The organism is Angustibacter peucedani, from assembly GCF_054779595.1.
In genome coordinates, this window is sequence record NZ_BAAGXY010000078.1 from 1 (window position 1) to 49,850 (window position 49,850).

A 49,850-nucleotide genomic window follows, 5' to 3' on the forward strand; every position below is an offset into this window, starting at 1 on the left:
CTTCGCCCGCGCGCGGCTGGCCGAGGACCCGGACGGTGACACCACCCGCCGACGGCACGCGGAGTACTACTGCCGCTTCGCCGAGCGGTGGGGACCGCAGCTGCGCGGCGAGGCCTTCGTCATGGCCCGCGAGGCGATCGAGTTCCACCTCGACAACCTGCGCGCCGCCCTGCGCTGGACGCTGCGCGTCGAGGAGCCCGGCACCGCCCCCGACCCGGACGACGTCGCCGTCGCCCTGCGGATCTGCCACCAGCTGAGCTGGTTCTGGTACGCCTGCGGGTACCAGGACGAGGGCCGTCGCTGGCTCAGCCGCGCGGTCGAGGCGGCGCACGGCCGCGAGTCGACCGAGCTCATGGTGTCGCTGCACGGGCTGGCCGTGCTGATGCTGCAGCACGGCGAGGCCGACCAGGCCCGAGAGACCCTCGAGCGCTGCCTGGCCTACTGGCAGCGGGTCGGCGACCCCGGCCGCGAGTCGATGGAGCTCAACAGCCTGGGTGTCGCGCACCGCAGCCTCGGCGACCCGAGCACCGCCATCGACCTGCTGACCCGAGCGGTCGAGGTCGCGCGTGCGGCCGGCGTGCGCGAGCGGCTGGCCAACCCGCTGTCGAACCTCGCGACCGTCGAGTCGGACGTCGGCAACCACGACCGCGCGATCGTGCTGCTGCAGGAGGTCAGCGAGATCGACGCCGAGCTCGGCGACACGTGGGGGCTCGCCGTCGACCAGATCAACATCGCCGGGCTGATGGTGCGCAGCGGCCGCACCGCCGAGGCCCGCGACCAGCTCGCCGCGCACGCACCGGACGCCGTCGCGCTCGGCGACGTCGACCTGACCCTGGACATCGTCGACCTGGCCTGCGTCGTCGCGAGCGACAGCGGCGAGTGGCGCGAGGCGGCCCGGCTGTCGGGGGCCTCCGACGCGCTGCGGGCCGCCCACGAGCTGCCCCTCCCCCTGCCCGACCGCGAGCAGGTCGACGCCAAGCTCGCCGTCGCGCGCGGTCACGCCGGGGCCGAGGAGTGGGACCGCTGGGTCGCCGAGGGAGGCGCGCTGCGCCTGGACGCCGCGGTGGCCGAGGCGCTCGCCGGGGTCGGCGCCCCGGCTGCGAGCATGGACGCGTGACCGCACCGCTCACCCTCGTGCTGGCCGTCGCCTCGCTGGCGTTCGCCCTCGGCACGGCGCTGCTGGCCTGGCGCGACCGACCGGCCGGGCCCCGCACGCTCCTCGCGGCCGCCGTCGTGGAGGCCGGGTTCGTCGTCCAGCTCGTCGTGGGGGTGGTGATGCTCGCGACCACCGACCGCGACGTGCCGGGCGTGCTGTTCGTCGCCTACCTGGTGGGGGTGCTGCTCGTGCTCCCGGTCGCGGTGGTCTGGTCGCGGGCCGAGCAGAGTCGTTGGGGCACAGGGGTTCTGGTCGTCGCCGGTCTGGTCGACGCCGTGCTGCTCGCCCGCCTGCAGCAGATCTGGGGCGGCCAGGGATGAGCGACGACCGTCCGGCGACCCGGCGCGGACCGGGTCGCGTGCTGGTCGCGGTGTACGCGCTGTTCGCCGTCGCCGCGACGTCCCGCGCGGCCTACCAGCTGGCCACCCAGCTCGACCGCGCGCCGCTCGCGTACGTGCTGTCGGCGTTCGCCGCCGTCGTCTACGTCGTGGCGACGGTCGCGCTGGCACGCGGCGGCCGGACGTCGGTGCGCGTCGCCACCGCGTCGTGCAGCGTCGAGCTCGTCGGCGTCCTCGTCGTCGGCACGCTGAGCCTGGTGCAGCCCGACGACTTCCCCGACGCCACCGTCTGGTCGGGGTACGGCTCGGGCTACGGGTTCGTGCCGCTCGTGCTGCCGGTGCTCGGGCTGTGGTTCCTGCGCTCGACCCGTCGGTCGACCCGTCGCTCGCAGGGGGACTAGCCGACCTCGCCCCGAACCGCGCCCCGTGCGAGGCTGCGCTCATGGCTGCTCCCACGACGACGTACCGGCCCCTCGGCGACAGCGGGCTGGTGGTGAGCACCGTCGGCGTCGGCTGCAACGCCTTCGGCACCCGGATCGACGCCGACGCGACCCGGGCGGTGGTCGACGCGGCGCTCGAGTGCGGCGTCACGCTGTTCGACACGGCCGACATCTACGGCCTCGGCCAGAGCGAGGAGCTGCTCGGCCGGGCGCTGGGCTCGCGCCGCGACGACGTCGTCGTGGCCACCAAGTTCGGCATGGACATGCGCGGCGCGAACGGTCCGGACTGGGGCGTGCGCGGCTCGCGCCGGTACGTCCGCAAGGCGGTCGAGGCCAGCCTGCGCCGCCTCGGCACCGACTGGATCGACCTCTACCAGCTGCACGCGCCGGACGACGTCACGCCGGTCGAGGAGACGCTGGCCGCGCTGCACGAGCTGGTGCTCGAGGGCAAGGTGCGCGCGATCGGCAGCTCGAACTTCACCGGCTGGCAGGTCGTGGACGCCGACTGGACCGCGCGCTCGGCCGGCTACGAGCGCTTCATCAGCGCGCAGAACAAGTACTCGCTGCTCGACCGCGAGGCCGAGGACGACCTGGTGCCCGCGTGCGAGCACGTGGGTGTCGGGATCCTGCCGTTCTTCCCGCTCGAGTACGGCCTGCTCACCGGCAAGTACAAGCGCGGCGAGGCGGCGCCCGAGGGCACCCGGCTGGCCGAGCAGCGCGAGCGGCTCGACGGCGCCGACTGGGACGCGATCGAGGCGCTGCAGCGGTTCGCCGACGAGCGCGGGCTCTCGATGCTCGACGTCGCGGTGGGCGGCCTGGCGGCGCAGCCGGCGGTGTCGAGCGTCATCGCCGGGGCCACGCGGCCCGAGCAGGTGCAGGCCAACGTCGCCGCCGGGGCGTGGGACCCGGACGCCGAGGACCTCGCCGTCCTCGACGAGATCACCCGCGCCTAGTTCTTGACGGCCGCTGGGCCACGGCCTGCGTCCGAAGCATCGGTCGGCACAGCGGCCAGATCTTCGGACGCAACGGCTGGGAGGCCCGGTGCGGCGTCCGGTGCGACCATGGTCGGGCGGTGGGGTGCGGCGCCCTGCCCGGCACCGGGAGGGCTCGTGGTCGACGCGGCGGCGCACGCGCGGACGCCCGCGCCGTCGAGCCCGCCGTCGAGCCCTAGCACCCCGACGACCCGGCCGGACGACGTCCGGCCGCCGCCCGCACCGCCCGCCCGTCGACGTCCGGCCGGCGACCTGCTGACCCGGGCCTGGCAGCGGGCGCGCGCCTGGCCGGCGTGGGTGCAGGTGCTCGTCGCGTACGGGGTGTCGCGCGTGCTGGCGGGCGTCATCATCGAGCTCGCCGCGCGCTGGGGGCAGAACCCCGCGGGTGTGGGCGACCTGCACCCCGACTACCTCGACCTGGTGCAGGTCTGGGACGGCGAGTGGTACCGCCAGATCGCCGAGCAGGGCTACCCCGAGCGGCTGCCGCACGGACCGGTCGGCGCGGTCGACTACAACAGCTGGGCCTTCTTCCCGCTGTTCCCGGTGCTGGTGCGGGTCGTCATGCTCACCGGTCTGCCGTTCTCGCTGGCGGCCAGCGCGGTCAACCTGGTCGCCGGGACCGCCGCGGCGCTGGTGATCTGGCGGCTGTTCTCGCAGCTGAGAGGTCACGCGCACGACCGGCTGGCGGTGCTCGCCGTGGCCCTGTGGTGCCTGCTGCCGCCGGCGCCCGTGCTGCAGGTGGCCTACACCGAGGCGCTCGCGGCGCTGCTGCTGGCGGGGACGCTGCTGCTGCTCGTGCGGCGCGAGTACGTCTGGTGCGTGCCCGTCGTCCTGCTGCTCGGGCTGACCCGGGCGATCGCCGCACCGCTCGTCGTCGTGGTGCTCTGGCACGGCTGGCTGCGCTGGCGCGACCGGCGCGGCGACCCCTGGACGACGGGAGCGCTCTGGGCGTGGGGCGGGCTGCTGGTCGCCACCGGAGCGTCGGCGCTCGTGTGGCCGGCAGTGGTGGGGATCGCCACCGGGGTGCCGCGCGCGTTCTTCGAGACGCAGGCCGCGTGGGGGCAGAAGCCCACCGACGGACCGTTCCTGCCGTGGATCACCTGGGCGTGGGACGGCCTCGGCATCACCGGCGTCGCGCTGCTGCTCGCCGTCGTGGCGGTGGGGCTGCACGTCCTCGTCGGGCGGCACACGGCGTGGCTCGTCATCGAGCTGCGCGTCTTCGGCGTCGTCTACCCGCTCTACCTGCTGGCCGTCGTCCGGCCGATCACCAGCATGTGGCGGTTCCTGCTGCTCGACCTGCCGATCGCCGCGGCGCTGGCCAGCCTGGCCGCCCGCGACGCTCGCTCGCGCGTCAGCCCGCACTGGCGCTGGCGGATCGTGGCCGCGGCCGTCGTGGGGCTGGGTGCGATGTGCTGGTGGGTCACCGTGCTGCTGACGCGCGTGCCCTGGAACGACTCACCCCCCTGACCCGTCGCGCCGCCTGCGGCCGAGCCGCGACGGCGGAGGTCAGACGTGCAGGCGCTTGCGGGTGGGCGGGTCGAGGCGGCCGGTGACCTTCATCCGGTGCTGCCACTGGTACGACCGGACGCTGTGCCAGGTGGTGCGGTTGAAGTAGCCCGTGGCCTTGACCCGGAGCTTGACCTGCGCGTTGCGCACCGCCGGGCCCTTCTGGCCGTACGAGATCGTCGGCGGCGTCCAGGTCCTCGACACCAGCGGGCGCTCGAACACCTCGACCACCCAGGTGCGCCCGTGGCCGTACGCGACCCCCACGCCGACGCGCGTGTACCGCGTGCCGAGGATGTTGGCCTTGTGCCCGGACGAGTGCATGAACGCCGAGTGCAGGCTCGCGACGTCGCTGCCCACGCCCACGTTCTCCGCCAGGTAGCGCCAGCCCTTGACCTGGCTCCACACCTTCGGGTTGTGCTCGAGCCGGCCGGTGCTCGCCAGGTGCGCGGCCCAGGCGCGGGCGACGGTGTTGAGCCCCGTGCTGCGCACCAGCGCGGCGTGGTCGGCGGCCGAGCGCGAGGCGTTGATCCGGCCGGCGAAGTCGCTCTCGGCGCTCGCGCGCGACGGCGTGGACGTCGCCGCCTGGGCGGGCGCCGGCACCAGCACGCCGCCGACCAGCGTCGCGACGACGGCCGCACCGGCGAGGGAGGCGCCGAACGGCAGCCGTCGGGTGACTCGGAACATCGGCAGGCCTCCTGGGATGAGCTCTCCCCTGATGCCTCGGCCGGTGCGGGCCCGACGATGATCGACCGAACAGGTGAGAGCGTCGCCGCCGTGCGGCAGACTCGTGCCGTGCCCGAGCTGCCGGAGGTCGAAGGGCTCGCGACGTTCCTGCGCGAGAACGCGGTCGGCCGCGTCGTCGCGCGCATCGACGTCGCGGCGTTCAACGTGCTCAAGACCTTCGACCCGCCGCCCACCGCCCTGGCCGGGCTCGAGGTCACCGGGGTCGCGCGGCACGGCAAGTGGCTCGACCTGGACGTCGACGGCCTGCACCTGGTCTTCCACCTCTCGCGCGCGGGCTGGCTGCGCTGGTCGCCGCAGCTGAACCCGACCCCGCTGCGACCTGGCAAGAGCCCGATCGCGCTGCGCGTCGTTCTGGACGACGGCTCCGGCTTCGACCTGACCGAGGCCGGCACCCGCAAGCGGTTGGCGGTCCACGTGGTGCGCGACCCGCAGCAGGTGCCGCAGATCGCCTCGCTCGGGCCCGACCCGCTCGCGCCGGACTTCGACCGGGCCGCCTTCGGGGCGCTGCTGGCGGGGCACCGCACCCAGGTCAAGGGGCTGCTGCGCGACCAGTCGGTGCTGGCCGGCGTCGGCAACGCGTACTCCGACGAGGTGCTGCACGCCGCCAAGCTCTCGCCGTACGCGCTGGCGGCCAGCCTCACCGACGAGCAGGTCGACGTCCTGTACGCGGCGCTGCGGTCGGTGCTGACGGAGGCGATGGCCGCGGCGTCCGGCCGGCCGGCTGCCGAGCTGAAGGACGCCAAGCGCTCGGGCATGCGGGTGCACGGTCGCGCCGGCCTGCCCTGCCCGGTCTGCGGCGACACCGTGCGCGAGGTGAGCTTCGCCGACTCGGCGCTGCAGTACTGCCCGACCTGCCAGACCGGTGGCAAGCCGTTGGCCGACCGGCGCATGTCACGGCTGCTCAAGTAGCGGGTGGCGCGGACGTCGTGGACGGCGGGGACGTCGTCCGGACAGTGCGTGCGAGGATCGACGCATGAGCGACGCACCCGAGATCTCCGTCACCGACCTGCCCGCCGACGCCGTCCTGCTCGACGTGCGCGAGGCCGACGAGTGGGCCGCGGGGCACGTCGACGGCGCGGTGCACGTGCCGCTGTCGGAGGTGCCCGGACGGCTCGGTGAGCTGCCCGAGGCCGACCCGCTCTACATCATCTGCCGCAGCGGCAACCGGTCCGGCCGCGCGGCGCAGTGGCTCAACGCGCAGGGCGTCGACTCGGTGAACGTCGCCGGCGGGATGAAGGCCTGGGCGTTCGCCGGCAAGCCCATGACCTCGGACGACGGCGCCCCGCGCGTCATCTGACCCCGCACCTCGGGCACGAAGTGCGTGAGGCGTCACGAACCGGTACGAGCGCCTCGCCCGGCGCGGATCCCACACCTTCTCAAGAAGGTGGCCTCACCGCGGCCGGATGGGGCCACCTTCTGAAGTAGGTGCGGGACGGCGCGGGGTTGGCCGAGGGCGGGGGCTGACACGCCGATGGGGGTTTCTGCGGATGTATCGGGTCAGGGCTAGACAGCCCGATACGGTCCGATCATGGACCCGATCCGCAACCCGTACGCCCCCGGCGCCGGGCAGCGCCCACCCGAGCTGGCCGGCCGCGACGGCGAGCTGACCGCCTTCGACGTCGTCCTCGAGCGGGTGTCGCGCGGGCGTCCCGAGCGCAGCCTGGTGCTCACCGGGCTGCGCGGCGTCGGCAAGACAGTGCTGCTCGGCGCGCTGCGCAGCGCGGCGGTCCGGCGCGGCTGGGGCACGGGCAAGCTCGAGGCCCGGCCCGACACCTCGCTGCGCCGCCAGCTCTCGGCCGCGCTGCACCTCGCCGTCCGCGAGCTCGGCTCGGCGCAGGGGCGCCCCGGCCCGGACGACGGCACCGACCACGTCCTGGGGGTGCTCAAGGGGTTCGCCCTGCGCGACGCCGGACCCAGCGCGAAGCTCCGCGACCGCTGGCAGCCCGGCATCGACGTCCCGATCGTCACCGGCCGCGCCGACTCCGGCGACATCGAGATCGACCTGGTCGAGCTGCTCGGGGACGTCGCGGGGCTGGCCGCCGAGCGGGGCAGCGGCGTCGCGGTCTTCGTCGACGAGATGCAGGACGTCGGCCCGGACGACGTCAGCGCCCTGTGCGCCGCCTGCCACGAGCTGAGCCAGCAGGGCCTGCCGCTCATCGTGGTCGGCGCCGGGCTGCCGCACCTGCCGGCGGTGCTGAGCGCCAGCAAATCGTACAGCGAGAGGCTGTTCCGGTACGCGCGGATCGACCGGCTCGACCGCTCCGCCGCCGAGGTCGCGCTGCGCTCCCCCGCCCGCGACGAGGACGCCGACTGGACCGACGACGCGCTCGACGCCATGTACGAGGCGACCGCCGGTTACCCCTACTTCGTCCAGGCGTACGGCAAGGTCGCGTGGGACGTCGCCCCGCGCTCCCCCATCACCCCGGACGACGTGCGGGTGGCGGCGCCCGAGGCCGAGGGCGAGCTGGCGGTCGGCTTCTTCGGCTCGCGCTACGAGCGCGCGACGCCGGGCGAGCGCGAGTACCTGCGCGCCATGGCGGACGTCGAGGCCTCCGACCCCGAGCCCGTGGCCGCAGGTGCACCCGGGGGCGTGCCGACGTCGGCGGTGGCCGAGCTGCTCGGACGCAAGCCGCAGTCGCTCTCCCCCGCGCGCGACGCCCTGCTGAAGAAGGGCCTGGTCTACAGCGCCGAGCGCGGCCGGATCGCGTTCACCGTGCCGCACTTCGGCCGGTACCTGCGCCAGCAGGGCTGACCTCCGGCTCGACGTGCTCGAGCAGCTGGGCCAGCAGGTCGGCCAGCCGCTGCTGGTCGCGCGCGCCCAGGCCGGCCAGCAGCTCGGCCTCGCGGGCCAGGTGCGAGCGCATCAGCCGGTCCGCGGTCGTCCTTCCCTTGCGGGTCAACGCGATCCGGCGCTCGCGACCGTCATCGTCCGCGACCGAGCGCGTGGCGAGGCCGCTCGCGATGAGGCGGTCGGCGCGCTTGGTCGTGGCGCCCGCCGTCACCAGCATCGCAGCGGCCAGGTCGCGGCTCGCGACGCCGGTGCCGTCGTCCAGCCGGCGCAGGGCCGCGAGCAGGTCGAAGTCACCCGGGGCCAGACCGGCGGCGGCCAGCGGCGGCCGCAGCGCGGCGTCGACGAGCCCGTGCACGCGCTGCAGCCGGCCGAGCACCAGCAACGGCGAGACGTCGAGGTCCGGCACGCGCGTCGTCCACTGGTCGGCGATCGTCGTCACGGCGTCGTCCGACGTGCGGGTGTGGGGCATACCGGCCTCCGGTGTTGCTTTCCAGGGAAAGCAGGTACGGTGCTTTCCGTGGAAAGCATAGCCGCAGACGCCGTCCTGTACGTCGACCCGCAGTGCCCGTTCGCGTGGATCACGAGCGAGTGGCTGGGCGAGGTCGAGCGCGAGGGTGCCGCGGTCGTGCGCCGCGAGCTGATGAGCCTGTCGTGCGTCAACGAGGGCCGCGAGCTCGACGCCTGGTACCGCTCGTACAACGACGAGGCGTGGGGTGCCGCGCGGGTGGCGTCGGCGCTGCTGGCAGGCGAGCACGCCGAGCGGTGGCCCGAGTTCTACGCCACCTACGGGCGCCGCCGGCACGTCGACCGGTTGCGCGACAACGGCTCCAACCTGCGCCGAACGGTCGACGAGCTGGGCCTGCCCGCCGAGCTGCTCGACGCCGCCGATCGCACCGACCAGGACGACGACCTTCGCCGCCGCACCCGTGCCGCCGTCGAGCCGTCCGGCCGGGACGGCGGCACCCCGATGCTGCACGCCGCCGGTCGCGCCTACTTCGGACCGGTGCTCACCGCCGTGCCGCGCGGCAAGGAGGCCGTACGGCTCTGGGCCGGGCTGCGAGCCGTGGCCGCGTCGCCGCAGTTCGCCGAGATCGCCGGTCCGCGCGACGACGACGCGCTGCAGACCAGCTGACGCCAAACCGATGGCGCCCCTGCGGTCGGGCCTGCCAGGGTGGCGCGCATGGAGGGATTCGACCCCGCGACCAGCTTCGGCGCCGACGTCGCGAGCCGGTACGACGACGAGCCGCGCGGTGACGAGACCGAGACGGTCGAGCTCCTGGCCGAGCTGGCCGACGGTGGGCGCGCCCTGGAGCTGGCCATCGGCACCGGTCGCGTCGCCCTGCCGCTGGCCGCCCGCGGGGTCGGCGTCGACGGCATCGAGCTGTCGCCCGACATGCTGCACCGCTTGCGGGAGAAGGACGGTGGCGCCGACCTCGCCGTGACCCAGGGCGACATGGCGAGCGCCGACGCACCGTCGTCCGGCTACGCGCTGGCGTACCTGGTGTTCAACACGATCGGCAACCTGCTGACGCAGGACGCGCAGGTGCGCTGCTTCCAGAACGTCGCGCGCCACCTCGCGGACGACGGCGTGTTCCTCGTCGAGACCTCGACGCCGTGGTCGTTCGTGCGCCGCCACCAGTTCGTCGACGTCGAAAAGGTCGCCACCGGCGAGGTCGTCCTCGACGTCAACCGCTACGACCCGGTGACTCAGCTGCTCGACGAGAACCACGTGCAGCTCACCGCGGGCGGGGTGCGGATGGGCCCGATCTCGTGTCGGCTCGTGACGCCGGCCGAGCTCGACCTGATGGCCCGGCTGGCCGGTCTGCGGCTGCGCGAGCGCTGGGGCGGCTGGCGGCGCGAGCCGTTCACCGCCGACAGCGCCCGGCACGTCAGCGTCTACGGGCGATGAGCCTGGCCCCGGACGTCGTCGTCACCCGGGTGTGGCCGGACGACTGGGAGCGGCTGCGGGCGACCCGTCTGGAGTCCCTGCGCGAGTCCCCCGAGATGTTCGGCTCGACGTCCGCGCGCGAGGAGGCGTTCGACGAGGCCGAGTGGCGCCGCCGCGCCGCCCGCCCGGCGACGTTCCTCGCGAACCGCGATGGCGCGGACGTCGGCACGGCCGGCGTGTACGAGACCGACCACGGGTGGTGGGTCATGGGCATGTGGATCGCCCCGACGGCACGCGGGACGGGCGTCCTCGAGGCGCTGATGGCGGCTTGCGAGGACGTGGCCCGCGCCGCTGGTGCCGGTGCCGTCGAGCTGGGCGTGATGGAGGACAACCCCCGGGGCCGGCGGGCCTACGAGCGGCTCGGCTTCGTCCTGACCGGTGGCCGGATCCCGGTGCGCGACGGGCGCGACGAGCTGCTGATGGTCAAGCCTCTGATGTGAGCCGCTGCTCGACCAGGCCGACCAGGTTGCCGTCCGGGTCCTCGACGAAAGCCTGCCACTCGTCGGTGCCGCGCGGGCCGAGCGTGTCGTCCTCGTGGCTGAAGATGACGTGCGGCTCGTCGACCACGCGAACTCCGTTGCCGCGCAAGCGGTCCACGGTGGCGTGCACGTCGTCGACGCGGAGGTAGAGCACGGCCGACGGTGCAGCGGCCTCGAGCAGCAGTCGGGTGCCACCGAGGTCGAAGAACAGCAGCCCGGGTGGCTCGAAGCGGCCCGTCGGCCCCGTGCCGAGGACGTCGGAGTAGAAGGCCGCCGACCGGTCGAGGTTGGTGGCGCGCTGCGCGACCTGCACCAGCTCCACGGTCAGACCCTAGGCTGGGAAGCGTGTTCACGGCAGGCCAGCGAGCAGGTGTCGTCGCGGCGTTCGAGCTCGTCGGGTACACGGGGCAGCTGCGCACGGCGCCGCTCGACAGCGGCGAGGAGCGGCTCTTCGTGGTGCCGGCCGGGCACGTCGCGACGCACGCCCAGCTGCGCGCCCTCGAGCAGGTGCTCACCGCGGTGCTGCGCGTGAAGGTCTGGGTGCTCAGCGACGCCGACTGGCACGGGGTCACCGTTCCGTTCGAGTGATGCCGGTCGGCGCTGCGCGCAGCCGTCGTCCGAGCCGCAGGCCCAGCCACGGCGTCGCGACCGCGAGCGCCATGATCGCGAGCGCCAGCGCGACCAGCGCGGTCATGCGCAGCGCCGAGATCTGCCGGTCCAGCGCGAAGCCGATCTCACCCAGCCCGATCGCCACGCCGCCGTAGAGCACGAAGAACGACGTGAGCAGCACCGTCACCGCGAGCCGCCAGCGCCGCCAGCCCAGGGCACCTGCCAGGCCGGCCCCGGCACCCGCCAGCGCGAACACCAGGGCGATGCCCGCGCTGCCGGTCCAGGTGAAGTCGAGGTCGCCACCGTCGTCCATCGCGGCCAGCCGCATGAGCGCGCGCGCCACCACACCCAGCGCGAGCCCGACGGCCGCGCCGCGCAGGACGCCCAGCGCCGCGTTGCGCACGACACGAGCATGCCCACCGCGGGCGTCGCGCAACAGCGATTTCGTGTCTCGTCGTGCCAGGATCGTCGTCGTGAACGGCGGTCCTGAGGTGGTCGCGCACCGGGGTTCGAGCGCCGAGAAGCCCGAGCACACGCTGTCCGCGTACCTGCGCGCGATCGAGCAGGGCGCCGACGCGCTGGAGTGCGACGTCCGGCTCACCGCCGACGGCCACCTGGTCTGCGTGCACGACCGCCGCGTCGACCGGACGTCGAACGGCCGCGGCTCGGTGTCGACCCTCGAGCTCGCCCACCTCGAGCAGCTGGACTGGGGCTCGTGGATGGAGTCCTGGGACGACGTGGACTCCGACGAGAAGCCCGACCGCGACGCCGGCCGCCTGCTCACGCTGCACCGGCTGCTGGACGCCGTCCGCGACTGCGGGCGCCCGGTGCGCGTGGCGATCGAGACCAAGCACCCCACGCGGTACGGCGGCGAGGTCGAAAAGAAGCTGGCCCGCGTGCTGGCCGAGTACGGCTGGGACGCGCAGCACCCGCAGTTCCCGTCGCCGGTGCGGGTCATGTCGTTCTCGCTGCTCGCGCTGCAACGGTTGAGGGCGCTGGTGCCGGCGGTGCCGCTGGTGCTGCTGGTGGAGGACCGCATCCCGCTGCGGATGCGCGACGGCGTGCTGCCGCGCGGCGTCGGGACGGTCGGGATCGACGTCCGGCTGCTGCGCAAGCACCCCTGGTACGCCCGCGCGGTGCACGACCAGGGCCGGGCGGTGCACGTCTGGACCGTCGACCACACCGCGGACGTCGACCTGTGCCTCGAGCTGGGCGTCGACGCCATCATCACCAACCGGCCGCAGCACGTGCTGGCCCTGCTCGGACGAACCCCCACGAACGCCACGTAGCGGACAGGGGATGCACTCAGCGCCACCTCCGGTTACTCTGGCGGAGGTAGCAACGTGTGACGGCTCGTGACGCACGGCAATCCCGCAGGGGGTCGTGCCGCGGGTGCCGGGGGTCGAGCAGGGAGGTCTCGTGACACAGGTCGCATCGCGCGTCCCCACGCGCACCCGCACCCTCCGCGTCGCCCACACCTTCTCGTCGGTGCCCCGCACCCGCCGCGCGCTGGTCGAGGACCTGCGCTCGCGCGAGGTCCCCGCAGCGGTCGTCGACGAGGCCGAGATCGTGGTCGCCGAGCTCCTCGGCAACGCGATCCGGCACGCGGCCGCCCTCTCGGACGGCACCGTGCGCGTGCACTGGCAGGTCAAGGGCGGCGTCGTCGAGCTCGACGTCACCGACGGCGGCGGGCGCACCACGCCGAAGCCGGTGCACCCCGGCACCTACGCCACCGGCGGGCGGGGCCTGCGGATCGTGCGCTCGCTCGCCCACGAGTGGGGCGTGCTCGACGAGGACCGCGGCCGCACCGTGTGGGTCTGCCTGGGCGGGCCGTCGCGGCGCCGCCGTCCCTGACTCGTAGAGTCTGCGGCCATGGGCAAGTCCTCGCGCCGCCAGAAGTCCACCAGCGCCCCCGGCGCTGCTACCGCCGTCCTGGACGCCGACGTCCCCGTCGTGGGGCAGCGCGAGCCGTGCCCCTGCGGCTCCGGCAAGAAGTACAAGGCGTGCCACGGCCGGGCCCGGGTGGTCGCCGAGGCCACGACCGGTCGCCCGTTCGAGGGCCTGCCGGGCGAGGCCGACTGGGTCGCGCTGCGCGAGGTCGTGCCGGCTGCCACCGCGACGGTGCGGCTCGCGCCGTCCGCGCAGCGCCCGGCGTCCGGAGCGGGTGACGACGCCGACCCCGGCGTCACCGAGATCACCGTCGCCACCGTGCTGCCGCTCGCCTGGCCGGCGCTGCGCCGCGCCGACGGCCACGTGTTCGTCGGCCTGCAGACCGGGGGCGGCTCGGGCGACCCCAGCCGGGACGTCGGCACCGCGCTGCACGCGGCCGTGCAGGCCGACCCCGGCTCGCCGGTGACGCTGACCGACCTCGAGGACGGCGGCCCCCGGCTGCAGGACCTCGTCGCGCCGGACGCGACCTTCGAGGTGACGGTGCACGACGGCTTCGACTTCTGGGTGGAGGGCGGCGACGAGCTCGACCCGAGCGTGCGCGAGTCGCTGGAGCACGCGAACGCCGCTGTCATCCCGACCGTCCGGCTGAGCGGTGTCGAGGCCGCCTACTGGTGCAAGATCGGCGACCGCACCCACCTGCGCTGGGTGCTGCCGCAGGCCGAGGACGACCTGCTCGACGGACTGGCCCGCCTGCACGCCGCCGGCGAGAGCTCGCTCGGCGAGGGCACGCGCTACGTCGGCGCCTTCCGGGCGCACGGCCTGCTCGTGCCGGTGTGGGACCTGCCCGAGGACGCCACGCCCGAGGACGTCGAAGAGCCGGCGGCGCAGTTCGCGGCCCGGCTCGAGGCGGCCCTCGCGGTCACCGAGCCGCTGTCGTACGACGAGCGGCGCGCCCGGGCCGGCGTCGTCAGCCGCCAGCTCACCCTGCGCTGAGATCACCAGGCCCGAGCACACGCACCCGCAGCGGTGGGTGCGGCCGTGGGTGCGGCGGTGATGTCGTGATCGCAGCACCGGCGCCGCACCCATGACCGCACTCATCCAGGACACCGGCCATGAGGCGCGGTCGGGCCGGCTCGTCTGGCGCTCGGCGTCCGGACGGCGAAGGATGGGCGCATGGAGCACCGCCGCCTGGGCCGGCTCGGCCACGACAGCTCGGTCGTCCTCTACGGCGCCGCCGCGCTGGCGGACGTCGACCAGGACACCGCCGACCGCAGCGTGCAAGAGGCGCTGGACGCCGGGATCAACCACCTCGACGTCGCGGCGAGCTACGGCGACGCCGAGCTGCGGCTCGGGCCGTGGATGCCGCGGATCCGCGACCAGGTCTTCCTGGCTACCAAGACCGGCGAGCGCGAGCGCGACGCCGCGTGGGCCCAGATCAACGCCTCGCTCGAGCGGCTGCAGACCGGCCACGTCGACCTGCTGCAGCTGCACGCCGTGGGCGACCTCGACGAGCTCGACCGGGTCACCGGTGAGGGCGGCGCCCTCGAGGCCGCCCTGCGGGCGCGCGACGAGGGGCTGGTCGGCGCCGTCGGCATCACCGGACACGGGCCGCAGGCGGCCCAGACGCACCTGGAGGCGTTGCGGCGCTTCGACTTCGCCACCGTGCTGACCCCTTTGAACCGGAGCCTGCTCGACCAGCCCGAGTTCGCCGACGCGTACGCGGCGTTGGTCGAGGAGGTACGGCGACAGGACGTCGGGCTGATGACCATCAAGGCCGTCGCGCGGCGCAACTGGCCGGGCGTCGGGGCGGGTGAGGACGTCGGCGACCAGCGGTACACCACCTGGTACGAGCCGCTCGACGAGGCGGAGGCGATCCGCGCCGCCGTGTCGTGGGTGCTCGCGCACGACGAGCTGACCGGCTTCGCCACGGCCGGCGACGTGCGGCTGCTGGGCATGATCGTGGCCGCCGAGCGCGACCGCATGTCGCTCGACGAGGCCGAGCGGGTGCTGGCCCAGGTCGACGACTACACCTCGCCGTTCCTCCGCCAGCCCGCCTGAACGGCTACTGCGGCAACGGGTTCGCCCTCAAGAAGGCCAGCAGCACGCGCAGCGTCTCGTCCCGGAACTCGTCGTAGAAGCCGTGGCGGCCGCCCTCGACCAGGTGCAGCGCGGCGCCCGGGATCCGTTGGGCGAGAAGGGGTGCGTTGGCGGTCGGGTTCAGCTCGTCGTCCGTGCCGTGCACGACGAGGGTGGGGGCGGCGATCGTCGGCAGCTCGTCCCACGCGTCGTGGGCCTGGCTGGCCGCCAGCTGCTGCGCCTGCACGTCCGGCGGCACCTTCGCCGGCTGGTAAAGGTCGCCGTGCGCCATGGCGCTGGCCAGGAACCGCGGGTGGTACATCAGCGCGGCCCGCGCTCGGCGCACCGCCAGGGTGGGCGCCGCGGCCATGAGCGCGTCCAGCTCGGGTGCCCGCGGCACGCCGTGGCGGTCACCGGCCGACGTCCCGGCGAGCACCAGCGTCCCGACCCGGTCGGGGTGGTCGACCGCGAGCCACTGCGCGACCCGCCCGCCCATCGAGAAGCCCATGACGTGGGCGCGGGCGACGTCGGCGTCGTCCAGCACGGCGACGGCGTCGTTCGCGAGGTCGCGGGTCGTGTACTGCGGTCCCTCGGGCATGGGGCTGCGTCCTATGCCGCGCGGGTCGAGGGCGACCACGGTGTGCCGGGCCGAGAGCTCGGGCACGAGGCGGTCCCACATGCGGTGGTCGGCGCCCTGGCCGTTGAGCAGCAGCAACGGTTCACCGGCGCCGACCGACCACCAGGCCAGCTGGACGCCGTCCGGTGCGATCGCGGAGCGCGGCTCCGTCACGCCGTGGGGGCGGTCGAGTCGCGGTCGACCGGGCACGACATGCAGCGCGGCCCGCCGCGGCCGCTGCCGAGCTCGCTGCCCGCGATCGCGACGACCTCGATGCCGGCCGCCTCGAGCCGTGCGTTGGTCTCGGTGTTGCGCTCGTAGGCCACCGCCACCCGCGGAGCCAGCGCGAGGGTGTTGTTGCCGTCGTCCCACTGCTCGCGCTCGGCGGTGACCGGGTCGAGGCCGGTGTCGATGACCCGCAGCTCGTCGATGCCCATCGCGTCGGCGGCAGCCTCGAGGAACGGCCGCGGGGCGTCGACGCGCAGGACGTCGTCGCCGTTCAGTGTGATCGCGAGCGCGGTCAACGAGTCGGCGACGTTGGGGTACATGACGACCGCGTCGACGTCCACCATCGTGCAGACGGTGTCGAGGTGCATCGTGGCCCGCTCCTGGGCGATCGGGACGGCGAGCACCGTCTGCGCCAGCCCCGTGCGCAGCAGTCGGCCGGCCAGGCGCTCGACCCCGGCGGGCGTCGTCCGCTCGCCGGTGCCGACCGCCACGACGCCGGGCGCGAGCAGCAGGACGTCGCCGCCCTCGACGTGCTCGAGCCCGGGCTCGTAGGCGAGCGCGGTGCCGGCGAAGCGCGGGTGGTAGCGGTAGATGACCTGGGTCAGGCTCGTCTCGCGCCGGCGGGCCGGCATCGCGAGGCTGGTCACCGCGACCTGGTCGCCCACCCAGGCGCTCGAGTCGCGGGTGAAGAGCAGGTTGGGCAGCGGGTCGATGACGAAGTCCTCGGGCAGCGCGAGCGACGAGACGACGCCGGGGCGCTTCATCGGACGACGGGCCGACAGCTCGTCGTGGCGCAGCCCGGCCACCAGCACCTCGGCCAGCTCGGCCTCGTCCAGGTCGTGCAGCAGCGCCCGGGCCCGCGTGGCCAGGCGCTCGCCGACGTGCGGCTGCGCGAGGGCGGCCTCCGCAGCCTCCTGCCGCGCCTCGGGCACGGCGAGGGCCTCGCGCAGCAGGTCGGACAGGTACAGCACCTCGACGCCGCGGCTGGTGAGCGCCGCGGCGAACGCGTCGTGCTCCTCCTGCGCGCGGTCGACCCACGGGATGCCGTCGAACAGCAGCCGGTCGTTGTTGCGCGGGGTGAGCCGCCGCAGCTCGGTGCCCGGACGGTGCAGCATCACGGTGCGCAGCGCGCCGACCTCGCTATCGGCTCCCCGGCTCATGCGCCGACCCTACCTTTCCCTCACCGGTGCCGGTTTGCCTCCGCCAGACCGGCCTGGGTGAGGGAAAGCAGCACCGGCGAGGGAAAGGCGGGCGGGCGGCTAGGCTCGCGCGGGTGAGCCCCGCCCCTCGAGCCGTCGCGGTCGTCATCCCGGCCAAGGACGAGGCCGAGCGCATCGCGGCGACCGTGCGGGCCGCCCGCACCATCGACCACGTCGACCTCGTGGTGGTGGTCGACGACGGCAGCGGCGACGGCACGACGCAGGTGGCCCGCGAGGCGGGCGCGGACGTCGTCCGGCACGAGCGCAACCGCGGCAAGGGTGCGGCCATGCAGACCGGCGCCGACTACGTCGCCCGGCACGAGCAGGGCACGGACGACGACCCGCGGGCGCTCCTCTTCGTCGACGCCGACCTCGAGGGCTCGGCCGTCGAGACCGCTTCTCTCGCAACGCCGGTGCTGGACGGATCGGCCGACATGACGATCGCGGTGCTGCCGCCGCAGCGCACCGCTGGCGGTGGGCGCGGCCTGGTCGTGAACCTCGCCCGCACCGGTATCGAGCGCCTCACCGGGTGGACGCCGACGCAGCCGTTGTCGGGCATGCGCTGCCTGAGCCGCGATGCCTTCGAGGCGGCCACGCCGCTGGCGGCGGGCTGGGGCGTCGAGGTCGGGCTGACGGTCGACGTCCTCGGCCACGGGTTGCGGGTCGTCGAGGTGCCGTGCGACCTGCACCACCGGGTCACCGGCACCGACCTGCGCGCGCAGGTGCACCGCGCCAAGCAGTACCGCGACGTGTGGCGAGCGCTGGCGGTGCGCCGGCTGCGCCGCGGGCGCGGCGGCGGACCAGACGCCGGCGCCGCCGGGTCATGACCGACGCCGTGCCATCGCCGGCCGGACGACGCCGCGTCACCCCGTGGGCGTTGGCGCTCGTCGCGGTGGCGGCGGTGCTGCTCGTCGGGACGGCGGCGCTCGGGCCGTCCGCCGCCGAGCCGTCGCTCGGCGCCGGATCCGGTTGGCGCGCAACGCTTCCCCCGTGGTCGCTCACGGTGGGGCCGTCGTCCGGGCTGGTGACGGTGCTGCTCGACCTGGGGTACCTGTTCGGGGGTGCCGGCGTCGGTCTCGGGTTGTGGGCCGCGGCGCGCGGCGAGCGCGTGCCGGCCCTGGCGGTGCGCGTCGCGGTCGTCGTCGCGGTGCTCGCGGTCGTCGTCCCGCCGCTCGGCTCGGCCGACCACGTGAGCTACGCCGCCTACGGCCGCATCGCGGCAGCCGGTGGCGACCCGTACACCGTCGAGCCGGTGCACTGGGCCGGTGGCCACGACCCCGTCACCAGCGCGGTCGAACCACCCTGGACGACGACCCCGAGCGTCTACGGGCCGGTCGCCACCGCGGTGCAGGCCCTCACCAGCCGGTTCGGCGGCGACAGCCTGCGCGCCACGGTGTGGGCCTGGCAGCTGGTGTGCCTCGCGGCGTGGCTCACCATCGGGTGGCTGCTGGTCCGCTTGTGCCGCAGCACCTCTGCGCGCGCGACCTGGTTGTGGCTGCTCAACCCGGTGCTGCTGGGCGTGCTGCTCGTGGGGGCGCACGTCGACGTCCTGGGCGCGGCCCTCGCGCTGGGCGCGATCGCGCTGAGCGGTCGTCGTCCGCTGCTGGCTGGGGTGCTGCTCGGGGCGGCCGTCGGCGTGAAGATCACGTTCGCGGTGGTCGGCCCGGCGGTGCTGGTCGCGTTGTGGCGCAGGCGTCGTGGCGGGTCGTGGCGCCCGGCCGGGCTCGGCGTCCTCGGTGCGCTGCTCGTCCTGGTCCCCGCCCACGCCTGGGCCGGCACGCACCTCGTCGACCAGCTCGCCCGGGCCCGCCGCTACGTCTCGCTCGCCACGCCGTGGCGGCCCTTCGTCGACTGGCTCACCGGGCCGTTGAGCAACGACGCCGTGCGCCAGGGCGTCGTGGTGCTCACGCCGGTGGTGGTGCTCGCGCTGGCGGCCCTGCTCTGGCTCGTCGTGCAGCGCACCGCCCCCTGGCCGCGGTCGACCGACGACGAGCAGGTCGCGCTCGACGCGGCACGCGTCACCGTGGTGCTCGGCGCCGCGTACGTCCTGGGCGCGCCGTACTCGTTGCCCTGGTACGACGCGGTCGCCTGGGCGCCGCTGGCGCTCGTCGCGGTGCCGGCGATCGACGTCCTGCTGCTGGTGCGGCTGGTGACCTACGCGGCCGCGTACGTACCCGGCCGGGTGCTGGGCTCGAGCCCGCGGGTCGAGGACCTCACGCTGACCTACCGCCGCGAGGTCACGCCGTGGCTGGGTCTGGGGCTGTGGCTGGCGCTCGGGCTGCTGGCGGCTCGTCGTCCTCGAGCGCGCGCAGGCTCGCCGCGATCACCAGCGGGATCGCGAGGGTGAAGCCCACGGCCGGGATGGCCGTGCCGGAGTCGTTGACCGCGAACCCGATGCCGAGCAGCAGCATCAGGCAGAACAGCCCGTGCCGCAGGATCGGGCTGCGGTCGTAGGCGCGCGCCAGCGCCCCGGCCCCCCAGGACGACGGCCGCATCAGCACCAGCACCACGAACAGCGCCGCCACCGGCACCAGCAGCGACAGGAAGCTGCCGAACAGGATCGAGAGGTTCTGCTCGGCCTTGCGCGAGATGACCTGCCACGCGCCGCCGTCGATCACGGTCTGCACGAACCGGCCGAGGTGGGTGCGCTGGTCGGCCGGCCGCAGCCAGTCGGCGACCGACACCAGGGCCAGCAGCAGCACCGTGCCCGCGCCGATCGCGAGCGCCTTGAGCCACGACAGCCGCACGCCCGCCACGAGCAGCACCAGCACCGCGAAGGCCGGCACCATGCCGATCGGGCCGCCGAAGTCGCTGCCCCACTGCGGCGAGACGTCCAGCACCGTGGCGACGACGCCGATCAACGCCACCGCCGCAGCGGCCGCCCGCCGACGTCCCGCGGTCACGAGCTGGTCGGCCACCGCGATGGCGAGCAGCATCGCCCCGGTGGCGAACAGCGCGAACGCGACGTTCGAGAAGCCGTAGAAGCGCCCGGCCACCACCGGTTGCAGGCCCATGAGGCTCGAGGTCTGCAGCCGCGAGCCGGTGACGATGTCTGCGGCGAGCACCACGCAGGTGAGGGCGGCAACCGCGCCGAACGGACCGAGCGGCGCGCGCCGCCACGGCCCGAGCTGGGCGACCAGGCTGACGGCGGCGGTGTACGCCGCCACCGCCAGGACGACGACGAGCAGCGGGTGCGACGAGCGCCACCACGGCACGGTGTTGGCCAGGTAGGTCGAGACCGGCACGGCCGCGAACACCAGGGCGACGCGGCGCACCGCGACGAGCAGCCGGCGGCGGCCGTCACCCGCAGCCCAACGGCGGCGCAGGACGACGGCCGCGGCGCCGTAGAGCAGCAGCTGGGCGATCACCAGGCCGTTGAAGAACGGCGACACCAGCGACTGCACCGACTGCGCGGCCTGCTCGAGGTCGGCGACCTTGCGCAGCCGGTCGGCGGTGGCCTCGGGGGCGTCGCCGTCGGCCGCGGCGAGGGTCTGCAGCGGCGAGCCGACGAGGTCGCCCGGGGCGGGCACGCCGAGCAACGACAGCACGGACGGCGCCAGGTCGGTGGCCTGCACCAGTGCGACCTGACGGGTCGAGGAGGTGCGCAGGAACCCCGGCCCGAAGCCCGGGCCCACCGCACCGACCAGCTGCAGGTGCGGCGTCCGGCCCGAGTCGCCGAGGGAGACGACGAGGACGCGTGCACCGTCGGGAACCGCGTCGAGCACCTGGCCGACCACGGCGTCGACGGCGCGCACCTGGGCCGCCCGGTCGCCGCCGCCCACTGCGACGCCCTGCTCGGCCGGTCCCTCGGGGGCGTCCTCGGGGTCGCGCACCGAGCCCGCGTCGACCACGGCCAGCGGGCAGTCGGCCGCGGCGAGCGCCGGGCCGGCGTCCGCCACGGAGGGCAGGTAGCGGGCCACGGTGCCGTCGCGCCGGGCCAGCGCCACGGCCGCTCCCGGCCCGACGGCGGTGGCGCACGTGCCGGCCGAGGCGAGGGCGTCGCCCAGCAGGCCGGGCGTGGCGTCGAACTTCTCGGCGTCCGCGGCCTGGACGTACCGCTGCCAGGTGCTCACGGTGGCCGAACCGCCGGCGGCGACCCCGCCCTGCACCTCGGGCGCGCGGCAGGAGGGCGAGGCGGCGTCACCGGTGCTGGCGTCGACGGCGTCCGCGGCCCGGCGTCCGGCCGACAGCGCCAGCCAGCCGTCGACCGGGCACGCGGCCCGGCGCACGCTGCGCACCGCGACGTCCCCGATCGCGCCCTGCTCCGCGAGGGCCGCGAGGTGCGGGGTGGCGGACGGCGAGACGTCGGCCCACTGCACGCCCGCCGTCCCGACGAGCACGACGGGAGCAGGGGTCGTCGCGGCGTGCGCGGGGACGGCGGCGAGCACCCCGCCCGACGGGACGACGGCTGCGGCGACCACGACGAGGCGCGCGAGGACGGCGGGGCGGGGCAGCACGTGCACAGGCTACGGGCCGGTTCGGGGAGACTGAGCGGGTGACGCGTACGCAGACGGTGCAGGAGGACGCCCCCGAGGGCGCCGTGCGCCGTCGACGCACGCCGCCGCGACCGCTCGTCCAGCTGCTGCTCGTCGTGCTCGTGCTGGCGGTGGCCGAGGCGCCGCTGGCCTGGCACTACCTGGTGGCCTGGCCCGGCGACCAGTGGCAGGTGGACGTCGAGGTCTACCGCGAGGCCGCGCGCTCGATCGTCCTGGGCCGGCCGGTCTACGAGCAGCTCACCGAGTCACCGCAGCTGCTGCCGTTCACCTACCCGCCGTTCTCGGCGCTGCTCGCGCTGCCGATGGCGTTCGTGCCCTTCCACGTCGTCGGCTGGGTGTGGACGGCGCTGCAGGTGGCCGCGACGTACCTGACCGTCGTGATCGCGTTCCGGCGCCTGCTGGCGCGGGCGGGCGGCTGGCGCTGGGTGGTGGGCGCGCTGCTGACGGTGCCGCTGCTCTACCTGCACCCGGTGTCGGACGGCGTGCGGTTCGGCCAGGTCAACGCGTTCCTCGTGCTGGTCTGCCTGGTCGACCTCGCCGTCGTCCGGCGTGGCGGGTTCCGGCTGCCGCTGGGCGTGCTGGTGGGGCTGGCGACCGCGGTGAAGCTCACGCCGGGCGTCTTCCTCGTGCACCTCGCGGTGACCCGGCGCTGGCGGGCGCTCGCGACGGCGGTGGGCGCGGCAGCCGCGGCGACGATCGGCGCCTTCCTGGTGCTGCCCGAGGCGTCCCTGGCGTTCTGGGGCGGCGCGCTGTCGGACCCCGCCCGGCTCGGCCCGAACCGCGGCACGTCCAACCAGTCGCTGCGCGGCGTGCTGCTGCGGCTCGGACCCGAGGGCACCGCGGGCAGCGCGCTGTGGCTGCTGTGCGCCGCCGCCGTCGCGGTGGCCGGCTACGCGGTCGCCCGGCGTGCGTACCGCGCGGGCGACCCGGTGGCCGAGGTCGCGGTCATGGGCCTGATGGCGGTGCTGCTCTCGCCCGTCGCGTGGATCCACCACTTCGCCTGGATGGTGGTCGTCGTGGCCGCGCTGGTGGGCGACGGGCGCTCGCGTCGGCGGCTGGTGATGGGCGCGGTGCTGACGGTGTGGTTCCTGTGCCGCGGGCCCTGGTGGGGCATCACGTGGATCGCCGATGATTGGCCACCCCTGGTGGTGGGGCGCCTGCTGCAGAACAGCGACATGATCGGCGCGCTCGTGGCGCTGGTGCTGCTCTGGCGCGTGCTGCCCGGCGTTGCGTCCGACGATGTGGTTGCTGCTGCAGCCAGTTCTTCGGACGCAACGGGGGTGGAGGGCGGGTCAGACGGGGAGGTCGACGCCGGCCGCCTGCAGGCCCGAGAGCACGGCGAGCAGCAGGCAGACCACGCCGCCGATGCGCTGCACGGTGGCGAGCCGCACGCGGCGCAGCAGGGCGCGCCCGGCAGCCGCGCCGAGCGCTGACACCAGCAGCAGGCCGACCCAGGCGCCGACGAACACCGAGACCGGGTCCTTGGTGCGCACCACGAGGCCCGCGGTGAGCAGCTGCGACAGGTCGCCCCACTCGGCGACGAACAGCACCGTGAAGCTCGCCACGACGGCCCGCCATCCGGTGGCCGGACCCTTCACCTTGGCGCCGAACTCGGCCTCGGTCTCGGCCTCCTCCTCGTCGGCGCGACGGGCGTGCCGCAGCAGCACCACGCCGCCGATGAGGAACATCAGGGCCGCGAACGCCACCACCGGCCGGTGCGGCAGCCGCGCGATCAGCCCGCCGGCCGTGACGGCGACCAGCGTCTGCACGAGGAACGCCGCGCCGACACCGATCCAGACCAGCAGCGGCCGGTAACGGGTGGCCAGGACGAGCGTGGCGACGAACGTCTTGTCGGGCAGCTCGACCGGCACGATGAGCACGAGGGCCGTGAGCGCGACCGCGAGATCCATGGCCCCACCTTTTCAGGTGGTTCGTCCGCTCAGCCGAGCAGGGCGCTCGCGGCGGCTGCCGCCCGGGCCAGCACGACCTTGAGCGGCTGGCCGAGCGCGCGCGCCGCGGCCAGGACGTCGTCGTGCTCGGGCTGCGCGTTGACGACCCGGCCGTCGAGCTCGGCCAGCTTGACGCGCACCGGCTGCCCGTCGACGTCCACCGCGGTCTCGCGGCGCGAGAGGGCGGTCTTGCCGACCGGGACGACGCGCAGGCCGATCGCACTGGTCTCGGTGAGCACCACGCGCTGCAGGGCGTCGGCGGACGTCGGCGGGCACAGCACGTGCAGAGTGTGCGCCGGGCGGCCCTTCTTCATCAGGATCGGCGTGAGCCACGCGTCGGAGGCGCCCTCGTCGAGCAGCCGCTGCAGCACGGCGGGCCACACCCGCGGGTCGAGGTCGTCGACGTTCGTCTCGAGCACCACGGCCTGCTCGCGCGCCGGACCCGTTGCGGCAGAGGAGGTCCCACGCACCAGGCGCAGCGCTCCGAGACGGTCGGGCAGAACCCTCGACCCGACGCCCTGACCCACGGCACCGACCGTCATGGCCGGCATCGGTCCGTAGGACGACGCCCACGTGGTGAGCAGCGCGGCGCCGGTGGGGGTGCACAGCTCGACGTCGACCGGCCCGCCGTGGGCCGGGGCGCCTGCAGCCTGGAACAGCTGCAGCACAGCGGGTCCGGGCACCGGGATCTCGCCGTGGGCCGTGCGGGCGGTGCCGCCGCCGAGCGCCACCGGGCTCACGACCACCTCGTCGTCGAGCCACGCGAAGCCGGCGCAGACGCCCACCACGTCGCCGATCGCGTCGTGCGCGCCGACCTCGTGGAAGTGGACGTCGTCCGCGGCGTGGCCGTGCACCCGGCCCTCGGCCTCGGCCAGGCGCGAGAACGCGGCGTGCGCGCGCTCGCGCACGACGTCGTCCAGGTCGGCGGCGTCGAGCAGGGCCCGCACGTCGCGCCAGGTGCGGTGCGGCACGTCGGTCTCGGTGCCGCGCACGTGCGCACGGCCGACCGCGAAGCCGTGGCGCACCTCGGCGCCGAACGTGACCTCGACCGGCGCGACAGCCCGGGCGGCGTCGGCCATCACGGCCGCGGGGACGCCCAGGTCGTGCAGCGCCGCCAGCAGCATGTCGCCGCTGGCACCGCTCGAGGCGTCGACCCAGACCGTCACGCGTCGTCCCGGGGGCGGGCGCGGCGGGCGACCCGCGCCGCGTGGACGCCGGCCCCGTACCCGTTGTCGACGTTGACGACCGTGATGCCGGGCGCGCAGGAGTTCAGCATCGCCAGCAGCGCCGCGAGCCCGCCGGCCCCGGTGCCGTAGCCGATCGACGTCGGCACCGCCACGAGCGGCACCCCGGTCAGGCCGCCGACGACGCTGGGGAGCGCACCCTCCATGCCGGCGACGACGACCAGCGCGTCGGCCTGGTCGAGGCGGTCGCGCACGGCGAGCAGCCGGTGCAGCCCGGCGACGCCGACGTCGTCGACCCGCTCGGCGCGCGCGCCGTGGACGCGCGCGGTGATGGTGGCCTCGGCGGCCACCGGCGCGTCGGAGGTGCCGGCCGCGACCACCAGCACCAGTCCTTGAGCGGTGGGCAGCGGGCCGAGCACCGCGGTGCGCGAGACGTCGTCGACCTCGGCGGCCGGCAGCTCGACGCGCAGCAGCTCGCGGGCCTCGGGCGCCAGACGGGTCGCGAGCACCGCGCGCTCGGGGTGGTTGGCGTTCAGGGTGCGCAGCGCGTCGACCACCTGCTGAGGCGTCTTGCCCTGGCCGAACACCACCTCGGCGTCGCCGGTGCGGCGGGCGCGGTCGACGTCCAGCCGGGCGTACCCGACGTCGACGAAGCCCTGCGGGGCCGCGGTGACCGGGTCGTGGGACGGCTCGTGGTCAGGCACGTCCGAAGGGTACGGGGCGCCGGTCGCCCGCGTAGGCTCCGGGGCGTGCCCGCCCTGACCTCCCTGCCCGCGCTGCCGCACGCGCTCGAGCCCGTCCTGGACGCCGGCCCGACCAGCGTCGTGGCCCTCGCAGCCGCGGCGGTCGCGGTGCTGGCGCTGCTCGTGGCGGTCGGGGCGCAGCTGCGGCTGACCCGCGTGCGCCGCGGGCTCAAGGTGCTGCGCGGCCACTCCGGCGAGGGCGACGTGCTGGAGGTCGCCACCCGGCACGCGGCCGAGGTGCAGCTGCTGCGCGAGCAGGTCGAGCGCCAGCAGGCCGAGCTCGACCGCGTGCGGTCCGACACCGCCGCGTCGCTGCGGCACGTGGCCGTCGTCCGGTACGACGCCTTCGGCGACATGGGCGGCCGGCTCTCGTTCTCGGCCGCGGTGCTCGACGACGCCGGGGACGGGCTGGTGCTCACCTCGATCCACGGACGCGGCGAGACCCGTTCGTACGCCAAGGGTCTGCTGGCCGGCGCGAGCGAGCACGCCCTCTCGCCCGAGGAGCAGCAGGCGGTCTCGGCCGCGACCTCGGGGGCGGCTCGATGACCGGCGCCTACGCGTACCTCGGCCCGGCGGGCACGTTCACCGAGGCCGCGCTGCGGCAGGTGATCCCGGACGACGCCACGCCGCTGCCGCAGCCCAGCGTCGACGCGGCGCTCGCGGCGGTGCGGTCGGGCGGGGCGGTCGCGGCCGTCGTCCCGATCGAGAACTCGGTCGAGGGCGGGGTGTCGGCGACGCTGGACGCGCTGGCGTCCGGGTCCCCGCTGCGCGTCACGGCCGAGGTGCTCGTGCCGATCACCTTCGTGCTGTGTGCTCGTCCCGGGACGTCGCTGGCCGACGTCCGCCGGGTCGCGTCGCACCCGCACGGCTGGGCGCAGTGCCGCGGCTGGGTGGGTCGCCACCTGCCCGACGCGACGTACGTGCCCGCGCTGTCGACGGCCGGAGCCGCCGAGGGCCTGGCCGGCGCGGACGACGTCCCGTACGACGCCGCGCTCTGCGCACCCTCTGCGGCAGAACGGTTCGGGCTCGAGGTGCTGGCCTCCGACGTCGGCGACAACGCGGCCGCGGTGACGCGCTTCGTGCTGGTGCAGCCGCCGGGTGCCCTGCCCGAGCCGACCGGCGCCGACAAGACCACGCTCGTCGTCTACCAGGCCGACGACCACCCCGGCGGCCTGCTCGAGATGCTCGAGCAGTTCGCCACGCGGGGCATCAACCTGTCGCGGATCGAGTCGCGGCCGACCGGGGAGTCGTTGGGGCAGTACTGCTTCTCGATCGACTGCGAGGGCCACATCGGCGAGGCGCGCGTCGGCGAGGCGCTAATGGGCTTGCACCGCACCTGCCGCGAGGTGATCTTCCTCGGCTCGTACGCGCGGGCCGACGCGACGCCGGTCACCGTCACCGCCACCACCACCGACGGCGCCTTCGGCGAGGCCGGCGCGTGGTTGCGCGGGCTGCGCGAGGGCTCGGCCTGATGCCGCTGCCCGCGGTCGACGCCGAGCTGCTGGAGGCCGCGCGGACCGTCATCCGCCAGCGCTTCCGCGAAGGGCACCACCACGTCGGCGCGGCGCTGCGGACGACGTCGGGGACCGTCCACGCCGCCGTGCACCTCGAGGCCACGGTCGGCCGGATCGCGGTGTGCGCCGAGGCGATCGCGCTCGGGATGGCGGCCGCGTCGGGCGACACCGAGGTCGACACCGTGGTGGCGGTCAACGCCCACGGCGAGGTCGTCGCGCCGTGCGGCATGTGCCGCGAGCTGGTGCTCGACTACGCGCCCAGCGCGCGGGTGGTGCTGCTGGTCGACGGCGAGCCGTCCGTCGTCACGATGAGCAGCCTGCTGCCGAGCAAGTACCGGTACGAGGGCTGATGGACCCGCACCGGGACGACGAGGCCGAGGTCGCGGACGTCGTCCGGACCTTCTTCGCGGGCTTCACGTCCGGGCCCGACCTCGACGCGCGCCTGGACGGGCTGCGCGACCTCTTCGTGCCCGGCGCCGTCGTGGTGCCGCCCGGTGGCGTCGTCCAGGACGTCGCGTCGTTCGTCGAGCCACGCCGTGCCCTGCTGGGCGGCGGGTCGATCACCCGGTTCCGCGAGTGGGAGGTGCGCGGGCGCACCGACCTGCTGGGCGACGTCGCGCAGCACGTCTGCGGGTACGCCAAGGAGTGGGTGCAGGACGGCGAGCACCGCACCGGGCGCGGCACGAAGTCGCTGCAGCTCGTGCGGACGCCGGACGGCTGGCGGATCAGCGCGCTGGCCTGGGACGACGAGCGCGACGGCTACGTCGTCCCCACCCCCTGGCGCTGACCACCCCGATCACGCGACCTCCTCGCCCGCGGGAGGGCAGGCAGACGTGCGGGTCCGTGCTCGTGAGCGACACGCACCCCCGCGTGTGCCTGCCCGTACGCCTGGCGAGCCTCGATCAGCGGCCGATGGCGCGCCGCCGGGCCTCGCCCGCACGGTCGCCGGCCCGCTCGCGCGCCCGCCGAGCCCGGGCCCGCAGCTGCGCCTCGCGGTGCTCCTCGGGCGTCCGGCGCTTGGCGAGGTCGGCCTTGTCGACCAGCTCGGCGAGCGGCGCCAGCGGCGGGTAGGCCCGCACCGGCTCGTCGCCCGAGTACACGACCCACACCGGCGTGCCCTGCCAGACCCGGCGCAGCACCGATCCCTCGACGACCGTCTCGGCCTCGGCGAAGGCCGTGCGCCGCGCGGACCGGTCGTCGAGCTTGGCCTTGGCCGCCGAGCGTGCCTGCTGGCCCGCGGTGTCCCACAGGATCTTGGCCTGCGGGCCGTACTTGGCGCCGTACTTGATGCCCTGGCGGGCGATGCGCGACGCGGGCGGGATCCAGCTCACCTCGTCACCGTACGGCCCCGGACCTTCCGCCGCGAGGCGCGCGCGACCACGATGGCCCCATGTTCATCGAGACCGTGCCCGAGGACGGCGCCGAGGCCCCCGTCGCCGACTACTACGCCGGTCAGCGGACGTCCTGGGGCTTCCTGCCCGACTACGCCGGAGCGTTCTCGCTGACCCCGGAGGTCGCGCAGGCCTGGGCCGGCCTCAACGCGGCGGTGCGCGGCAGCATGGACCGCCGCCGGTTCGAGCTCGCCACCATCGCCGCCGCCCGGGCGCGCCGCTCGACCTACTGCACGGCCGCCCACGCGTCGTTCCTGCGCGACGTCTGCGGGGACGGCGACGCCGTCGAGGCCCTCACCTCCGACCCCTCCGGCGCGACCCTCGACGAGCAGGACCGCGCGATCTACGCGTTCGCCACGCAGGTCGCGACCGACGCCGCGTCGGTCGAGCAGGCGGACGTCGACCGGTTGCGGGCCGCCGGGCTGGACGACCGGGACGTCGCGACGGTCGTGATGGCCGTGGCGGCCCGGATGTTCTTCACCACGGCGCTGGACGGCCTCGGCGCGCAGCTCGACGCCGAGACCGCCGCGACCTTCCCGCCCCACCAGCTCGATGCGCTCGTGGTGGGGCGACCGGTCAAGGCCTAGTCGCGGGGACGGAACGCCAGGTAGGCGATCACCGCGCAGATCGCGCCGTTGAGCATGCCGAAGGTGACGTCGGTGGGGTGGTGCATGCCGCGGTACAGCCGCGACATCGCGACGCCGACGGGCAGCAGGAAGAACAGCAGCGACAGCACCTTGAGCCACGACCGCTGCAGGCGGGTGACGCAGATGATGACCAGCCCGAGGTAGAGCGCGGTCGACGCCCCGGTGTGCCCCGACGGGAACGACGACGTGGGAGGCGACTGGTCGAGCTTCGGGACGTCGGGCCGCGGCCGCGCGATGAGCAGCGTCGTGAACAGGAAGACCAGCGCCTGGCACGCGACGCCCACGACGAGCGCGACCGGCTCGCGCAGCCGGCCGCTGATCCGCCAGACGATGAACGCCGACACCAGCATCACCAGGATCACGGTCTCGGTGTTGCCGACGTGCGAGACCCAGTTGGTGATCGTGTTCCAGGTCGGCGTGCGACCCGCCGCGAACGAGCGGTTGACGCCGTCCTCGCCCTTCACCGCGTCCTTCAGGCCGTGCGCCAGCAGGTAGCCGACGCCCGAGAGCACGACGAACCACACGAAGACCGGCAGCAGCACCGACCGGCCCAGCAGCGCGGCCAGCTGCTTCACGGGTGGCAGCCCGCCGTCGTCCGAGCTGCGCCACTCCTCGAGCGAGGCGGGGCGGTGACGGTCGCGGGAGCGGCCGGGGTCGACGAGTCCGGTCATCAGGTCCTCCTGGAGGGGGCGGGAGAGGTGCCCTCGTCGACGGCCTGCTCGGTGCCGCGGCGGGCACGTTCGCGCAGGACGGGACCGAAGGCGACCCAGGACGACGCCGTGACCAGGCCACCGAGGACCCAGCCGGCCAGCACGTCGCTGGGGAAGTGCACCCCGAGCAGCAACCGGTCGAGACCGGTCAGGACGACGAGCAGCACGCCCACCGCCACGAGCAGGGCCCGCCGACGGCGGCGGGCGAGCGGCCGCCACAGCAGCACGCAGACGAGGGAGGCGCCGAGCGCGGCGTTCAGCGCGTGCCCCGAGGGGAAGCTGAAGCCGCTGGCCACCGCCACCGGGTCGTCGAGGGCCGGCCGGGCCCGTTCGACGACGAGCTTGAGGAGCGCGCCCAGCAGCGTGCCCACCAGCATCGTGACCGTGGCCCACAGCGCTGCCGACCGTGCGCCGCGCCGCCACAGCACGACCGCGACGGCGAGCACGGCGAAGCGGAAGACGAACGGGTGCAGCACGTACGCGCCGACCTCGGCCGCCGTCCGCACCGCGTGGTGGTCGAGCGCGAATCGCGTGGTGGACAGGACGACGCGCTGGTCGAACCGCACGACGGCGCCGGAGGCGTCGCGCACCAGCAGGGCCAGCAGCGTCACCGGGACGGCGCTCGCGACCGCCGCGACCACGCCGCGCACGAGGTGCGGGCGGGCGCGGCGCGCGTCCGTCTCGGCCTCGCTCGGGCGGCCGGGGGAGGTGCTGGACTGCTGGTCGGTCACCCGGCGACCCCACCACGACCGGCCGGGACGCGCACGACGAGGACGCCGGGCTCGACCCGGGCCCGCAGCGCGCGCACCTTGCCGACGACGTCGCCGTCGAGCTGGGCCTCGGTCGGACGGTCGACCCGCACCGAGAACTCCTTGCACCGCACCCGCTCGACCCGGTGGTGGCCGCGACCCGCGATCACCCGCGCCGCGACGCTCGCCCACGACGCGATCCCCTTGGGGGACAACGTGACCGCGTCGAGCCAGCCGTCGTCGACCTCGGCCTCGGGCAGCAGCTGGATGCCGCCGGTGAGGGTGCCGCAGTTGCCGACCAGCACGGTGCGCACGCGGCGGGTCGCCTCGGGGCCGTCGTCCGCCTGCAACCGTGCCTTGGCCTGCGGCCCGCGCAGGTTGCGGACGCCGGAGACGGCGTACGCGAGCCACCCGACCTTGGCCTTGAGCTTCTCGGGTGCGTTGGCCATCATCTCGGCGTCGAAGCCGAGGCCGGCCATCACCAGGAAGACCTTCTCGTCGGGCCGCTCGTCCTCGCCCGAGGGGTCGAACACCACGACGCCGACGTCGATCGGGTGGTCCTCGCCGGTGAGCGCGACGGTGAGCGCGTCGTCCAGGCTGTCGATCGGCAGCTCGAGGTTGCGCGCGAGCAGGTTGCCGGTGCCGCCGGGCAGCAGCCCCACCGGAACGCCGGAACGCACCATGGCCTCGGCCACCTCGCGCACCGTGCCGTCGCCGCCGAGCGGGCAGACCAGGTCGACGCCCGCCTCCAGCGCCTCGCGGGCCTGGCCCTGGCCGTAGTCGTCCTCGGTGGTCTCGAGGAACAGCGGCTCGGCCCACCCGTGCGTGCGGCAGGCGGCGGAGACCTGCGCGCGCACGGCGTCCAGGTCGTCGAACTTGGTGGGGTTGACGACGACGGCGGCCCGGCGCCGCTCGCCGCCGCCGTCCTGCTGCTCGGCCACGGGCTCCTCGATCTCGTGCACGCGCCGCCGGTACCGCACGAGCAGCGTCGACAGCACCGCCACCACCACGACGACGACGACCGCGACGATCGCGACGACGAGGGGGTGCACGGTCATGGGCGCACAACATATCGGCGGAGCGATCATGGCGCTCCCGATAGGCTCGTCGGCGTGATCGACCTGAAGGTCCTGCGGGACGACCCGGACGCCGCCCGAGCCAGCCAGCGCGCCCGCGGCGAGGACGTCGACCTGGTCGACGAGGTGCTCGCCGCCGACGAGTCGCGCCGCGCGACGCTGGCCGAGTTCGAGCGCGCGCGGGCCGAGCAGAAGGCGTTCGGCAAGCAGGTGTCGACCGCACCCCAGGACGAGAAGGCGCGCCTCATCGCGCACGCCAAGACGCTGAGCGAGCAGGTCAAGGGCCTGGAGCAGCAGGCGGACGACGCCGCGCAGGCCCTCGACGCCCTCGTGCGCCGGGTGGGCAACCTGGTCGAGCCCGGCGTCCCGGCCGGCGGCGAGGAGGACTTCACGCTGCTGCACGAGGTCGGCACCCCGCGCGACTTCGCGGCCGAGGGCTTCGAGCCGCGCGACCACCTCGAGCTGGGCGAGCTGCTCGGCGCCATCGACACCGCCCGCGGCGCCAAGGTCGGCGGCGCGCGCTTCTACTACCTCACCGGCCAGGGCGCCCGGCTCGAGCTCGGCCTGCTCAACCTGGCGATGAGCCGCGCGATCGCGGCCGGCTTCACGCCGATGGTCGTGCCGACGCTGGTCAAGCCCGAGGTGATGGCCGGCGCCGGCTTCCTCGACGCGCACGCGAGCGAGGTCTACCGGCTCGAGGCCGACGACCTCTACCTCACCGGCACCAGCGAGGTGGCGCTCGCCGGCTACCACGCCGACGAGATCGTCGACCTGACGGGCGGTCCGCTCCGGTACGCCGGCTGGTCGACCTGCTACCGCCGCGAGGCGGGCTCGCACGGCAAGGACACGCGCGGCATCATCCGCGTCCACCAGTTCCAGAAGATCGAGCTGTTCAGCTACTGCCCGGTCGAGCAGGCGGCCGACGAGCACCAGCGGCTGCTGGCCTTCGAGCGCGAGCTGCTGGACGCCGTCGAGCTGCCCTACCGCGTCATCGACGTCGCGGCCGGCGACCTCGGCGGGCCGGCCGCGCGCAAGTACGACTGCGAGGCGTGGGTGCCCACGCAGGGCCGCTACCGCGAGCTCACCTCGACGTCGAACTGCACGACGTACCAGGCGCGCCGGCTGGGCACGCGCGAGCGCGACCCCGAGCGCGACGGCGCCACGCGCCACGTGGCCACGCTGAACGGCACGGCCGCCACCACCCGCTGGATCGTGGCGATCCTCGAGAACCACCAGCAGGCCGACGGCGCGGTCGTCGTCCCCGAGGCGCTGCGTCCGTTCGTCGGGCTCGACGTCCTCGAGCCGGTCCGGCGCGCGTGACGGCGCCGTCGCCGCGGGTCGTCGCGCTCGACGTCGACGGCACGGTGCTCGACCACGACGGCGGGCTGAGCGACCGCGTGCGCGACGCGGTGCGCGCGGTCGCGGCGTCCGGGCGGCACGTGGTCATCTCGACCGGGCGCTCGCTCGTCGCCACCACGCCGGTGCTCGACCGGCTCGGCCTCACCTCGGGCTACGCGGTCACCAGCAACGGCGCGGTGACGCTGCGCCTCGACGCCGCGCTCGACGACGGCTACGAGATCGCGGACGTCGTCACCTTCGACCCGCGCGAGGCGCTGACGCTGCTGCGCGAGCACCTGCCGCAGGCGGTCTACGCGGTCGAGGACCTCGGCACCGGCTTCCGGCTCACCGCGCCGTTCCCGGACGGCGAGCTGATCGGCGAGCTCGCCGTCGTGCCGTTCGAGGAGCTGCTCGACGGTGCGGTGACGCGCGTCGTCGTCCGCAGCCCCGAGCACACGCCCGAGGACTTCCTGGCGCTCGTCGAGCAGCTCGGCCTGCACGGCGGGAGCTACACCGTGGGCTGGACGGCCTGGCTGGACATCGCCCCCGAGGGCGTCAGCAAGGCGCACGGCTTGGCCGTCGCGGTCGAGAAGCTCGGGCTGGGCCCGGACGACGTCCTCGCGGTGGGCGACGGCCGCAACGACCTCGAGATGTTCGCCTGGGCCGGCCGCTCGGTCGCGATGGGGCAGGCGCCGCCGGAGGTGCTCGAGGCCGCCGACGAGGTCTGCGCCGACGTGTACGCCGACGGGCTGGCCGACGTCCTGGAGAGGTTGCTGCCATGAACGCGGACGACGACGACCTGGCTGTCTGGGGCCGACGGGCCTGGGCCGCGCTGGAGGCCGTGCACGTGCCCGGCTACTTCTCGCACGAGTGCCGCGACGCCTTCGAGGCGATCGGGCTGACCTCGGCGCTGTCGTACTTCCCGGCCCGCGCCGCGGCGCTCGGCGCGGTGCCGGCTGAGGTCGTCGTGGCGACGTTCTTCGGCTTCGCCCCGCGGCTGGTCGAGCAGGCCGTGCCGGCGTGCTGGACGACGGCCCCGCCCGAGCAGGTGCTCGCGGCCCGGCACGCCGGGGTCACCGCCACGCTGCACCGGCTGCTCGACCCGGTGCTGGACGACGGCGGGCACGACGCGCTGGCCGAGGCGAACGCCCTGGTGCACACCGCGTGCGAGGGGCTGCGCGCGCCTGGCCGCCCGCTCTACGCCGCCCACGCCGCGCTCGGGTGGCCGGACGACCCGCTGCTGCACCTGTGGCACGGCGCCACGCTGGTGCGCGAGCACCGCGGCGACGGTCACGTGGCGGCGCTCGTCGTCGCCGGGCTGTCCCCGCTGCAGGCCATGTGGACCTACGGGCTCACCGGCCAGGGCGTCTCGCTGCGCTTCCTGCGTCGTACCCGCGGCTGGACGGACGACGAGTGGTCGGCGGCTGCCGACGACCTGCGCGACCACGGGCTGGTGCGCGACGCCGAGCCCGCTGCCGACGGCGGTCCCGGCGGTGTCGAGGGCTCGGGCCTGGAGCTCACGGCCGACGGCGAGGAGCTGCGGGCCGAGCTCGAGCAGACCACCGACCTCGCGGCGCTCGAGGGCTGGGAGCACCTCGGCCTCGAGGGCACGCAGCGGCTGGCCGGGCTGCTGCGCCCGCTGGCCCGCGCCGTCGTGGCGTCGGGCGCGCTCAAGGCGATCCAGCCCCGGCCGAGCCAGCCGGCGAGCTAGCCCGCCAGCGTTGCCTCGACGGCCGCGGTGACGGCGGCCGAGAAGGCGCCCGCGGACCGCACCGCGTCGCGCTGCCGCCGGGCGCCGGTGCCGTGCGCCAGCAGGTGCTCCACCCGCGCGGTCACGCGGTCGTGGTCGCCGTTCGACCGCAGCGCCGGGCCCACGTGGTCGAGCAGCGCGTGCACGACCTCGGCGGCCGGTCGTGGCGTGGCCTCGAGCGGGTCCAGGAGGTCGGCGTCCAGGGCGGAGCGGGCGGCGCGCCAGCCCGCCAGCCGCACGAGGGCGGCCGGCAGCGGCGGGGCGGGGACGTCGTCCGCCCACTCCTGCGCGGCCGTGTCGACCAGGGCGCGGCCGAGCGCGGCGAGCAGCGCGGTGTCCTGCGCGTCCAGGCAGACGTCGGCCACCCGCAGCTCGACGGTCGGGTACGCGGTCGACAGGCGCGCGTCGAAGTACAGCTGGCCGGCGTCCATCGGCACGTCCGTCGCGAGCAGCCGGGCGACCATCGCCCGGTAGCCCTCGACCGAGCCCACGACGTCGACCGGTCCGGCCATCGGCCAGCGCGACCACGCCTGCGACCGGAAGCTCGCGTAGCCGCTGTCGGCGCCCTGCCAGTACGGCGAGTTCGCGCTCAGCGCGGTGATGACGGGCAGCCAGACCCGCACGCGGTCGAGCACGCCGACGCCCTCGTCGTCCGAGCCGACCTGCACGTGCACGTGCAGCCCGCAGGTCAGCTGCTCGGACTGCGTGAGGCCGAACCGCTCGCGCATCGCGGCGTAGCGCGGGTCGGGGGTCGTGCGCGGGGTCACCGGCAGCGGCGACGTCCCCAGCGCGACGACGGCCGCACCGACCTCGGACGCCGCGTTCGCGACCAGGCGCCGGGCCGACCGCACCTCGGCCAGCAGGGCGTCGACGTCCTCGTGCGGGTGGGTGTCGGTCTCGACCTGCTGCAGCTGCAGCTCGGCCTCGACCGTGCCGCCGGGCTCGTCGTCCGGGCGGTCGGGCGTCGCCGCGGTGCCGACCGCGTCACCCACCTCGCGCAGCACCGCGGTCGAGACGGCCAACGGCTCGCCGGACGTCGGGTCGACGAGCAGCAGCTCCTCCTCGACCCCGACGGTGCGCACCCGCGCCAGTCTGCGCCACCAGAGCCCCGGCGTCGCGTCAAGATCTCGGTTGCGCCGGACGGGTGACACCCGCTGGGCCGTACGGGTGACACGGCGGCTCCACAGGGGCACCGACATGATCATCGGTCGATGTCATCGTCATGACCCTGCCCCGGCGCGCTGCGTTCCTGGTGCTGCTCGCGGCACTGGGGGGCGTACCCCTTCCTGCCGCTGGGCGACGTCGCGGCCGGGGTGTTCTACGACCTCGTCGCCGCGGGCGCGCTGGCCGTCGGCTGGTGGGGCGTCGCCCGCACCCGGATGCCGCGGCGCTGGGGGTGGACCTTGCTGCTCGCCGGGTACTCGACCTGGGTCGCCGGCGACGTCGTCTACACGCTCGAGAACCAGGTGCTGCACCTCGACACCTACCCGGTGCCGTCCGACGCCTTCTACCTCGCGGGGTACGTCGTCATGGGGCTGGGCGCGCTGGTGTTCGTGCGCAGCCGGCGGCAGGGCCGCAGCAGCACCGCGCTGCTCGACGCCGGCATCGTCACGGTGGGCGTCGCCGTGCCGGCCGCGGTGTTCCTGATCGTCCCCGCGACGAGCGACTCGACGCTCTCGCTGCTGGGCAAGCTCGTCGCGTCGGCCTACCCGCTCGGCGACCTCTTCCTGCTCGCGGTGCTGTCGCGCCTGGTGATCACGCCGGGTGCGCGCACCGCCGCGTTCCAGCTGCTCGGCCTGTCGCTGCTGTCGACGCTCGGCGCCGACGTCGTCTACCAGGCGCTGACGACGTCCGGCGTCGCGGTGGAGTCGCGCTGGCTCGACGTCGGCTGGCTGGTCGGCTACCTCGCCGCCGGCGCGGCCGCGGCCCACCCCTCGATGCGGGCGCTCGGCGAGCCACCCCCCGACCGCGAGGTCTCGGCGTCGCGCCGCCAGCTCGTCGTGCTGACCGCCGCGTCGGTGCTTCCGGGCGTCACGCTCGTCGCCGACGGGCTCTCGGACGGCGTGGTCGACTGGGCGCCGGCCGGGGTCGGGGTCGTCGTCCTGGCCGCGCTGGTGCTGGCGCGCATGGGGCAGCTGCTGGGGCAGGTGCAGGTGCAGGCCGTGCAGCTCGCGGCGCTCGCCCGGGTCGACTCGCTCACCGGCGCCCCGAACCGTCGGACGTGGGACCACGAGCTCTCGCGCGCCTGCAAGGCCTCGCTCGAGCGGGACGAGCCCCTGGTCGTCGCGATCCTCGACCTCGACCACTTCAAGAACTTCAACGACTCGTTCGGGCACCAGGAGGGCGACCGGCTGCTGCGCAGCGCCGTCGCCGCCTGGTCGGACGGGATGCGGCAGGGGCAGATGATCGCGCGCTACGGCGGCGAGGAGTTCGCCGTCCTGCTGCCCGACCACGACCTGGCAGCCGGACGGCGGGTGCTCGACGCCATGCGTGCCCGCACCCCGCAGGGCCAGACGTTCTCGGCGGGCGTCGCGGTGTGGGAGCCCGGCAGCGACCCGGGCGCCGCCGTGGCCGCGGCCGACGCCGCGCTGTACCGCGCCAAGCGGGCCGGGCGTGACCGGGTGGAGGTGGCCGACGACGACTCGACCGACGCCGCGGCCGCGGTGATGGCGGGCATGAGCGTCGTCGTCCAGCCGATCCTGGACGCCGCCACCGGCGAGGTCGTCGGCCACGAGGCCCTCACGCGCTTCGCCGAGCGGTGCGACGTCAAGCAGCGGTTCGCCGAGGCGCACGCCTGCGGCTTCGGCGACCTGCTCGAGGGGCACGCCGTGCGCACGGCCCTCGAGCTGCCCGGACGCCCTGCGGCGCAACGGCTCTTCGTCAACGCGAGCGCCGCCGCCCTGGTGTCCAGCCGGTTCTGGGACATGCTGCCGCCGCGGCTCGACGGCGTCGTCGTCGAGATCGTCGAGGACGACACGACCCTCGACTGGGCGGCGCTCGCCGGACCGGTGCTGCGGCTGCGCGAGCGTGGTGCGCTGATCGCGCTCGACGACCTCGGCAGCGGCGCGAGCGACCTGGCACGGCTCGTCGCGATCCGCCCGGACGTCGTCAAGCTCGACCGCGGGCTGGTGGCCGGCTGCTCGACCGACGCCGACCGGGCCCGGCTCATCACCGCGATGGTCGGCCTGGCCAACACCGGCGGCGCGCAGGTCTGCGCCGAGGGCGTGGAGGCACCGGCCGACCTCGACGCGCTGCGCGACGTCGGCGTCCACCTCGCGCAGGGCTTCCTGCTCGGCCGCCCCGACGCCGCCTTCGCCCCGTCGTCCGCCGCAGTTGATCACGTGATGCAGGCCTAGACCCGCTTTCCTAGGCCTGCAGCCCTTGGAAAGCACCCGCAACCCTCGACAAGTACCGCGAGCCCGGACGGCGGCGGGCCGGTCAGCCGGCCCGTGAGGCAGCGGCGTCTGCCACCACGGTGAGCCGGTTCAACGCAGCCGTCACCCGCTCGCGGCTCGTCTGGCTGACCGCCTCAGCCTTGGCCTCGGTGTCGAGGTCTTGTACGGCTTCGTGCAAGACGGCCGCCTCCGGCACGTCGCACTGCCCGTCACGGAGTGCGGCGTAGGCGTTGCCCTCGGAGTTGACGAAGACGGCCACCATCTCGGCGTCGCGCCAGCCGCCCGTGTCCACCATCTCGTCCCACATCGTCGCGAGAGGGGGTGTGTCCTGCCCCAGGGTCTGGTCGCACGTGGGCGGCGTCGGTGTCGGAGGCAGGTCCGGGTGCGCCGGATCGTCCTGCGGCAGAGGCTGCGCTGCGGGCGCAGTCCCAATGGTCACGGTGGCGGTGACGACGTCGGCGGACGGCGCCGGCGACGACGCGCACCCCGCGCTGAGCGTCATCAACGCCGCCAGGCCGGCCAGCAACCTCGCGCGCCCCATGCGCCGAGGCTACCGACGACGACACCCGAAAGTGGTCGTCAGGACGACCACGTCGAGGTAGCGAAGGCGGTAGCCACCGCCGCTCAGGCCGGACGGCGGCGGGCGGGGTCAGGCGTCGAGGAAGGCCAGCACGTTCGCCGTGAAGAGCGGCGACAGGAAGACGTCGTAGTGCGTGGTGCCCGGCACGACGGCGAGCGCGTGCCCGCCGTCCGGCCGCCCCTCGCGCTGCCACCCGCCGTCGCGCTCGCCACCGCCGAGCAGCGAGAAGACCTCGACGAAGTGCTGCGGCGGCGCCATGTCGGCGTCCGCACACATGACGAGCGTCGGCATCGACAGCCGCCGGACGTCGTCCGAGTAGTCGAAGTCCCCGGCCATCAACGCGCCGATCTTGTCGAGCAGCACCGGGAAGTCCTCGGGGCGCGGCGCGACCCGCTGGTACAGTTCGTACATCGGCGTCTCGGTCATGAAGGGTGCCGCCGCGCCCGAGACCTGCAGCTGCTGCGCGAGCATGTCGGGGTAGATGGCCGAGCGCGTGATGTTGGCCGAGCACACCACCAGCCGCTTCACGACCTGCGGGTGCCGGAACGCCAGCTGCAGCGCCACGCCGCCGCCGAGCGAGTAGCCGACGACGTCGACCGGGCCGATCCCGAGGTGCTCGACGAGCGCGGCGACGTCGCCCGCCATCGTTCGGTGGTCGAGCGGGCGGTCGGCGACGTCGGGGGTGCGGCCGTGGCCCTGCAGGTCGACGAGCACGACCTGCCGGCCCGCCGCGAGCGCCGGCACGAGGGGCGCGAACATCTCGCTCGAGCCGAGCCCGCCGTGCAGCAGCACCAGCGGTTCGCCGGTGCCGACGGTCTCTATGTACAGGTCGACGCCGTTCACCGCCACGAGCGAGCCGTGGCCGAGGGTGTCGCTGGTCCAGCCGGTCGTGGTGCTCATGGTGCGCTCCAGGTGCTCTGCGGGTGTCGGCACCCTTCAGACGCCACCCCGCCCGCGAACTCATCGGTCCGCCGCGCGATCGCCTGGACGACCGCGGCCATGTCCTGACCGCCCAGGCCCATCGCGTCGGCCTCGGCGAACAGCGCCTCGGTGGCCTCCATGAGCGGTGCCGCCGTCCTGCTCGTCCGCGCGGCGTCCGCGACCAGACGCGCGTTCATCAGGACGTCGGAGAGCCCGGCCGCCACCGGGTAGTCGCCGCTGACGAGCATGGCCAGCTTGCCGCGCGAGACGGTGCTGGCCATCGGGCCGGCGTCGAGCACGCCACGGAACGTCTCGAGGTCGACGCCGTGGCGGGCCGCGAAGTGGGTGGCCTCGGCCAACCCCGCGACCATCGTCATGAGGAACAGGTTGACCGAGAGCTTGGTCAGCAGGGCCTGGGGCACCTCGCCGCAGACGACGGTCTCCCGGCAGGTGGCGGCCACGATCGCCCGCACCTCGGCGACGTCCGGCCCGGCGCCGGCCAGCATGCCGACCAGCTGGCCCTGCTCGGCCGGTCCGCGCGACCCCGACACCGGCGCCTCCACGTAACGACCCCCCGCCGCCCGGACGTCGTCGGCCAGGACCCGGGAGTACTCGGCAGACGTCGTCCCGAGATGGACGACGAGGTGCCCCGCGACGCGGCGCGCGAAGTCGGCGGTGCCGCGACCGAGCACCGCGTCGAGCGCCTCGCGGTTCGCCATCATGTGCAGCACGGTCCTGGTGCGGGCGTAGACGTCGTCCAGGTCGGCAGCCGCGGCCGCGCCCTCCGCGAGCAGCGGCTCCGCCCTCGCGGGTGTGCGGTTCCAGACGACGAGCGGGACCCCGGCCCGCGCCAGGTTGAGGGCCATGGGCTGGCCCATCACCCCGAGCCCCACGAAGCCGACGTCCTCCACGGCACCCTCCCTCGCTCCGGCCGGTCAGCAGCCTGGCGACCGGGCCGGCACGTCGTCCAGCCACCTCCCGGCCGGACGTCGTCGAGTTCCTGCCAGCCGCCGCGTCGACGCACGTGCTCAGGCCTCGGCGGGCTCCGGCGCGACCTCGAACCACACGATCTTCCCCGCCACGTCGTCGACCACGCCCCACGCCGTCGAGACCAGGTCGAGGATGTCGAGCCCGCGCCCGTCGAGCGCGTCGTCCTGCCGCTCGGCGCGCACCGGGTGGCGCGAGTTGTCGTCGCCGACCTCGACCCGCACGCGGTCGGGCCGCACCACCAGCCGCAGCCGTGCCTCGCTGCGGCCGTGGATGAACGCGTTGGTCACCGTCTCGCTGGTCAGCAGCGCGACGGTGTCGCAGGTCGCCGCGGCCACGCCCGCGGCGCGGCAGTGGTTGCGCACGAAGGTCCGGGCCCGCCGCACCGCCGAGACGTCCGGCGGCAGCACGAGCGAGACGTCCTGGCGCCGCCGCGACGTCGCGACCGGCACCTCGTCGCTCGGCCGGCCGAGCAGGGCGTCGGACGCCGACCCCGCCGACCCCGCCGACCCCGACGTCCGGGCGGACGTCGTCCGGCGCCGCACGCCGTCCTGGTCGTCGGCGCTCTCGACCCGGACGGCCAGCAGCGCGACGTCGTCCTCGACGTCCGTGGGCAGTTCGGCCAGCAGGGCGTCGAGCAGCGCGTCGAGCGGCAGCGCGGCCAGGGACTGCACCCGGTGGTTCAGCCATTCCAGCCCGGTGCCGAGCGGCTCGCCGCGGCGCTCGACCAGGCCGTCGGTGTAGAGCAGCACGGTCGCGCCCGGCTCGAGCTCGAGCACGTGGTCGGTGCGTGCCGTCGAGGGCTGCACGCCCAGCAGCAGCTCGGGCTCGCGGCGCAGCAGCTCGGCCCGGCCGTCCGGGTGCAGCAGCACGGGCGGCGGGTGGCCGGCGTTCGACCAGCGCAGCAGCCGGCGCGCGCTGCCCGCGCAGTCGTCGTCCGGGCACTCGACCCGGGCCAGCACGGCGGTGGCCAGCGCGTCGACGCCGAGGTCCTGCATCGCGCGGTCGAGCCCGCCCAGCACCTCGGCGGGTGTGGAGTCCAGGCTGTGCGCGACGCCGCGCAGCACACCGCGCACCTGGGCCATGGCCGCCGTCGCGAGCCGGTCGTGCCCCGCGACGTCGCCGATGACGATGAGGGTGTCGCCGCCGCCGACCTGGAACGCGTCGTACCAGTCGCCGCCGACGTACGCCTCACGCGCGGCCGGCTGGTAGCGGACGACGAGCTGCAGGTGCTCGGGCTGCACCGGGTCGGTCAACAGGCTGCGCTGCAACGACTCCGACAGCAGGCGCGACGACATCGTCGCCTCGCGCTCGGCCTCGCGCGCCTTGATCCGCTGCAGCGCCTGGGCGCACTGGGCCGCGAACGCCGACAGCAGCTCCTTCTCGCCGTCGGTGAAGGTGCGCGGCTCGACCCAGCTCACGGTCAGCGAGCCCAGCTGGCGGTTGTCGGCCACCAGCGGCAGCGAGGCCCAGGCGTCGCAGCCGGACGTCGCGTAGACCAGCTCCATCTCCGGTCCCCAGGCCAGGCCCTCGGTGCGGTCACCGAGGTAGATCGGCTCGGGCTCGATGCACGACACCACCGACGGCAGGTGGGTGGTGAGCGGCATCTCCTGGCGCAGCCGCTGCCCCTCGCGGCGGGTGTCGGTGATGGTGAGGCGCACGACCTGGTCGACGTCGTCGCGCACCGCGACCCCGCCGCCGTCGCAGCCCATCGCCGCCACGCCGCGCACGACGACGAGGTCGGTCAGCTCCTCGACCGACTCGGCGGCGGCCAGCTCGAGGGCCACGAAGGCCAGGCCCTGCAGCCGCCGTCCCACCTGCTCCTCGGACGCGCTCAACGCCCGCACCTCCTGCTCGCGCACCGCCAGGTCGGTCTGCAGCTGCTCGGCGCGCTCGATCAGCTCGACCTCGCGCTCGCGGTGCCGGCGCCGGCGCTCGCGGTCGTGCACCACGGACGTGACGTCCTCCACCGCGTTGAGCACCATCGCGACCCGGCCCTCGTCGTCCGGCACCGGGATGTTGGTGATGCTCCACCAGCGCTCGTCGAAGGTACCGGAGCCGGCGTCCGGCTCCACGTCGTAGCGCACGAGCGGCAGCTGGTCGGTGACGCCGGTGTCCAGGGCGCGCTGCAGCGAGGCCCGGACCGGCTCCCACGGGCCGTGCGGGTCGTCGTCCGGGCCGGGGAAGGACTCGACGAGCGGGCGGCCCACGACCTGCGCGCGGGTGCGCCCGGTGACGGCCAGGAAGGCGGCGGTGACGTCGCGGACGACGAGGTCGGCGTCGAGCAGCGCGCAGGCCGAGGGGACGGCGGCGAAGAGCGCCGCGGGGTCGACGCGAGGGCCCTGCTCCGGCACGTCACCTCCCGGCTCCCGCGCCCGCCGTCGGTGCGCTCGGCGAGCAGTGTCCCCCACGGGAGCGCCCCAGAGGTAGCGAACCCGGGCAAGTCGACCCGCTCGCACGGACGACGCCACCCGGTTGCCGCACCGAGTGGCAGGTCGGCCCGCGGAGCAGCAGGCTGGGCGCATGGCTCTGGAGCGGTTGGTGGCGCAGGACGTCGACGCGTTCGCGGCGGGCACGTGGGGCCGCTCGGCGCTGCTGTCGCCGGCCGCGGACCTGCCCCGCGACTTCGCCGACCTGCTGTCGGCCGACGCCGTCGACGAGCTGGTCTCGACCCGGGGGCTGCGCACGCCGTTCCTGCGCGTCGCCAAGCAGGGCCAGACCCTGGGCGACCGCGCCTTCACGGCCGGGGGCGGGGTCGGCGCGGCGGTCGCCGACCAGGTCAGCGACGACAAGCTGGTGCGGCTGTTCGCCGACGGCTCGACCATGGTGCTGCAGGGCCTGCACCGCACCTGGCCGCCGCTCGTGGCCTTCGCCCAGCAGCTGGCCGCCGACCTCGGGCATCCCGTGCAGGTCAACGCCTACGTCACGCCGCCCCAGTCACGCGGCTTCGACGACCACTACGACGTGCACGACGTCTTCGTGCTGCAGGTCGAGGGCGAGAAGCACTGGCGCATCCACGAGCCGGTGCACGAGGCGCCGCTGCGCGACCAGCCGTGGACCGACCGGCGGGCCGCCGTCGAGGCCGCGGCGGCGACCGAGCCGGTGGTCGACGCCGTGCTGCGCCCGGGTGACTGCCTCTACCTGCCGCGCGGGTACCTGCACGCCGCCGAGGCGCTGGGCGGCGTCAGCACGCACGTCACGATCGGCGTCCACACCTGGACCCGGCACGCCCTCGCGGCCGAGCTCGTGGCGGCCGCCATGGCCCGGCTCGGGTCCGACGTCGAGGCCCGCCGCTCGCTGCCCCTGGGCGCGGACGTCGGCACCGCCAAGGGCGTCGCCGACGACCTCGGCGCGGTGCGCGAGCTGCTCACGGCCGCGCTCGCCGCGGTCGACGAGGACGTGGTGGCCGAGCGGATGGCCGGGCGCGCACGGACCTCGCAGCGGGCCGCGCCGGTAGGCCCGCTGGCTCAGCTGCGCGCGGCCTCGGCGGTGGCGGACGTCGACGACGGCGAGCTCGTGCTGCGCCCGCACCTGGCGGCCGGGCTGGTGGTCGGTGCGGACGGCGCCGCCCTGCTGCGCAGCCGGGCGGGCGACGTCGCGGTGGCGGTCGACGAGGTGGCGCGGGTGCGGTCGCTGCTCGAGACCGGCCGCGCCGGTGCGGGTGAGCTGGGCGCCGACCTGGCCCGCCGCCTGCTGCTGCACGGCGTCGTCGTGCGACCGTGACGGGGTGAGCGAGGGCGACGCGGTGAGCGACCGCCTCCCGCTCTGCTCCGACACCGCCCGCGAGCGCGCCGACCCGATGGCCGGCACGGCCGCTCCGGCGCGACGTTGGCTGCTGGTCGAGCACCCCGGGCCGTGGGCCGTCGACGCGCTCGCCGGCTCGGGCATCGCGCCGCGCGTCGTCGAGCACCTGCGGCACGCGGCGACCGAGGCGGGGGCACGCGTGCTGCTCGTGCGCCGTCCGGGACGTCGGGTGGCCGTGCCGCGCCGGGTCTGGGCCGTCGTCGACGCCAGCCTCGGGGTGGCCGCGGTGCAGGGCACCTGGGGCGAGGACGTCGACCTGCTGGCTGCCGCGCGGGCGCTGGAGGAGGCCGCCGCGCACCCGTCGCCGGACGACGGTCTCGGGGCGGCGCTGCCGACGTCCGGGCCGACGTCCGAGCCGTGGCTGCTGGTGTGCGCCCACGGGCGGCACGACACCTGCTGCGCGGTGCGCGGCCGACCGGTCGCGGCGGCGCTCGCGGCGCGGTGGCCGGAGCAGACCTGGGAGTGCTCGCACGTCGGGGGCGACCGGTTCGCCGCCAACCTGGTCGTGCTGCCCGAGGGGCTCTACTACGGAGGGCTCGACCCGGCGTCCGCCGAGCACGTGGTCGAGCAGCACCTGGCCGGGGCGGTCGACGCGCGGTACCTGCGCGGGTCGAGCACCGACGTGCCGGTGGCGCAGGCCGCCGTGGTGGCGGCGCACGAGCGGCTGGGCCCGCTGCCGCCCCGGGCGCTGCGGGGCACCGACGTCGTGCTCGAGGAGCCGGGCCGCTGGCGCGTGCGCCTGGCGGGGTCGGGTGTGGCGCCCGCGCAGCTCGAGACCGTCGTGACACGCACGGTGCGGGCGCCGGCGCGGCTCACCTGCCGGGCCGTCGGCGAGGCGTCGGCGGTCGCCTACGAGGTGGGCGAGCTGGTCGACGTGCGGGTGGACCGGCAGGACTGACCGTCGCGGCGTCGGGCAGGATGGCGGCATGCGGATGGTGGCCACCGACCTCGACGGCACCATCGTCGCGGGCGACGGGCGGGTGAGCCCCCGGGTGGTCAGCGCGCTGCAGGCCTGCCAGGACGCCGGCGTCCACGTCGTGTACGTCACCGGCCGGCCGCCGCGCTGGATGGCCGACGTGGTGGCGCAGACCGGACACAGCGGCACGGCGTTGTGCGGCAACGGAGCTGTCGTCTACGACCTCGGCACGGAGCAGGTGCTGCACGCCCGCACCGTGCCGCACGAGGTCGTGGTCGAGGTGGCGCGGCGGCTGAGCGCGGAGATCCCCGACGCCGCCTTCGCCGTCGAGACCGAGCGCGGGTTCCGTCGCACCGCCGACTACGTGGCGCGCTGGGACGCCGGGCTCGACGTCCAGGTGGGCCCGCTCGACGAGCTGCTCGCGGACGGCGCCGCGGTCGTGAAGCTGTTGTGCCGCAGCGAGTCCAGCATCAGCGACGACATGCTCGTGCAGGCCGTGCCGGTGCTCGACGGGCTCGCCGTCCCGACGCACTCCAACCCCGACGAGGGGTTGATCGAGATCTCTGCCCTGGGGGTCGGCAAGGCCGCGGCGCTCGCCGAGCTGGCGCGCGAGCGCGGCGTCGACCCGGCGGACGTCGTCGCGTTCGGCGACATGCCCAACGACCTCGACATGCTGGCCTGGGCCGGGCGGGGGTACGCCATGGAGGGCGGGCACGCCGACGTCCTGGCCGCGGCCGCCCACACCGCACCGCCGATCGGCGAGGACGGCGTGGCCGTCGTCCTCGAGCGGCTGCTGGCCGGCGCCCCCGCGTGACCGGCTAGCGCGACTGCAGGGCGTCGAGCGCGACGGCCATCGCGGCGGCGACGCGGCCGTCGACCTGGGCGCCCGGCACGGTGACGTCGTAGCGGTCGCGCAGGCTGGGCTGGCGGTCGGACGACAGCAGCACCTGCCCGCCGGCGTCCGTGAAGTCGAAGTGGAAGCGGAACGGCGCCGGGATGTCGCTGACGACGGGCAGGAACTCCCAGGCGCGCCGCACGATCGCGACGGTCTGGTTGCGCTCGGTGCCGGTCAGCTCGCGGCCGTCGGGCAGGCCGAGGGTCCAGGTCGAGCGCAGCAGCGAGGCGCCGAACTGCTTCTTGAACCAGCCGATCGGCTGGCCGGCGGCGTCGGTGACGTCGTAGGTGGCGCCGAGGTCCATGCGCTGGCGGGCCTGGAAGCCGAAGACGGGCACGGTGCGGGCCTCGTCGGCGTAGAAGGTCACCTGCTCCTTGAACGCGAACCGCTTCTGCTGGGCCATGGCGAGCAGCGCGCCGGGTGTGCCGTCGGGCTGGGCGGCGCGGATCTCGTAGCGGTTGACCATCATCGTGAGCTTCTGGGTCACGAAGAAGCGGTCGGCGCGGGCCAGGACGGCGGAGGTGTCGGTCACGAGCGCTTCGACGTCCGGGCGGGGCTGGCGGTTCCCGGACGGGCGGCCGATCGGGGTGCTTGTCGAGGGTTCCGTGCCCTTGTCGAGGGCTGCAGCCCGTGGAAAGCAGGCCTAGGCATGCATGACGTGATCAACTGCGGCGCGCGGTCAGAGGTACTGGCCGGTGCCGCGGCCGGGCTCGTCGGGGGCGTCCGGGCGCGGCTGGCCGGGGAAGGCGCCGGGGGCTCCCGGGTGGGGCGGCTGGCCGGGCATCGCGTCGCCGGGGGCGGCCGGCAGCGCGCGCCGCATCTCCTCCAGCTGGGCCCGCGCCGCCATCTGCTGGGCCATCAGCGCGGTCTGGATCCCGTGGAACAGCCCCTCGAGCCAGCCCACCAGCTGGGCCTGCGCGATCCGCAGCTCGGCGTCCGACGGCGTCTGGCCCTCGCCGAACGGCAGGGCGATGCGGCGCAGCTCCTCGACCAGCTCGGGCGCCAGGCCCTGCTCGAGCTCGTGCAGCGACCGCTCGTGGATCGCGGCCAGCCGGCTGCGACCGGCCTCGTCGAGCGGCGCGCTGCGGACCTCCTCCAGCAGCTGCTTGATCATCGAGCCGATCCGCATGACCTTGGCCGGCTGCTCGACCAGCTCGGCCGGGTTGCGCTCGACGCCCTCGTCGTCGTCCGCTCCGGGTGCGGGCGCGACCCCCATGCCGTCCTGGGTCACCACCACGACGCGGCTGGGGTCGTCGTCGCGCGTGGGCTCGTCGGTCGGCTGCTCAGGCGTGGTCATGCCGTCCATCCTGCCCAGCCAGCGGCGCGCGCGCACCGCCAGGGGCAGGACGGCCGGGGGCGACGACCGCACGCTGGCCGGTGGCCCGGCGCAGGGCGAGCGTCTCGACCAGGCGGGCCCGCGCGACGCGGCGGCGCCGCTCGCGCTCGACCCCGGTCATGCGTGCGGCTCCATCGCCGGGCACGCCTGCCCCTTGTGCGGCGCCAGCAGCTCGAAGTGCCACGGCTCGTTCTCGTACCGGCGGCAGAGCCCGTACCGCACGCCGTGCTCCTCGAGCCAGCTCGCGGCCGAGCGCGGGCCGACGTCGATCGCACCGCCCTTCACGTGCTCGGACTCCGAGGGCGGCAGCACCCAGCGCCGTGCCTTCTCGGCCGAGCCGTACTTGGCGATCGCCTGCTGGTAGAGCCGCTCCTGCTTCTCGGCGCTGCGCCAGCCGGACGTGACGCGCAACGTGATGCCGTCGTCCGCCGCGGCCCGCGTCGCGCGGTCGAGCGCGCGCTGCACCGACGGCTGGAGGTGGGTCACGTCCCCGACGCCGTTCGGCTCCTGGGGCATCGGGTCGCCGGCCTCGAGCGGTTGCGGCGCACCGGCATCCGCGCCCGCCCGACGACCGGACGACGACGAGCCGCCGTCCGCCGCCGCGCCGGCGTGGTCGCCGGTCAGGGCGTTCCAGGCCGGGCCGATGCCCAGCACCAGCAGGACCAGAGCCCCTGCGCGCCAAGCCATCCGCTCGCGCCGCACCCGCCGGGTGTCGACCTCGAGGACGTCGGTCTCGTCGTCCCTCGTCACGCCCGCCACGTCACTGCCCCAGCCGTCGGGTGATGGGCAGCCTCGACCGGACGCCGAGACCCGCTGCGAGCGCTGCGAGCACCGGCACGCCGATGCCGATCGCCACCAGCAGCAGCCACGGCACCGAGATGATCGGCGAGCCCCACACGGACTGCCCGCTCTGCTCGTCGTAGTGCTGCGCCGTCAGGGGCCACGTCACCGCGAGTCCCGGCACGATGCCCACCGCGATGCCCGCCACGCTGCCGAGCAGCCCGATCACGACGGCCTGCGCGGCGGCCATGGTGCGCCGGGTGCGCGGCCGTGCGCCCACGGCCGCAAGGGTTGCGGCGTCCGGACGGCTGTCGACAAGCGCCAACCCGGTGGCCGTGAGCGTGCCCACGAGCACCGCGAGACCCGCGATCGCCGCGAGGCCGGCCAGGGGCAGCGCGATGCTCTCGTCGAAGCCGCGCTCGGTGTAGACCTCGGCGTAGCGGGCGGAGCCGAGCAGCACCTCCTGCAGCTTGTCCTGCGCCGAACGGGGCAGGGGCGTGGCGGACGACGAGAGGACCCCGCCGGTCTGCTGCCACCCGGTGCCCAGCGTCTGCGCCGTCCGCGGCGTCATGATCACGCTGATGACGTCGAGGAAGTCGCCCTTGCGCTGCGGCGCGAGGTAGGCGGCGCTCACGTGGTGCGTGCGGCGCTGCAGGGCCTCGGGCTGGTTGTTGCCGTAGTCGACCAGGTAGGTCATCAGGTCGGCGTGCCCGGTGCGGTCGACCAGCGCGGCCGACGGCAGCAGCACGCCGCCGTCCTCGAGCACCGTGCGCTGCTGGTCGTCGAGCCGGTAGCCCAACGACGCCAACGCCTCCGGGTCGGCGACGAGACTGGCCGTCGAGCCGTAGGACGACGGGCGGTCGGTGCCGGCGAGCTGCCACATCGAGCAGGTCTCCGGTGCGTTCGTCACGGCCTCGGGCGGGGTATCGGGGCACCCCTTCGGCGCGACGTAGGTCGAGAGCTGCTGCGGCGACGACAGCGGCGTGGTGCCGAGCTGGCCGGTGGGCAGCAGCCGTCGTCCGGGCGCGAACGTCTCGACGCTCTGCCCGGCCGACGTCCACCACGAGGCGTCGACGTCGCTGGCCTGCACGGTGGTGACGCCGGAGGGCAGCCGCGGCTGGTAGTCGCGGCGGCTCTGCGCGAAGTCGCTCGCGGCCCCGATGGCCAGGGTGGTGACGCCGGCGACGGCCGCCATCACCGCCGCCACGGCCGGGGCCGTGCGGCCGCGCTGACGAGCGCTGTCGCGCGTGGCCAGCCGCAGCGGGAGCGGGAGGCGACGGCCGAGCCGGCCGACGCCCCCGACCACCGACGGCATGAGCGCGATGGCCCCCAGCACCATCACGAGCGTGCCGCCGGCGACGTAGTACTCGCCGCCCTGCTTGGTGCCGAGCACCAGCGACAGCGCGGCCCCGCCGGCGAGCAGCAGGGCACCGAGCACCGGCAGCCCGCGCCGCGAGCTGACCTGGCCGCGCCGGCCCGCGAGCACCGCGACGACGTCCTGCCGGCTCGCGCTGCGCGCCGGGAAGTACGCCGCCGTGACCGCGGCCACCGCCCCGAGCGCGGCGGCCACGAGCACCGGGACCCAGGCCACGTCGAAGGGCCCGAGCGTGGTCTGCGGGCGCACCCGCGGCAGCACCTGGGCGACGACCCACGCGGCGGGCACGCCGGCGACGGCGG

The 49,850-nt window shown here is 75.2% G+C and carries 54 protein-coding genes and 1 pseudogene; 31 read left to right on the forward strand and 24 right to left on the reverse strand.

Annotated elements, in window-relative coordinates; all coding sequences use genetic code 11:
- From ACYVJ4_RS14060 to ACYVJ4_RS14080, 5 genes are all read left to right on the forward strand, one after another.
- Positions 1-1,117, forward strand: a 1,117-nt coding sequence (locus tag ACYVJ4_RS14060) for a tetratricopeptide repeat protein (RefSeq protein ID WP_460460763.1), incomplete at its 5' end; no start/stop codon positions are given.
- A complete protein-coding gene (locus ACYVJ4_RS14065; RefSeq protein WP_460460764.1) occupies positions 1,114-1,476 on the forward strand; it encodes a hypothetical protein in 363 nt (120 codons plus the stop codon). The genes ACYVJ4_RS14060 and ACYVJ4_RS14065, both read left to right, overlap by 4 nt.
- Positions 1,473-1,895, forward strand: coding sequence for a hypothetical protein (locus ACYVJ4_RS14070; protein ID WP_460460765.1), 423 nt, complete (start codon positions 1,473-1,475; stop codon positions 1,893-1,895). Before ACYVJ4_RS14065 ends, ACYVJ4_RS14070 begins: the two co-directional genes overlap by 4 nt.
- 41 nt (positions 1,896-1,936) lie before the next feature.
- Positions 1,937-2,887, forward strand: coding sequence for an aldo/keto reductase (locus tag ACYVJ4_RS14075; RefSeq protein WP_460460766.1), 951 nt, complete (start codon positions 1,937-1,939; stop codon positions 2,885-2,887).
- Positions 2,888-2,995: 108 nt separating this feature from the next.
- Positions 2,996-4,393 carry a hypothetical protein gene (locus tag ACYVJ4_RS14080; protein WP_460460767.1) on the forward strand — a complete coding sequence of 466 codons (1,398 nt, stop codon included), beginning with the start codon at positions 2,996-2,998 and terminating at the stop codon, positions 4,391-4,393.
- Between the two features lie 39 nt (positions 4,394-4,432).
- On the opposite strand, the gene ACYVJ4_RS14085 is transcribed toward ACYVJ4_RS14080, so the two are convergent.
- The gene (locus ACYVJ4_RS14085) at positions 4,433-5,116 is read right to left on the reverse strand and encodes a CAP domain-containing protein (RefSeq protein ID WP_460460768.1); all 684 of its coding nucleotides are present in this window, start codon (positions 5,114-5,116) and stop codon (positions 4,433-4,435) included.
- A gap of 108 nt (positions 5,117-5,224) precedes the next feature.
- Here ACYVJ4_RS14085 and ACYVJ4_RS14090 point away from each other — a divergent pair, with 108 nt between their 5' ends.
- The 3 genes from ACYVJ4_RS14090 to ACYVJ4_RS14100 all read left to right on the forward strand — a co-directional run bounded on the left by ACYVJ4_RS14090 (position 5,225) and on the right by ACYVJ4_RS14100 (position 7,928).
- Positions 5,225-6,085: an Fpg/Nei family DNA glycosylase gene (locus ACYVJ4_RS14090; RefSeq protein WP_460460769.1), complete on the forward strand. Its 861-nt coding sequence runs from the start codon at positions 5,225-5,227 to the stop codon at positions 6,083-6,085.
- A gap of 64 nt (positions 6,086-6,149) precedes the next feature.
- Positions 6,150-6,473 (forward strand): rhodanese-like domain-containing protein, encoded by a 324-nt coding sequence (locus ACYVJ4_RS14095; RefSeq protein ID WP_460460770.1) that lies wholly within the window; start codon positions 6,150-6,152, stop codon positions 6,471-6,473.
- A 231-nt stretch (positions 6,474-6,704) separates the two neighbouring features.
- The gene (locus tag ACYVJ4_RS14100) at positions 6,705-7,928 is read left to right on the forward strand and encodes an ATP-binding protein (protein WP_460460771.1); all 1,224 of its coding nucleotides are present in this window, start codon (positions 6,705-6,707) and stop codon (positions 7,926-7,928) included.
- Here the strand turns inward: ACYVJ4_RS14100 and ACYVJ4_RS14105 are convergent.
- A complete protein-coding gene (locus tag ACYVJ4_RS14105; RefSeq protein WP_460460772.1) occupies positions 7,885-8,436 on the reverse strand; it encodes a MarR family winged helix-turn-helix transcriptional regulator in 552 nt (183 codons plus the stop codon). The genes ACYVJ4_RS14100 and ACYVJ4_RS14105 overlap by 44 nt on opposite strands.
- 48 nt (positions 8,437-8,484) lie before the next feature.
- On the opposite strand from ACYVJ4_RS14105, the gene ACYVJ4_RS14110 reads away from it, so the two are divergent.
- The 3 genes from ACYVJ4_RS14110 to ACYVJ4_RS14120 are packed head-to-tail and all read left to right on the forward strand — an operon-like array spanning position 8,485 to position 10,355.
- On the forward strand, positions 8,485-9,099 hold the full coding sequence (locus tag ACYVJ4_RS14110) for a mycothiol-dependent nitroreductase Rv2466c family protein (protein ID WP_460460773.1): 615 nt from the start codon (positions 8,485-8,487) through the stop codon (positions 9,097-9,099).
- A 48-nt stretch (positions 9,100-9,147) separates the two neighbouring features.
- A complete protein-coding gene (locus ACYVJ4_RS14115; protein WP_460460774.1) occupies positions 9,148-9,876 on the forward strand; it encodes a class I SAM-dependent DNA methyltransferase in 729 nt (242 codons plus the stop codon).
- On the forward strand, positions 9,873-10,355 hold the full coding sequence (locus ACYVJ4_RS14120; RefSeq protein WP_460460775.1) for a GNAT family N-acetyltransferase: 483 nt from the start codon (positions 9,873-9,875) through the stop codon (positions 10,353-10,355). Before ACYVJ4_RS14115 ends, ACYVJ4_RS14120 begins: the two co-directional genes overlap by 4 nt.
- Here ACYVJ4_RS14120 and ACYVJ4_RS14125 read toward each other — a convergent pair.
- Positions 10,339-10,716 (reverse strand): VOC family protein, encoded by a 378-nt coding sequence (locus ACYVJ4_RS14125; RefSeq protein WP_460460776.1) that lies wholly within the window; start codon positions 10,714-10,716, stop codon positions 10,339-10,341. The genes ACYVJ4_RS14120 and ACYVJ4_RS14125 overlap by 17 nt on opposite strands.
- 23 nt (positions 10,717-10,739) lie before the next feature.
- Between ACYVJ4_RS14125 and ACYVJ4_RS14130 the strand changes: the two genes are divergently transcribed.
- Positions 10,740-10,982: a hypothetical protein gene (locus ACYVJ4_RS14130; RefSeq protein WP_460460777.1), complete on the forward strand. Its 243-nt coding sequence runs from the start codon at positions 10,740-10,742 to the stop codon at positions 10,980-10,982.
- On the opposite strand, the gene ACYVJ4_RS14135 is transcribed toward ACYVJ4_RS14130, so the two are convergent.
- The gene (locus ACYVJ4_RS14135) at positions 10,963-11,406 is read right to left on the reverse strand and encodes a hypothetical protein (protein ID WP_460460778.1); all 444 of its coding nucleotides are present in this window, start codon (positions 11,404-11,406) and stop codon (positions 10,963-10,965) included. The two genes, ACYVJ4_RS14130 and ACYVJ4_RS14135, sit on opposite strands and share 20 nt — an antisense overlap.
- Positions 11,407-11,476: 70 nt before the next feature.
- Here ACYVJ4_RS14135 and ACYVJ4_RS14140 point away from each other — a divergent pair, with 70 nt between their 5' ends.
- From ACYVJ4_RS14140 to ACYVJ4_RS14155, 4 genes are all read left to right on the forward strand, one after another.
- Positions 11,477-12,292: a glycerophosphodiester phosphodiesterase family protein gene (locus ACYVJ4_RS14140; RefSeq protein WP_460460779.1), complete on the forward strand. Its 816-nt coding sequence runs from the start codon at positions 11,477-11,479 to the stop codon at positions 12,290-12,292.
- Positions 12,293-12,422: 130 nt separating this feature from the next.
- On the forward strand, positions 12,423-12,857 hold the full coding sequence (locus ACYVJ4_RS14145) for an ATP-binding protein (RefSeq protein WP_460460780.1): 435 nt from the start codon (positions 12,423-12,425) through the stop codon (positions 12,855-12,857).
- Positions 12,858-12,875: 18 nt separating this feature from the next.
- Positions 12,876-13,886, forward strand: a complete 1,011-nt coding sequence (locus ACYVJ4_RS14150) for a DUF5926 family protein (RefSeq protein WP_460460781.1) — start codon at positions 12,876-12,878, stop codon at positions 13,884-13,886.
- A gap of 180 nt (positions 13,887-14,066) precedes the next feature.
- Positions 14,067-14,951, forward strand: a complete 885-nt coding sequence (locus ACYVJ4_RS14155) for an aldo/keto reductase (RefSeq protein ID WP_460460782.1) — start codon at positions 14,067-14,069, stop codon at positions 14,949-14,951.
- 4 nt (positions 14,952-14,955) lie between these two features.
- Here ACYVJ4_RS14155 and ACYVJ4_RS14160 read toward each other — a convergent pair whose 3' ends face one another.
- Positions 14,956-15,759: an alpha/beta fold hydrolase gene (locus tag ACYVJ4_RS14160; RefSeq protein WP_460460783.1), complete on the reverse strand. Its 804-nt coding sequence runs from the start codon at positions 15,757-15,759 to the stop codon at positions 14,956-14,958.
- Entirely contained in the window at positions 15,756-16,973 is a 1,218-nt protein-coding gene (locus ACYVJ4_RS14165; protein WP_460460784.1) for an arginine deiminase, read from the reverse strand. The genes ACYVJ4_RS14160 and ACYVJ4_RS14165 overlap by 4 nt, the downstream gene beginning before the upstream one ends.
- A 113-nt stretch (positions 16,974-17,086) precedes the next feature.
- Between ACYVJ4_RS14165 and ACYVJ4_RS14170 the strand changes: the two genes are divergently transcribed.
- The gene (locus ACYVJ4_RS14170) at positions 17,087-17,839 is read left to right on the forward strand and encodes a glycosyltransferase (protein WP_460460785.1); all 753 of its coding nucleotides are present in this window, start codon (positions 17,087-17,089) and stop codon (positions 17,837-17,839) included.
- The gene (gene mptB, locus ACYVJ4_RS14175; RefSeq protein WP_460460786.1) at positions 17,836-19,359 is read left to right on the forward strand and encodes a polyprenol phosphomannose-dependent alpha 1,6 mannosyltransferase MptB; all 1,524 of its coding nucleotides are present in this window, start codon (positions 17,836-17,838) and stop codon (positions 19,357-19,359) included. The genes ACYVJ4_RS14170 and mptB overlap by 4 nt, the downstream gene beginning before the upstream one ends.
- Here mptB and ACYVJ4_RS14180 read toward each other — a convergent pair.
- Positions 19,250-21,469, reverse strand: a complete 2,220-nt coding sequence (locus ACYVJ4_RS14180) for a hypothetical protein (RefSeq protein ID WP_460460787.1) — start codon at positions 21,467-21,469, stop codon at positions 19,250-19,252. The genes mptB and ACYVJ4_RS14180 overlap by 110 nt on opposite strands.
- A 209-nt stretch (positions 21,470-21,678) precedes the next feature.
- On the opposite strand from ACYVJ4_RS14180, the pseudogene ACYVJ4_RS14185 reads away from it, so the two are divergent.
- Positions 21,679-22,473, forward strand: a pseudogene (locus ACYVJ4_RS14185) (glycosyltransferase 87 family protein); the annotation flags it as partial.
- A gap of 327 nt (positions 22,474-22,800) precedes the next feature.
- On the opposite strand, the gene ACYVJ4_RS14190 reads toward ACYVJ4_RS14185, so the two are convergent.
- The 3 genes from ACYVJ4_RS14190 to larB are packed head-to-tail and all read right to left on the reverse strand — an operon-like array spanning position 22,801 to position 25,345.
- Positions 22,801-23,418, reverse strand: coding sequence for a TMEM165/GDT1 family protein (locus ACYVJ4_RS14190; protein WP_460460788.1), 618 nt, complete (start codon positions 23,416-23,418; stop codon positions 22,801-22,803).
- 29 nt (positions 23,419-23,447) lie between these two features.
- Entirely contained in the window at positions 23,448-24,623 is a 1,176-nt protein-coding gene (gene larC, locus ACYVJ4_RS14195; RefSeq protein WP_460460789.1) for a nickel pincer cofactor biosynthesis protein LarC, read from the reverse strand.
- On the reverse strand, positions 24,620-25,345 hold the full coding sequence (gene larB / locus ACYVJ4_RS14200; RefSeq protein WP_460460790.1) for a nickel pincer cofactor biosynthesis protein LarB: 726 nt from the start codon (positions 25,343-25,345) through the stop codon (positions 24,620-24,622). The genes larC and larB overlap by 4 nt, the downstream gene beginning before the upstream one ends.
- A gap of 45 nt (positions 25,346-25,390) precedes the next feature.
- Here larB and ACYVJ4_RS14205 point away from each other — a divergent pair, with 45 nt between their 5' ends.
- From ACYVJ4_RS14205 to ACYVJ4_RS14220, 4 genes are read left to right on the forward strand one after another with little or no spacing between them, the layout of a single operon-like run.
- The gene (locus ACYVJ4_RS14205) at positions 25,391-25,930 is read left to right on the forward strand and encodes a DUF4446 family protein (protein WP_460460791.1); all 540 of its coding nucleotides are present in this window, start codon (positions 25,391-25,393) and stop codon (positions 25,928-25,930) included.
- The gene (gene pheA, locus ACYVJ4_RS14210) at positions 25,927-26,856 is read left to right on the forward strand and encodes a prephenate dehydratase (protein ID WP_460460792.1); all 930 of its coding nucleotides are present in this window, start codon (positions 25,927-25,929) and stop codon (positions 26,854-26,856) included. Before ACYVJ4_RS14205 ends, pheA begins: the two co-directional genes overlap by 4 nt.
- Positions 26,856-27,248, forward strand: coding sequence for a cytidine deaminase (locus tag ACYVJ4_RS14215; RefSeq protein WP_460460793.1), 393 nt, complete (start codon positions 26,856-26,858; stop codon positions 27,246-27,248). The genes pheA and ACYVJ4_RS14215 overlap by 1 nt, the downstream gene beginning before the upstream one ends.
- Complete coding sequence (locus ACYVJ4_RS14220; protein WP_460460794.1) at positions 27,248-27,685, forward strand: DUF4440 domain-containing protein; 438 nt, start codon at positions 27,248-27,250, stop codon at positions 27,683-27,685. Before ACYVJ4_RS14215 ends, ACYVJ4_RS14220 begins: the two co-directional genes overlap by 1 nt.
- A gap of 115 nt (positions 27,686-27,800) precedes the next feature.
- Here ACYVJ4_RS14220 and ACYVJ4_RS14225 read toward each other — a convergent pair whose 3' ends face one another.
- Positions 27,801-28,229 (reverse strand): hypothetical protein, encoded by a 429-nt coding sequence (locus ACYVJ4_RS14225; protein ID WP_460460795.1) that lies wholly within the window; start codon positions 28,227-28,229, stop codon positions 27,801-27,803.
- A 59-nt stretch (positions 28,230-28,288) separates the two neighbouring features.
- Here ACYVJ4_RS14225 and ACYVJ4_RS14230 point away from each other — a divergent pair, with 59 nt between their 5' ends.
- Positions 28,289-28,876 carry a peroxidase-related enzyme gene (locus ACYVJ4_RS14230; RefSeq protein ID WP_460460796.1) on the forward strand — a complete coding sequence of 196 codons (588 nt, stop codon included), beginning with the start codon at positions 28,289-28,291 and terminating at the stop codon, positions 28,874-28,876.
- Here ACYVJ4_RS14230 and ACYVJ4_RS14235 read toward each other — a convergent pair.
- The 3 genes from ACYVJ4_RS14235 to ACYVJ4_RS14245 are packed head-to-tail and all read right to left on the reverse strand — an operon-like array spanning position 28,873 to position 31,453.
- Complete coding sequence (locus ACYVJ4_RS14235) at positions 28,873-29,607, reverse strand: phosphatase PAP2 family protein (RefSeq protein ID WP_460460797.1); 735 nt, start codon at positions 29,605-29,607, stop codon at positions 28,873-28,875. The genes ACYVJ4_RS14230 and ACYVJ4_RS14235 overlap by 4 nt on opposite strands.
- Positions 29,607-30,377, reverse strand: a complete 771-nt coding sequence (locus ACYVJ4_RS14240) for a phosphatase PAP2 family protein (RefSeq protein WP_460460798.1) — start codon at positions 30,375-30,377, stop codon at positions 29,607-29,609. Before ACYVJ4_RS14240 ends, ACYVJ4_RS14235 begins: the two co-directional genes overlap by 1 nt.
- A complete protein-coding gene (locus tag ACYVJ4_RS14245) occupies positions 30,374-31,453 on the reverse strand; it encodes a diacylglycerol/lipid kinase family protein (protein WP_460460799.1) in 1,080 nt (359 codons plus the stop codon). The genes ACYVJ4_RS14240 and ACYVJ4_RS14245 overlap by 4 nt, the downstream gene beginning before the upstream one ends.
- Before the next feature lie 54 nt (positions 31,454-31,507).
- On the opposite strand from ACYVJ4_RS14245, the gene serS reads away from it, so the two are divergent.
- Genes serS through ACYVJ4_RS14260 form a run of 3 tightly spaced genes read left to right on the forward strand, consistent with a single transcriptional unit; the run spans position 31,508 to position 34,520 of the window.
- Positions 31,508-32,791: a serine--tRNA ligase gene (gene serS, locus ACYVJ4_RS14250; RefSeq protein ID WP_460460800.1), complete on the forward strand. Its 1,284-nt coding sequence runs from the start codon at positions 31,508-31,510 to the stop codon at positions 32,789-32,791.
- Positions 32,788-33,591, forward strand: a complete 804-nt coding sequence (locus ACYVJ4_RS14255) for an HAD family hydrolase (RefSeq protein WP_460460801.1) — start codon at positions 32,788-32,790, stop codon at positions 33,589-33,591. Before serS ends, ACYVJ4_RS14255 begins: the two co-directional genes overlap by 4 nt.
- Entirely contained in the window at positions 33,588-34,520 is a 933-nt protein-coding gene (locus ACYVJ4_RS14260) for an SCO6745 family protein (RefSeq protein ID WP_460460802.1), read from the forward strand. The genes ACYVJ4_RS14255 and ACYVJ4_RS14260 overlap by 4 nt, the downstream gene beginning before the upstream one ends.
- Here ACYVJ4_RS14260 and ACYVJ4_RS14265 read toward each other — a convergent pair.
- Positions 34,517-35,641: a glutamate--cysteine ligase gene (locus ACYVJ4_RS14265; RefSeq protein WP_460460803.1), complete on the reverse strand. Its 1,125-nt coding sequence runs from the start codon at positions 35,639-35,641 to the stop codon at positions 34,517-34,519. The two genes, ACYVJ4_RS14260 and ACYVJ4_RS14265, sit on opposite strands and share 4 nt — an antisense overlap.
- 231 nt (positions 35,642-35,872) lie before the next feature.
- On the opposite strand from ACYVJ4_RS14265, the gene ACYVJ4_RS14270 reads away from it, so the two are divergent.
- Positions 35,873-37,915 (forward strand): EAL domain-containing protein, encoded by a 2,043-nt coding sequence (locus ACYVJ4_RS14270; protein ID WP_460460804.1) that lies wholly within the window; start codon positions 35,873-35,875, stop codon positions 37,913-37,915.
- 82 nt (positions 37,916-37,997) lie between these two features.
- Here the strand turns inward: ACYVJ4_RS14270 and ACYVJ4_RS14275 are convergent, their stop codons facing one another.
- From ACYVJ4_RS14275 to ACYVJ4_RS14290, 4 genes are all read right to left on the reverse strand, one after another.
- Positions 37,998-38,495 carry a hypothetical protein gene (locus ACYVJ4_RS14275; protein WP_460460805.1) on the reverse strand — a complete coding sequence of 166 codons (498 nt, stop codon included), beginning with the start codon at positions 38,493-38,495 and terminating at the stop codon, positions 37,998-38,000.
- Positions 38,496-38,603: 108 nt separating this feature from the next.
- Complete coding sequence (locus ACYVJ4_RS14280; protein WP_460460806.1) at positions 38,604-39,434, reverse strand: alpha/beta fold hydrolase; 831 nt, start codon at positions 39,432-39,434, stop codon at positions 38,604-38,606.
- Positions 39,431-40,366: an NAD(P)-dependent oxidoreductase gene (locus tag ACYVJ4_RS14285; RefSeq protein ID WP_460460807.1), complete on the reverse strand. Its 936-nt coding sequence runs from the start codon at positions 40,364-40,366 to the stop codon at positions 39,431-39,433. Before ACYVJ4_RS14285 ends, ACYVJ4_RS14280 begins: the two co-directional genes overlap by 4 nt.
- Before the next feature lie 117 nt (positions 40,367-40,483).
- Positions 40,484-42,796 carry a SpoIIE family protein phosphatase gene (locus ACYVJ4_RS14290; protein ID WP_460460808.1) on the reverse strand — a complete coding sequence of 771 codons (2,313 nt, stop codon included), beginning with the start codon at positions 42,794-42,796 and terminating at the stop codon, positions 40,484-40,486.
- A gap of 169 nt (positions 42,797-42,965) precedes the next feature.
- Between ACYVJ4_RS14290 and ACYVJ4_RS14295 the strand changes: the two genes are divergently transcribed.
- The 3 genes from ACYVJ4_RS14295 to ACYVJ4_RS14305 are packed head-to-tail and all read left to right on the forward strand — an operon-like array spanning position 42,966 to position 45,976.
- On the forward strand, positions 42,966-44,165 hold the full coding sequence (locus ACYVJ4_RS14295) for a cupin domain-containing protein (protein ID WP_460460809.1): 1,200 nt from the start codon (positions 42,966-42,968) through the stop codon (positions 44,163-44,165).
- 4 nt (positions 44,166-44,169) lie between these two features.
- Positions 44,170-45,144: a sucrase ferredoxin gene (locus ACYVJ4_RS14300; protein WP_460460810.1), complete on the forward strand. Its 975-nt coding sequence runs from the start codon at positions 44,170-44,172 to the stop codon at positions 45,142-45,144.
- A 28-nt stretch (positions 45,145-45,172) separates the two neighbouring features.
- The gene (locus ACYVJ4_RS14305) at positions 45,173-45,976 is read left to right on the forward strand and encodes an HAD family hydrolase (protein ID WP_460460811.1); all 804 of its coding nucleotides are present in this window, start codon (positions 45,173-45,175) and stop codon (positions 45,974-45,976) included.
- 4 nt (positions 45,977-45,980) lie between these two features.
- Here the strand turns inward: ACYVJ4_RS14305 and ACYVJ4_RS14310 are convergent, their stop codons facing one another.
- From ACYVJ4_RS14310 to ACYVJ4_RS14330, 5 genes are all read right to left on the reverse strand, one after another.
- A complete protein-coding gene (locus ACYVJ4_RS14310; RefSeq protein ID WP_460460812.1) occupies positions 45,981-46,589 on the reverse strand; it encodes an LURP-one-related/scramblase family protein in 609 nt (202 codons plus the stop codon).
- 147 nt (positions 46,590-46,736) lie between these two features.
- Positions 46,737-47,354 carry a bacterial proteasome activator family protein gene (locus ACYVJ4_RS14315; protein ID WP_460460813.1) on the reverse strand — a complete coding sequence of 206 codons (618 nt, stop codon included), beginning with the start codon at positions 47,352-47,354 and terminating at the stop codon, positions 46,737-46,739.
- Positions 47,341-47,514 (reverse strand): hypothetical protein, encoded by a 174-nt coding sequence (locus ACYVJ4_RS14320; protein ID WP_460460814.1) that lies wholly within the window; start codon positions 47,512-47,514, stop codon positions 47,341-47,343. The genes ACYVJ4_RS14315 and ACYVJ4_RS14320 overlap by 14 nt, the downstream gene beginning before the upstream one ends.
- On the reverse strand, positions 47,511-48,143 hold the full coding sequence (locus tag ACYVJ4_RS14325) for a M15 family metallopeptidase (protein ID WP_460460815.1): 633 nt from the start codon (positions 48,141-48,143) through the stop codon (positions 47,511-47,513). Before ACYVJ4_RS14325 ends, ACYVJ4_RS14320 begins: the two co-directional genes overlap by 4 nt.
- Before the next feature lie 10 nt (positions 48,144-48,153).
- Positions 48,154-49,850, reverse strand: a 1,697-nt coding sequence (locus tag ACYVJ4_RS14330; protein ID WP_460460816.1) for an FtsX-like permease family protein, incomplete at its 5' end; no start/stop codon positions are given.

Excerpts from the sequence above, each read along its gene's own strand:
- ACYVJ4_RS14070 (WP_460460765.1), top strand. The coding sequence starts at position 1,473 with ATGAGCGACGACCGTCCGGCGACCCGGCGCGGACCGGGTCGCGTGCTG.
- ACYVJ4_RS14075 (WP_460460766.1), top strand. The coding sequence starts at position 1,937 with ATGGCTGCTCCCACGACGACGTACCGGCCCCTCGGCGACAGCGGGCTG.
- ACYVJ4_RS14080 (WP_460460767.1), top strand. The coding sequence starts at position 2,996 with ATGGTCGGGCGGTGGGGTGCGGCGCCCTGCCCGGCACCGGGAGGGCTC.
- ACYVJ4_RS14085 (WP_460460768.1), bottom strand. The coding sequence starts at position 5,116 with ATGTTCCGAGTCACCCGACGGCTGCCGTTCGGCGCCTCCCTCGCCGGT.
- ACYVJ4_RS14095 (WP_460460770.1), top strand. The coding sequence starts at position 6,150 with ATGAGCGACGCACCCGAGATCTCCGTCACCGACCTGCCCGCCGACGCC.
- ACYVJ4_RS14100 (WP_460460771.1), top strand. The coding sequence starts at position 6,705 with ATGGACCCGATCCGCAACCCGTACGCCCCCGGCGCCGGGCAGCGCCCA.
- ACYVJ4_RS14105 (WP_460460772.1), bottom strand. The coding sequence starts at position 8,436 with ATGCCCCACACCCGCACGTCGGACGACGCCGTGACGACGATCGCCGAC.
- ACYVJ4_RS14115 (WP_460460774.1), top strand. The coding sequence starts at position 9,148 with ATGGAGGGATTCGACCCCGCGACCAGCTTCGGCGCCGACGTCGCGAGC.
- ACYVJ4_RS14120 (WP_460460775.1), top strand. The coding sequence starts at position 9,873 with ATGAGCCTGGCCCCGGACGTCGTCGTCACCCGGGTGTGGCCGGACGAC.
- ACYVJ4_RS14150 (WP_460460781.1), top strand. The coding sequence starts at position 12,876 with ATGGGCAAGTCCTCGCGCCGCCAGAAGTCCACCAGCGCCCCCGGCGCT.
- ACYVJ4_RS14155 (WP_460460782.1), top strand. The coding sequence starts at position 14,067 with ATGGAGCACCGCCGCCTGGGCCGGCTCGGCCACGACAGCTCGGTCGTC.
- ACYVJ4_RS14165 (WP_460460784.1), bottom strand. The coding sequence starts at position 16,973 with ATGAGCCGGGGAGCCGATAGCGAGGTCGGCGCGCTGCGCACCGTGATG.
- mptB (WP_460460786.1), top strand. The coding sequence starts at position 17,836 with ATGACCGACGCCGTGCCATCGCCGGCCGGACGACGCCGCGTCACCCCG.
- ACYVJ4_RS14190 (WP_460460788.1), bottom strand. The coding sequence starts at position 23,418 with ATGGATCTCGCGGTCGCGCTCACGGCCCTCGTGCTCATCGTGCCGGTC.
- pheA (WP_460460792.1), top strand. The coding sequence starts at position 25,927 with ATGACCGGCGCCTACGCGTACCTCGGCCCGGCGGGCACGTTCACCGAG.
- ACYVJ4_RS14215 (WP_460460793.1), top strand. The coding sequence starts at position 26,856 with ATGCCGCTGCCCGCGGTCGACGCCGAGCTGCTGGAGGCCGCGCGGACC.
- ACYVJ4_RS14220 (WP_460460794.1), top strand. The coding sequence starts at position 27,248 with ATGGACCCGCACCGGGACGACGAGGCCGAGGTCGCGGACGTCGTCCGG.
- ACYVJ4_RS14230 (WP_460460796.1), top strand. The coding sequence starts at position 28,289 with ATGTTCATCGAGACCGTGCCCGAGGACGGCGCCGAGGCCCCCGTCGCC.
- ACYVJ4_RS14235 (WP_460460797.1), bottom strand. The coding sequence starts at position 29,607 with ATGACCGGACTCGTCGACCCCGGCCGCTCCCGCGACCGTCACCGCCCC.
- ACYVJ4_RS14245 (WP_460460799.1), bottom strand. The coding sequence starts at position 31,453 with ATGACCGTGCACCCCCTCGTCGTCGCGATCGTCGCGGTCGTCGTCGTC.
- ACYVJ4_RS14260 (WP_460460802.1), top strand. The coding sequence starts at position 33,588 with ATGAACGCGGACGACGACGACCTGGCTGTCTGGGGCCGACGGGCCTGG.
- ACYVJ4_RS14275 (WP_460460805.1), bottom strand. The coding sequence starts at position 38,495 with ATGGGGCGCGCGAGGTTGCTGGCCGGCCTGGCGGCGTTGATGACGCTC.
- ACYVJ4_RS14280 (WP_460460806.1), bottom strand. The coding sequence starts at position 39,434 with ATGAGCACCACGACCGGCTGGACCAGCGACACCCTCGGCCACGGCTCG.
- ACYVJ4_RS14295 (WP_460460809.1), top strand. The coding sequence starts at position 42,966 with ATGGCTCTGGAGCGGTTGGTGGCGCAGGACGTCGACGCGTTCGCGGCG.
- ACYVJ4_RS14305 (WP_460460811.1), top strand. The coding sequence starts at position 45,173 with ATGCGGATGGTGGCCACCGACCTCGACGGCACCATCGTCGCGGGCGAC.
- ACYVJ4_RS14315 (WP_460460813.1), bottom strand. The coding sequence starts at position 47,354 with ATGACCACGCCTGAGCAGCCGACCGACGAGCCCACGCGCGACGACGAC.
- ACYVJ4_RS14320 (WP_460460814.1), bottom strand. The coding sequence starts at position 47,514 with ATGACCGGGGTCGAGCGCGAGCGGCGCCGCCGCGTCGCGCGGGCCCGC.